This is a genomic window from Clostridium facile (genome assembly GCF_014297275.1).
GTDB lineage: Bacteria > Bacillota > Clostridia > Oscillospirales > Ruminococcaceae > Massilioclostridium > Massilioclostridium facile.
This window is the reverse complement of record NZ_JACOQK010000001.1, coordinates 230,687-288,357: the sequence shown is the minus strand read 5'-3', so window position 1 is coordinate 288,357 and position 57,671 is coordinate 230,687. Positions and strand designations below refer to the sequence as shown.

Annotated in this window: 38 protein-coding genes, 1 riboswitch and 1 other annotated feature (2 of these 40 running past the window's edge); of the genes, 19 read left to right on the top strand and 19 right to left on the bottom strand. The window is 39.2% G+C overall.

What is annotated here, in order from left to right; genetic code table 11:
- Window positions 1-154, top strand: the end of a protein-coding gene (locus H8Z77_RS01125; protein WP_207725988.1) for an energy-coupled thiamine transporter ThiT. 464 nt of this gene lie to the left of the window's left edge; 154 of the gene's 618 nt are visible here — the last part of the coding sequence; the start codon falls outside the window, past its left edge; it ends in the stop codon at window positions 152-154.
- A 95-nt stretch (window positions 155-249) separates the two neighbouring features.
- Here H8Z77_RS01125 and H8Z77_RS01120 read toward each other — a convergent pair whose 3' ends face one another.
- The 12 genes from H8Z77_RS01120 to H8Z77_RS01065 form a co-directional block, all read right to left on the bottom strand.
- Window positions 250-861 (bottom strand): manganese catalase family protein, encoded by a 612-nt coding sequence (locus H8Z77_RS01120; RefSeq protein WP_186995899.1) that lies wholly within the window; start codon window positions 859-861, stop codon window positions 250-252.
- Between the two features lie 3 nt (window positions 862-864).
- Window positions 865-1,125 (bottom strand): spore coat protein CotJB, encoded by a 261-nt coding sequence (locus H8Z77_RS01115; RefSeq protein WP_069988252.1) that lies wholly within the window; start codon window positions 1,123-1,125, stop codon window positions 865-867.
- A complete protein-coding gene (locus H8Z77_RS01110) occupies window positions 1,126-1,362 on the bottom strand; it encodes a spore coat associated protein CotJA (protein WP_235843896.1) in 237 nt (78 codons plus the stop codon).
- Between the two features lie 651 nt (window positions 1,363-2,013).
- The gene (locus H8Z77_RS01105; protein ID WP_069988251.1) at window positions 2,014-2,592 is read right to left on the bottom strand and encodes a folate family ECF transporter S component; all 579 of its coding nucleotides are present in this window, start codon (window positions 2,590-2,592) and stop codon (window positions 2,014-2,016) included.
- Window positions 2,593-2,667: 75 nt separating this feature from the next.
- Window positions 2,668-2,763, bottom strand: a riboswitch (THF riboswitch).
- Between the two features lie 136 nt (window positions 2,764-2,899).
- The gene (locus H8Z77_RS01100) at window positions 2,900-9,685 is read right to left on the bottom strand and encodes a chitobiase/beta-hexosaminidase C-terminal domain-containing protein (RefSeq protein WP_186995898.1); all 6,786 of its coding nucleotides are present in this window, start codon (window positions 9,683-9,685) and stop codon (window positions 2,900-2,902) included.
- Between the two features lie 715 nt (window positions 9,686-10,400).
- Window positions 10,401-12,431, bottom strand: coding sequence for a bifunctional 4-hydroxy-3-methylbut-2-enyl diphosphate reductase/30S ribosomal protein S1 (locus H8Z77_RS01095; RefSeq protein WP_186995897.1), 2,031 nt, complete (start codon window positions 12,429-12,431; stop codon window positions 10,401-10,403).
- 11 nt (window positions 12,432-12,442) lie between these two features.
- On the bottom strand, window positions 12,443-13,039 hold the full coding sequence (locus H8Z77_RS01090; RefSeq protein WP_069988248.1) for a lysophospholipid acyltransferase family protein: 597 nt from the start codon (window positions 13,037-13,039) through the stop codon (window positions 12,443-12,445).
- A gap of 15 nt (window positions 13,040-13,054) precedes the next feature.
- Window positions 13,055-13,720, bottom strand: a complete 666-nt coding sequence (gene cmk, locus H8Z77_RS01085; RefSeq protein WP_186995896.1) for a (d)CMP kinase — start codon at window positions 13,718-13,720, stop codon at window positions 13,055-13,057.
- A gap of 16 nt (window positions 13,721-13,736) precedes the next feature.
- Window positions 13,737-14,975, bottom strand: coding sequence for a BaiN/RdsA family NAD(P)/FAD-dependent oxidoreductase (locus H8Z77_RS01080; protein ID WP_366472160.1), 1,239 nt, complete (start codon window positions 14,973-14,975; stop codon window positions 13,737-13,739).
- An 8-nt stretch (window positions 14,976-14,983) separates the two neighbouring features.
- Window positions 14,984-15,868 carry a MurR/RpiR family transcriptional regulator gene (locus H8Z77_RS01075; protein ID WP_069988245.1) on the bottom strand — a complete coding sequence of 295 codons (885 nt, stop codon included), beginning with the start codon at window positions 15,866-15,868 and terminating at the stop codon, window positions 14,984-14,986.
- 682 nt (window positions 15,869-16,550) lie between these two features.
- Entirely contained in the window at window positions 16,551-17,081 is a 531-nt protein-coding gene (locus H8Z77_RS01070; protein WP_186995894.1) for a FumA C-terminus/TtdB family hydratase beta subunit, read from the bottom strand.
- A gap of 9 nt (window positions 17,082-17,090) precedes the next feature.
- Window positions 17,091-18,062, bottom strand: coding sequence for a hypothetical protein (locus H8Z77_RS01065; protein WP_186995893.1), 972 nt, complete (start codon window positions 18,060-18,062; stop codon window positions 17,091-17,093).
- 262 nt (window positions 18,063-18,324) lie between these two features.
- On the opposite strand from H8Z77_RS01065, the gene aroB reads away from it, so the two are divergent.
- From aroB to H8Z77_RS01040, 5 genes are all read left to right on the top strand, one after another.
- Window positions 18,325-19,389, top strand: a complete 1,065-nt coding sequence (gene aroB, locus H8Z77_RS01060) for a 3-dehydroquinate synthase (RefSeq protein WP_186995892.1) — start codon at window positions 18,325-18,327, stop codon at window positions 19,387-19,389.
- A complete protein-coding gene (gene aroA, locus H8Z77_RS01055) occupies window positions 19,380-20,657 on the top strand; it encodes a 3-phosphoshikimate 1-carboxyvinyltransferase (RefSeq protein ID WP_186995891.1) in 1,278 nt (425 codons plus the stop codon). Before aroB ends, aroA begins: the two co-directional genes overlap by 10 nt.
- Complete coding sequence (aroC, locus tag H8Z77_RS01050; RefSeq protein ID WP_186995890.1) at window positions 20,629-21,735, top strand: chorismate synthase; 1,107 nt, start codon at window positions 20,629-20,631, stop codon at window positions 21,733-21,735. Before aroA ends, aroC begins: the two co-directional genes overlap by 29 nt.
- A 98-nt stretch (window positions 21,736-21,833) precedes the next feature.
- Complete coding sequence (gene ilvD, locus H8Z77_RS01045) at window positions 21,834-23,498, top strand: dihydroxy-acid dehydratase (RefSeq protein ID WP_186995889.1); 1,665 nt, start codon at window positions 21,834-21,836, stop codon at window positions 23,496-23,498.
- Between the two features lie 412 nt (window positions 23,499-23,910).
- Window positions 23,911-27,819 carry a family 78 glycoside hydrolase catalytic domain gene (locus tag H8Z77_RS01040; protein ID WP_186995888.1) on the top strand — a complete coding sequence of 1,303 codons (3,909 nt, stop codon included), beginning with the start codon at window positions 23,911-23,913 and terminating at the stop codon, window positions 27,817-27,819.
- A gap of 467 nt (window positions 27,820-28,286) precedes the next feature.
- Here H8Z77_RS01040 and H8Z77_RS01035 read toward each other — a convergent pair whose 3' ends face one another.
- Window positions 28,287-28,568, bottom strand: a complete 282-nt coding sequence (locus H8Z77_RS01035) for a helix-hairpin-helix domain-containing protein (protein WP_186995887.1) — start codon at window positions 28,566-28,568, stop codon at window positions 28,287-28,289.
- Between the two features lie 214 nt (window positions 28,569-28,782).
- On the bottom strand, window positions 28,783-30,453 hold the full coding sequence (locus H8Z77_RS01030; RefSeq protein WP_069988237.1) for a 2-isopropylmalate synthase: 1,671 nt from the start codon (window positions 30,451-30,453) through the stop codon (window positions 28,783-28,785).
- Between the two features lie 111 nt (window positions 30,454-30,564).
- Window positions 30,565-30,827: a binding site (T-box leader), on the bottom strand.
- Between the two features lie 166 nt (window positions 30,828-30,993).
- Here H8Z77_RS01030 and H8Z77_RS01025 point away from each other — a divergent pair.
- From H8Z77_RS01025 to H8Z77_RS01015, 3 genes are all read left to right on the top strand, one after another.
- Entirely contained in the window at window positions 30,994-31,191 is a 198-nt protein-coding gene (locus H8Z77_RS01025; protein ID WP_186995886.1) for a DUF1858 domain-containing protein, read from the top strand.
- Window positions 31,192-31,792: 601 nt separating this feature from the next.
- Window positions 31,793-33,628 (top strand): NAD(P)-binding protein, encoded by a 1,836-nt coding sequence (locus tag H8Z77_RS01020; protein ID WP_069988235.1) that lies wholly within the window; start codon window positions 31,793-31,795, stop codon window positions 33,626-33,628.
- Window positions 33,622-35,391, top strand: a complete 1,770-nt coding sequence (locus H8Z77_RS01015) for an NADH-dependent [FeFe] hydrogenase, group A6 (RefSeq protein ID WP_186995885.1) — start codon at window positions 33,622-33,624, stop codon at window positions 35,389-35,391. Before H8Z77_RS01020 ends, H8Z77_RS01015 begins: the two co-directional genes overlap by 7 nt.
- Window positions 35,392-35,660: 269 nt before the next feature.
- On the opposite strand, the gene feoB is transcribed toward H8Z77_RS01015, so the two are convergent.
- The 4 genes from feoB to H8Z77_RS00995 all read right to left on the bottom strand — a co-directional run bounded on the left by feoB (window position 35,661) and on the right by H8Z77_RS00995 (window position 41,748).
- Window positions 35,661-37,676, bottom strand: a complete 2,016-nt coding sequence (gene feoB / locus H8Z77_RS01010) for a ferrous iron transport protein B (RefSeq protein WP_186995884.1) — start codon at window positions 37,674-37,676, stop codon at window positions 35,661-35,663.
- A complete protein-coding gene (locus H8Z77_RS01005) occupies window positions 37,673-37,906 on the bottom strand; it encodes a FeoA family protein (protein ID WP_069988232.1) in 234 nt (77 codons plus the stop codon). The genes feoB and H8Z77_RS01005 overlap by 4 nt, the downstream gene beginning before the upstream one ends.
- A 205-nt stretch (window positions 37,907-38,111) precedes the next feature.
- Window positions 38,112-38,534, bottom strand: a complete 423-nt coding sequence (locus H8Z77_RS01000) for a potassium channel family protein (protein ID WP_069988231.1) — start codon at window positions 38,532-38,534, stop codon at window positions 38,112-38,114.
- A 202-nt stretch (window positions 38,535-38,736) separates the two neighbouring features.
- Window positions 38,737-41,748 (bottom strand): ABC transporter ATP-binding protein/permease, encoded by a 3,012-nt coding sequence (locus H8Z77_RS00995; protein WP_186995883.1) that lies wholly within the window; start codon window positions 41,746-41,748, stop codon window positions 38,737-38,739.
- Window positions 41,749-42,487: 739 nt separating this feature from the next.
- On the opposite strand from H8Z77_RS00995, the gene speD reads away from it, so the two are divergent.
- The 9 genes from speD (at window position 42,488) to H8Z77_RS00950 (ending at window position 53,024) form a co-directional block, all read left to right on the top strand.
- Window positions 42,488-43,267: an adenosylmethionine decarboxylase gene (gene speD, locus H8Z77_RS00990; RefSeq protein ID WP_069988228.1), complete on the top strand. Its 780-nt coding sequence runs from the start codon at window positions 42,488-42,490 to the stop codon at window positions 43,265-43,267.
- On the top strand, window positions 43,264-44,715 hold the full coding sequence (locus H8Z77_RS00985) for an aminotransferase class I/II-fold pyridoxal phosphate-dependent enzyme (protein ID WP_069988227.1): 1,452 nt from the start codon (window positions 43,264-43,266) through the stop codon (window positions 44,713-44,715). The genes speD and H8Z77_RS00985 overlap by 4 nt, the downstream gene beginning before the upstream one ends.
- Window positions 44,716-44,717: 2 nt before the next feature.
- Complete coding sequence (speE, locus tag H8Z77_RS00980; RefSeq protein WP_069988226.1) at window positions 44,718-45,578, top strand: polyamine aminopropyltransferase; 861 nt, start codon at window positions 44,718-44,720, stop codon at window positions 45,576-45,578.
- Window positions 45,559-46,413, top strand: a complete 855-nt coding sequence (speB, locus tag H8Z77_RS00975; protein ID WP_186995882.1) for an agmatinase — start codon at window positions 45,559-45,561, stop codon at window positions 46,411-46,413. Before speE ends, speB begins: the two co-directional genes overlap by 20 nt.
- Before the next feature lie 19 nt (window positions 46,414-46,432).
- Window positions 46,433-47,635: a saccharopine dehydrogenase family protein gene (locus H8Z77_RS00970; protein ID WP_186995881.1), complete on the top strand. Its 1,203-nt coding sequence runs from the start codon at window positions 46,433-46,435 to the stop codon at window positions 47,633-47,635.
- Complete coding sequence (gene nspC, locus H8Z77_RS00965; protein ID WP_186995880.1) at window positions 47,635-48,771, top strand: carboxynorspermidine decarboxylase; 1,137 nt, start codon at window positions 47,635-47,637, stop codon at window positions 48,769-48,771. Before H8Z77_RS00970 ends, nspC begins: the two co-directional genes overlap by 1 nt.
- A gap of 140 nt (window positions 48,772-48,911) precedes the next feature.
- Window positions 48,912-50,678 (top strand): bifunctional metallophosphatase/5'-nucleotidase, encoded by a 1,767-nt coding sequence (locus tag H8Z77_RS00960; protein WP_186995879.1) that lies wholly within the window; start codon window positions 48,912-48,914, stop codon window positions 50,676-50,678.
- Between the two features lie 321 nt (window positions 50,679-50,999).
- Window positions 51,000-51,692, top strand: coding sequence for an ATP-binding protein (locus H8Z77_RS00955; protein WP_186995878.1), 693 nt, complete (start codon window positions 51,000-51,002; stop codon window positions 51,690-51,692).
- A gap of 342 nt (window positions 51,693-52,034) precedes the next feature.
- On the top strand, window positions 52,035-53,024 hold the full coding sequence (locus H8Z77_RS00950; RefSeq protein WP_186995877.1) for a diaminopimelate dehydrogenase: 990 nt from the start codon (window positions 52,035-52,037) through the stop codon (window positions 53,022-53,024).
- Window positions 53,025-53,624: 600 nt separating this feature from the next.
- Here H8Z77_RS00950 and H8Z77_RS00945 read toward each other — a convergent pair.
- A complete protein-coding gene (locus H8Z77_RS00945) occupies window positions 53,625-56,897 on the bottom strand; it encodes a glycosyl hydrolase (RefSeq protein WP_186995876.1) in 3,273 nt (1,090 codons plus the stop codon).
- Window positions 56,898-57,099: 202 nt separating this feature from the next.
- Between H8Z77_RS00945 and H8Z77_RS00940 the strand changes: the two genes are divergently transcribed.
- Window positions 57,100-57,671, top strand: the 5' portion of a protein-coding gene (locus H8Z77_RS00940) for an AraC family transcriptional regulator (protein WP_186995875.1). 460 nt of this gene lie beyond the right edge of the window; only the first 572 of its 1,032 coding nucleotides appear in the window; its start codon is at window positions 57,100-57,102; the stop codon falls past the right edge of the window.

Genomic DNA, 57,671 nt, shown 5'->3' with positions numbered 1-57,671 from the left:
CGCGTTGCTTTTTGCTAGCTCTGCTCCAGAAGGACAAAATCCATTTTGGTATTCGTTTTATTATAACCTTCCTTACAATGCTATTACATTAGTTTCCAGTATTATTATTGTATCCTTGATTTATCCTCCGCTTAAAAAAGCAATTAAATTATAACAATACAATAGCATGCAAAAAGGGCCTTTCATCGATGAATAAACCCAATAAAATGGGTCTATTCAAAGATGATAAGGCTCTTTGTATATCTCAAGCTACTTTCTTTTCTTCTTGCGGTCAAATGCAGGGTTAAACGCATAGAAATTCTTGCTATTTAATTCATCTTGCACTTTTCTCAAGCTTTCACCAAAGCGTTGGAAATGTACAATTTCCCTAGCACGCAAAAATTTTAATGGATCCCTTACATCTGGATCATCAACTAAACGTAAAAGGTTATCATAGGTGGTCCGTGCTTTTTCTTCCGCAGACAAATCTTCAGTTAAGTCTGTAATAACGTCGCCGGTAGAGGAAAATGTTGCTGCTGTAAAAGGTGTACCAGAAGCAAACTGGGGATATACTCCTGTTGTATGGTCAGTATAATAAGCATCAAATCCGGATTTTTTGATTTCATCAATCGAAAGATTTCTTGTTAGTTGGTGAACAATAGCGGAAACCATCTCTAAATGTGCCAGTTCTTCTGTACCAATATCGGTCAATGTTGCTTTGGCTTCTTTATACGGCATACTATAACGTTGAGAGAGGTATCTCATAGATGCGCCTAATTCGCCGTGGGGACCGCCAAACTGACTAATTACTACTTTAGCAAGCGCTGGGTTTGGCTGAGAAATCTTTACAGGATATTGTAAACGTTTATCGTAACTCCACATGGGCTAATCCTCCATTTCCCAAGGCCATGGATCTTCTATCCAGTTCCATTTACGTTCCCCACTGGATTGTTCTACTCGAACAGGACCGTATTTGGCTGCATATTCTTCCATCGCCTTTTGTTTTGCTTGACGTTGCTGGTCAAAATATCTTAAAGCAGCTTGGTCAGTAGGATGAGTATCCAAATAAAGCTGAACATCATAAACAGCGAAAGCTGCTTCCTGCAACTTTTTCATTAACTGTTCCCGTTCATTTAATTTCATCATTTATGATTCCTCCTCCCCTACAAATGGCAAATCCAGTTCTGGAAAAATGGTTCCTCGTTCCAATGCTACATCGGTATCATAGGTACGTTTCCATTTTTGGATTGGAACATAGGCAATTGCTAAAGGAAGGCTATCAATATCTCTACACTCTGGCTGATTGGGTTTTATACAACGCAAACCAGAAGACATTGGCATAACTTCACTCATATATTCTTCAAATTTATAATTATTATCCAATGAACACAAACTCCTTTCTGTTTCAATTCAGTTTTATCCTATGAAAAAAAACATAAATAAGTTCACTTTCTCTCAATATTTCAAAAACACTTTCAATAAAACTAGACCATTTTCTAGTTTAAACTATATATAAAAAGTTGTTTTTATTCAAAAAAGCAATGTTTTTATTTTTTTAAGCCACAGCCTCTAAGCCTAACCGAAGGCTCAATAAAGTACTACAAAACTATTTTAGCAATGTACTAATTCGTTAATTGGTGATACCTTGCCACCGTTTTTGATATCTAAAGTTTTTGCTGACAATTCACTTTTCTCGATTTTGAAAGTAAAAACTGATGTATTGACAACAGCATCAGTTTCTAAAACGACAAAAACGGGAGGTAGCAGAATTGCTATCCTCCCGTTTGAGGGGGTAAGATGAGATAAAAAGCATTATCAATATAAAACGAAAATTACAAAATTGCTTTTTATAGAAATATTATCCGCAATTAGAATATCACACTATTGATTTTCATACAAGTTCAAATAATGCTTTTTTACTATCAAATTTTGTTATATTTTATTTTATTTGTATATAACGCACAAATAAATAACTCTTTTCTTGTATAAATCGAAAATCATATTCTTATATAAAATGTAATGAGATTATTCTATTTACATCTGTTGTTTTGTAGGAACAGATACTAGATTTAACTTTCTACAAGCAATGCTAAGTGGGTTTGACAGTGCAAAGAATAGAATCGTATTTACTGGTATGGAGATCGCATTTTTCACAATTCGCTGTGGTAACAATGTCCAAAATGGAGTTCCATACATAATTGACAGCCAATAGGTATTGAGCAGTATATGTAGAAAAACTCCAATAAATAACATTGTTAATAAAACACGGATCAAACCAAGTTTTCTACGATAAAACGCTATTCCATAAACCATTCCAGCCAATACAGCTGTTATCGTCATTCCAATAAAAAAGGAACCATTATTAGTAGGAACCAAAACAATCCGCAATAGATCACTCACACAGGCACAAAGACCAGATACGACTGGGCCATACAAATATCCAATCATACCAATAGCGATAAAATCAAACCGGATATACAACATTTGACCAATTGGAATTTGAAAAAAGCCAATTACAATACTCAACGCTGTTAGCATCGCTGCTATAGTCAAACATTTTAAATGACGTAACTCATTGGCAGAATCTCGAAAATCTTTTATAAAATCAGACATAAAAAAACCTCCTTATTATTTTGCATTTCCACGCTCTATAACAAGGGGTTATCTAGAATCACTCTTTATTATAGCAGCAACGGGATGCAACATATGTACCGCGGATTTTCCTTCGTTCTGGTGACAACTCCCCGTTCACCAAACACTTAACGCACATATGTTTACTTTGCCTAATTTCGTTTATTATTATAGCACATAAAAACCCTGATTGCAATAGAAAAAACGCTCTGATTAAATCAGAGCGTTTTTCATCATTTTTAATTTAATTATACTTTCAGTATGCTATCATTTAAAAAGTACAAAATAATTATTTTTTCTTTTTCAGGACTATTACTGTTCCAGCTGCAATCATTAATGCTACAGCACCAGCAATTGGAGCAACATCGCCTGTTTTCGCTGCGTTTGCTTTTGTGATTGTACTTTCTTGCCCTGTTTGTGTACCGTCCATATCGTTATCTACTGGGGTTTCAGCAGTTGGTGTTTCTACTGTTATCAATCCTTTCATTGCTTCTTGTACATTTGCTACTGCTGTGTCTACTTCTTCCTGAGTTGCGTTTTCATTTTCCATTACTGCGTTTGCCTCTGCTACTGCTGCTTCCAGTACTGCGTAGCTTTCCGCTGTGTATACGTTAGCATCTTTGCCATTCGCTTCCGCCAATAACGCTTCCAGGATGGATTTATCTGCTTTGTATCTCAGATTCAGCATTGCATTCAACAGATTGCTTTCTGCTGTTTTGATTTCTGCCTGCATTGCATTGTCTTTATCCGCTAATAAATCTTGCGCTGCTTTCAATGCTTCTAAGAATTCTGCCTGACCTGCTTCTACAAAGTCATTCATATCGTAGGTTTTCGCCAATGCTACCAGGGATTCTAAGGAAGTAATATCACCTTTGACAAAGCCTAGTTTATGAATTTCTGTCATTAATGCTTTCCATGCTGCATCTATTGCATCCTGACTTGCTGCTGGATCTGCCGCAATTTCTTTTGCTGCATCCAATGTTGCGTTGAAGGATTCCTGTACATCTGCAATTACATTGTTAAACCCCTCAGAAGCTTTTTGTTCTTCCGCATAGGTAATTACTTTGTTCAGGATATCTTTATTTACCTCGGTTGGTTCTACTGGTTTTCCTGGAACTAGTACTTTTCTTACAGCAATAGCTGTTTCTCTATCTTTGGATACAGTATAAGTGAGTTCTACTTCAGTATCCACAGTTGGATGAGTCACCTTTCCATCCAGGCTAATAATTTCTGGACGGCTACTGTTTGTCAATTCTACTGTAAATCCATCTGGAACTTCTGGTAAGGCAATTTGAGTAGTATCTTTTGTAATCACTGGTGTTGGGATTGCATCTGCTACTTCCTGTACCGTCCATTCTGGTTCCGATTGATCTTTTACAGTGATTTGAATAGAAGCTGTTAAACCGTCAAAGTTATTGACACCCTGTGTATCAGATAATGTACCAATTAAGGTATAATTTCCTGCTACAGTTGGGTTATAATTTGTACCATCCCATTGTACGGATAATTCTCTTGTTGTTTGATTATTTAATGTGACAGAAACTGTTTCAGGCAGGGAGAGTTCTTCAAATGGGATTCCATAGTCCACTGTAATTGTATCTAATGTTTCTACTGAAACAACAGTCGGCATTGGTTTGAACTGGAACCAGTTAACATTCATACCGCTTACCGTAAACGCAATTCTCAATATATGGGTTCCTTCTGTCAATGGAACCGTTGCTGGATCACGTGTTACCCAGTTTTGCCATCCTCCTGTTGCGGATTGGTTGGAAAACTCAGCAACTTTATTCCCATCTACCAATACATCAAACCCAGCGCCTGCTGCGTTGACAGATACACGTGGAGTAAATTGATACCAGCCTGTTTTTGCTACGTCAAACTGATATTCCAGCCAGGTACCACCATCGGTATAAATTGGATTTTGTCCACCATCTTCATCTTGACAATTTTCTGCTCCAATTCCAGGGCTCGTTGCGGAATGAGAAGTAGCTTTGATTTTTGTAATATCTGTGGAAGGGATAATATGGGTTAATTGTGTTACTTTGCTGTTTTCAAACTGATTGATTGCCTGTTGTAAGTCTAAAATCACATATTCAATATCAGTTGCGGTTAATTCTGGGTTTGCAGCTGCCTGTTTTGCCTGGTCGATAGCTGCCTGGAATTTGTTTAACACAGATGGAACATAATTTCCTACCGTTCCATCTGCTATCGCATTCTCTTTTAAGGTTTGCGCTGTTTCAATCAAAGCATTCAAACGGTCCAAATCTGGGGTATCTGGGACCTGTTTGAATGTAACAGATACAGTTGTATTCTGGGTAATATTGTTCACAGATAATACATTATCCTTCAAATGATAGGATGTAGATGGGTCAATTACAATTTGTTCCGGAACAAAGCCATCGTTTGGCTGTAATTGGAATACTGCATTGGACCCTTTTTCTATCTGCATGGTAGATGGAGATACTATTCCATGATCATCTGTATGGATAGTAACTGTCCTCATAAGAGGTTCTAATGTAAAGTAATTTACGTTAATACCGTTGTTGGTAAATACAAATTTAATGGTATGGACTCCTGCTGTTAAATTTACTTTAACAGGGTCACTGGTAGCCCAATTCTGCCAACCGCCAGTTTTCTGTTCCTGCAACATACTGCCTTGCAGTACATCATCTACATAAACCTCATAGCCACAGTTGTCTTCATTGGTAGAAATTCTTCCGTACAAATGATAAACATTATCCTGATCTACATCTACAGTATATTCCAGATATGTACCTTTATAAGTTCCTGTTGTATTCTGACCGCCATCCGAATCGCTACAAGCTTCTGAACCTACCACTGGGCTTGCGTCAGAATAATCAATTGCCTTTATTTTAGAGGTAGTATCCGATGTTAATTCATGAGTTATTTGGGTTACCTGTTGGCTTTCAAATTTTGCAATAGCTTCTTTTAAAAGGCAAATTGCATCTTCTACTTCCATAACAGTAGCCTGGTTATTTTCTGCTACAACTTTTGCTGCATCAATTTCAGCCTGGAACTCTTTTGCAGTTGTATGCAAATAGTTTCCTGGCTGCCCACCAATAGTTGCTTGATCCAGTTTATCTTGTGCAGATTGAATCAGCTGGTTTAATCCATCAAAATCAGCTGATTCAGGGATGGCTTTAAAGGTAACTTGAATGTCAGTTTGCCCTTTTACCTTTTGCACGGTTAACTGATTGTCATCTAATGTATAAGCAGTTACTGGAGTAATCATAACATCATCTACCATATAATTGGCATCCGGTGTTACTGTAAAGGTAGCATCTGTTGCAATTATAACTTCTTGTTGAGTTGGAGATACAGAACCATTTTCTCCCACTGTAACAGTTACGGTTGCTTGTTTCGCTTCTTTAGAAGTTGTAATCCAGGTTTCCTCTGGAACTTGATATTGGTAAGTTTGTGGTTGGCCAATTAATCTAGAAAATGCGTTTGTTTTGGACATTAAGTCAAAGATATTAACAACATTACGTTGCAACATTGCTTTTGTAGTTGGTTTTGTATAGTTTGGATCACTGGTGTTCACCTGATCTGGTTTTAAAACGGAATTTTTAATGACTTCCGCACTGCCAGAAGGCATTACCAAATCGTTACCAGCATACATCATCATACCATTGTCTGCGTAGCAACCCCAGTCGGTCATGATTACGTTTTCAAATCCCCATTCCCCACGTGGAATAGCAGTACAAAGTTCTAAATTAGTTGCGGTGGAAATACGGTTAACATCACAATAGGTTGTCATCAATCCCCAAGGCTGTGATGTTTTTACAATGATTTCAAATGCTTTCAAATAAATTTCCCGCAGAGCACGTTCTGATACAATAGCGTTAGCACATTGTTTTCTGTGAGTTTCCTGGTCATTTCCCACAAAGTGTTTTACTACACATCCAACACCATGTTTTTGTACATTCTGTATTACAGTAGAAGCTAACACACCGGTTAAAACAGGATCTTCTGCATAGTATTCTGAGTTTCTTCCCGAACGGGGGTCACGCAAAATATTTGCACCTGGCGCCAGCCAAAAATCGATTCCTTCTTCTACCATTTCTTTACCCACAGCGTCTCCTTGTTCTTGGAACAATTCTACATCCCAGGAACAAGCCAACAAGGATGGTGCAGCCCATTTAGTAAAGTTATTGGTTTTCACTCCTAAAGGACCATCCGCATAAGCGACGCCTGGACTTCTGAATCTGGAGGAATTTCCAGTATTAGAAACTACTTCTACTAATTCACTCAGATTCATTTGTGCCACTACCTGTTCCACAGTAGCATCGCCATTGTAAACATCTTCCAAAGTATAGAGTTTATCTGTGATTTGATATACAAAGGTAGCTACCTCACTGGAGCCATTTTCATTAGCTGCAATTGCTTTCAAGATTACTTTCGATTTTGTATCTAATGAAATTTCTCCATTATACTGTTCGGAAGCATTGGTTGGATCTTCTGGCATAGAACCATCTGTTGACATAGTATAGTAAATTTTTGTTCCAGCGGCACTGGATAAACCTACTTTTTGTCCTGTTAAATAAGTGCCTCCTGTTTCTACATTAGAAGTTGGAGCTGCAACATCCGCAATGGAAACGGTTACTACTGGACTATAGTCACAATTTGGTCCAACGGCAACCAGTTTTACAGTAGTACCATTTTTTACACTGATAGGAGCAGAGTAATACTGGGAAGCAGTTGTTGGAGTAGAACCATCTGTAGTATAGAAAATGCTCATACCGGATTCTGCCCGCATGGAAAGGATTTGATTTCCATTATCATCTTTTTCCATAAAAGAATAGGTTGGTTTTACTGCTTTTGCAGAAATACTCCCATCAATTTTATAAGCAAAGGAAGATACAACAGTATTTTTGCTATCATCTTTTACTGCCATTGCTTTGATCGTTGTATCAGCAGATACTGTAATTGGCTGTTGGTAAACAGCGCTGGATGTAGTTGGTTCTGAGCCATCTACTGTATAATAAATAGTAGAATCTGGACAATCATCATTTTTTAGAGCAACTGTAACAGCATCTTTATAACTGCCAGATGGCAATGTTGCTGTTACAAGTCCTGCGTATTCCTGTGTCTGGATGGATAACCAGTTTAAGTTGATATTATCATTATGGGTAATCAAATTCATTTTGGTCACGCCAGTTAAATCAACATTTTCTACCGTTGTTTCTGCCCAGGAACCAGTAGTGTCCATTTGGAAGGTACATAGTGTTTTATCATTCTGGTCAGTTAATGTAACACTACTTGGAGAATCCACAAAATAACGGATGGTTAAGGTATGGGAACCATCATAAGCAGAGTTCACTTCAAACGGCATTTTGGTATTTGCCTTTTGGACAGTTACACTCTTATATCCATCTTCATCACCAGAAGGGTCATTTACTACAAATCCCGCAAAGTTAACCCCTAAATCCGCACAATGGATCAATCCTGGAATTTGCTGTACTGCATCATCCAAAACAGGGGCAACACCATAACCGCTGGAATCCAATTCCTGCTGTGCTGCTTGTACAAATTCAGCCTCTACACTATTTTCTAACAATTCTGGCTCATCAGAAATTGTGTTAGCGTTGTTTTCTGTTTTTATACTAGAAGCCGTTAAAGGAATCCTCTTTGCAGATGCAATCTCTTCCTTTTCGCCTTCGTAGGAATATGGGGTAACCCCTTCTTTTGTAAAGCGAGATAACGGAATCGCTTCTTCCATATGGTTCGAAAGCTGTTCTGTCACTGCTAAATCATCCAAAGTAATCACAGCACCAACATGAGTATTACGAGAAGAATTTCCTACACGGACAACATAGTCTCCTGGCTCCAACACATAACGTGCGGTTTCTTCGTCGTAAGACGCCATGTTTTTCACCTGATAGGTCATGGTTAAAGTCTGTTTTTCATTGGGCTGTAGCAAATCAGTTTTCGCAAAAGCTGCTAATTCCTGGTAGGCTTTCTCCATTTTTCCATCTGGAGCACTATAGTAAACCTGTACTACTTCTTTTCCTGGGACATCTCCCGTATTGGTTACAGTTGCCTGCACGGTAACTGTTTCGCTATCAGCAGTGATGCTATCTATTTCTGTATCAAATGTGGTGTAAGATAAACCATATCCAAATGGGAATTTGGGTGTTACATTAAAAGTATCATAATACCGGTAACCAGCGTAAATATCTTCTTCATATTCTACCTCTGGGCCATGAAGCCCTTCTGGATAATTTGTCATTTCATAGTTCATATGAGTTGGAGTATCTTCATATTTTGCAGCCCATGTTTGGGTCAATTTACCAGAAGGATTTGCTTCCCCACTTAAGACAGCGGAAATTGCGTTTGCACCTTGGTCACCACAAATTCCTACCCATAACACGGAATCAATTTTATCATTATCCCAAGTCATATCAATTGGGGAGGCGGTGTTTAAAACAACAGTTACGTTATCAAAATATTTTGTGACAAGGTCAATCATATTTTGTTCTTCTGGACGTAATTGGTATTCGTTTTCCAGCTGCCAGTCGTATCCTTCCCCATTGGTACGTCCAATAAAAATGACAGCCTTGTTATTCCGTTGAGCAGCCTCGGATACAATAGAATCATTTAATGGCATCTCGGGAATAGATCGTTTTGACAAAATCTCGTTATCTACATTATCCATGCTAGTATCCGGTGGATTTGTACGAGCAAATTCTCGGTATTGCGCTGCAAGCTGGGAATCTACTTTGGTTTTGGTCTCCAATACACTCAAGGTATCCACAAATCCAATTCCAATTCCTTCCGTACTTCCAGAACCAAATACTGTTTTAAATGTATTCACTTGAGTAGAACCAAACACAGCGACTTGGTCCTCTGTTTGCAAAGGAAGTACATTTTCATGATTCCTAAGCAAAACCAAACTTTCTGTGGTAAAACGGCGAGAAATTTCCCGGTTGATATCAAATGTATCCCCTTGGGCTGCTAAAACAGGCGATACCGCAGTAACAGCAGTTGTAACCGCTATCGCGGCCGCCAACAAAGCAGAACAACACCGTTTCCAGATAGAATGTTTCTGTTTCAATCTCTTTTCCTCCTTAAGCAAATCTGCCTATAAAATTGTTATTATATACCATAACAAAATTATTATAGCATCTCATTATACAAATTTCTATTGACAATCTTTCCAAAAACAAGTAAATTATTTTATATTTTCGATAAATATCATAAATATAATAGAAAATTTTTATGAATAGAAACCATACAACGATGAAAAAATGAAACATTTATATGACAACTTTCTTTTTTAAAAAATAGCAAACATTCAGGAAATTAATTCCAACATATGATATTACAACAAAGTGTTCCGAGCAAATTTCTCCTATTTTCTAAGACTAAAAGTAAAAATTTTTATGGTTCACTTCTATCAACAAAAGTAAACTATTTTTCATCGTTATAGCCGCTAAAGTTGGTGGCTTGAAGAAACCCTAAAAGGGTCTATTACCGGCTAGTCCTTACAGTACATTGAATATTTTGTCACTGGCATTAAATTCATAAACGAAAAATTCATCCACTTAACAACTTTTTCTGTTAGTTTTCCAGCCCGTTTATTCCTAACTTGTTTCATCTACTACTGGAATCTAAACTCTCTTTTACGGAAACTTCTACCGACAGAGCCGATGGTTTCCATAACAGCAAAAAGCGCATGCCTGCGTTTATGCAAACATGCGCTTTTTCTTTTTTATCACAAAAATAATTTTTACTTTATGAACTGTAAAATCTATAGTTTAAATAAACTATTATTGAATTTCTACACCTTCAATATTTGCTACAGCTTCTTTCAGTTCTTCTTTTTCGGAATCAACTTCATCTGTTTCTTCTGTTTCTGCTGGAGCTTCTTCTTCCAACAGGGCACGCATAGATAAGCTAATGCGTTTTTTGTCCAGATCAATTTCCGTAATTTTAGCGTCTACTTTTTGGCCAACAGACAGAACATCTGCAACTTTTGCAATATGCTGGTTAGCGATTTGAGAAATGTGAATCAAACCGTCAACACCTGGAATGATTTCCGCAAATGCACCAAATTGAGTTAAAGAAACGATAGTTACGTTTACAACCTGGTCAACCGCATAATTGTTTTTGAAGATTTCCCATGGATTATCTTCTGTTTTTCTGTAACCCAAAGAGATTTTTTTCTTTTCTTCATCAATATCTTTTACATATACTTCTACAGTATCGCCAACTTTAACAACATCGGAAGGATGTTTGATTTTAGTCCAAGACAATTCTGTGATGTGGATCATACCGTCAACGCCGCCCAGGTCAACAAATGCGCCGTAATCGGTCAGGGATTTTACAGTACCAGTATAAGTTTTGCCAACTTCTACTTCACTCCAGAATGCTTCCGCTTTTGCTTTTTTTGCTGCATTCAATACCGCTCTTACAGATGCAACAGCACGTCTGCGGTTTGGATTTACTTCAATTACTTTGAATTCCACTTCTTTTTTCAAGAATTCTTCTGCGTTTTCTACACGATGGTCAGACAGCTGGGAAATTGGAATAAAGATTTTAACGCCATTGGTCAATACCAAAGCACCGCCGCGAACAACATCGGTGATAACACCGGATAAAGTTTTATCTTCATCTTTTGCAGCAATGATTTCATCAAAACCTTTTTCAGCATCCAAACGTTTTTTAGACAGGGTAACAATACCATCCTGGTCATTTACTTTTAATACAACCAGATCAATCTCATCACCTTTTGCAACAATCTCTTCTGGTTTTGCGTTTGGATCATCGCTTAATTCAGAAGATGGAATAAAGCCAGACTGTTTGCCACCAATATCTACTTGCACTTCATTTTTGGCAATAGAGGTAACAATACCTTTAATTCTCTTTCCTGTATATAGTCTTTCTGCCTGTGCTTCTGATTGTTCCAGCAGCTCGGCAAAGCTCAGTTCCTCTGTAGGCTGATCTTTAATAATTTCACTCATGGTTTCTAGAACCTCCTTAATGATATAGGCAGGAGTAGAAGCTCCTGCTGTTATGCCAACCCTTTGGGCGGACATAATAAGACTAGGGTCAAGCTCGTCCTTGGTCTCAATCAGGACGGCATTGGTGTACTGCAAGCACACCTGCAACAGTTTCTTAGTATTCGAACTGTGGCGTCCGCCAATCACAACCATCAAATCAGATTGCTTGGCAAGCTCTATAGCTTCTGCCTGGCGCAAACTAGTCGCATTACATATTGTATCAAATATTTTGAGATTTGTACATAGGTTTTTCGCAATTTCTACGCATTTTTCCCATAAAGATACTTGAAACGTGGTTTGTGCTACCATAGCAGGAGCTTTTTTCACAAATTTTTCAGTATTTTTTAGTAAATCTTCCAATTCTTCTGGGGTCTGGAATACAAAACTCTCCCCTACACAATGCCCTTGTATTCCCTGTACTTCTGGATGCTCAGGATTTCCCGCAATCAAAATAGGATTGCCGTTGGAAGATTCCTGAAAGACAATATTATGAATTTTTGCCACAAACGGACAAGTTGCATCATTATAAGTAAGCTGATGTTTCTTTAAAGAATGATAAACAGATTGTCCAACGCCATGGGAACGGATAACGATAGTCTCATCTTGGAAAGCCTGCTCTGGTTGCTCAATAATGCGCACCCCTTTAGTAGACAAATCCGCAACCAATTGGGGATTATGGATAATAGGCCCCAAGGTGCAAACTTTTTTTCCTTGTTGGATTAAATCATAGACCAGGTTGACACCACGGTCTACCCCAAAACAGAAACCAGCTGTTTTTGCTAATTTTATCTGTGTCATAGCCCTTTTCCTCACTGATAATGCAGTTCCGCAATATGGTCCATAATCATTCGGCTGGCAGCTTTAATCTCAGCAGGTGCTGGTTGTTCTCCCAAATGAAGATCTTCACTGGGAATTGGGGTTCCATAACGGATGGTAACTTTTGTTCCAGGACGGTGTTTTAAGGTACTATAAGTAATTGCCGCTGGTACTACAACAGCGCCGGTTTTACAAGCGATCATTGCCGCACCGGATTTTGGCTTTAACAGTTCCCCTGTTTTGGAACGGGTCCCTTCTGGAAATAAAGCCAGAATCTTTCCCTCTTTAATTGTTTCCAAAGCCTGGTCAAAAGCAGCAGTATCCCCTTTCCCTCTAGAAACAGGAAATGCTCCTAATTTACGAATAATAGGAGCCAAAATTGGCTTATGGAACAACTCCTCTTTCGCCATAAAAGTAAGCCTACGTTTTTTTAGTTTCAATGCCAATAATGGAGGATCCAAATAAGACTGATGGTTACACACCATAATAAAGCCATGGTCTGGTACATTCTCTATCCCTTCTACTTTAATCCGGTAAAAGATAGGGAACAACACATTTAATACTTTCTGTCCAAATTCATAAAAGCCCATAATTGATTCCTTCTGTTAGTTCAATTTATTTTTTACCAAATCCAATAAAGCCTGGATGGATTGCTGTAAATCCAAATGGGATGTATCCAATAAGACAGCGTCTTCCGCCTGTTTTAATGGTGCTATTTCCCGATGCGAATCATTGTAGTCCCTTTGTTGAATATCCGTTAAAACCTCCTGGTAAGAAACAGCCTGTCCTTTTTCTTCCAACTCCTTACAGCGACGTTTAGCACGTTCCTCTGCGGAAGCAGTCAAAAAGATTTTAACATCGGCGTTTGGCAATACCACTGTACCAATATCACGGCCGTCCATCACCACATTGTTTTTCTTTGCCATATCTTTTTGTAAATCCAACAGGAACTGGCGTACTTTAGGGACGGCGGAAACAGCGGAAGCGGCCATAGAAACCTCCGGTGTGCGGATCAGGTCAGAAACATCTTCTTCTCCCAAAAAGACCCGTTGCTCCCCTTGAATAAACTTCAGCTCAATTTGAACATTTTCCACATTGAAAGCAATTGCTTCTGCATCCTGTAATGAAATTCCATGCCGAATCATGTATAATCCAATAGAACGATACAACGCACCGGTATCTACATAGATATATCCCAATTCTTTCGAAGCTGCTCGGGCAATCGTACTTTTTCCAGCACCGGCAGGTCCGTCAATCGCGATTGAAACCATTTTATTTCTCCCTTTCTTATTCCGCATTTAACCCAGCCAAATAGCCAGTAGACCATGCGATCTGTAAATTATACCCACCTGTATAAGCATCTACATCTAAAATTTCCCCAGCAAAATATAACCCTGACTGTATCTTAGATTCCATTGTTTTAGGGTTCACCTGGGAAACATCCACTCCACCAGAAGTAATAATCGCTTCTTCCACTGGGCGAAACCGTTCCGGTGTCAGCTCAAAATGTTTGAACAAATAGCATAGACGCTCTCTCATTTCACGGGTAATCTGATTTCCTTTTAAATCAAACGGAATTCCACTGCGTTTTGCCATAACAGGTACCATTTTTGCCGGAAGCAATCCACGCAACAAATTAATAAAATCCTTGTTGGATTTTTCAGAAAAATCTCGGATGAGCCTGGCATCTAACTGTTCTGGGGAAAGTGCTGGTTTTAGATCGATTTCCATCTGATATTTTCCTGACTGCATCTCCCTCATATGAGAGCTTGCGGACAGCACTAATGGTCCAGAAATTCCGAAATGGGTAAACAGCATCTCTCCCATTTGAGAATAAACAACCTGTTTTGAACCTGTTTTTGTCACAGTTAAGATAACATTCCGCAAGGATAGTCCCATCATTTCCTTGCAGCCATCCTGCGGGTTGGTTTCAATTGGTACTAAAGAAGCAGTTACCGGTGTAATACGATGCCCCAATTTTTCGGCAATCAAATACCCATCCCCTGTGGAACCAGTCCTTGGATAGGATTTTCCTCCCGTTGCGACCACAACAGCATGACAGGGAATTACTTCCTCTGTCGTCGTTTTCACACCAACAATTTTATTTTTTTCAGTCAGTACTTTTTTTGCCCGTTTATGAAGTAGTTTAACTCCACAATCTTTGCAATACCGTTCCAAACAGGAAACAATATCGCCAGCACGGTCAGAAACCGGAAATACACGATTTCCACGTTCTGTTTTTAAGGGAACGCCAAGGCTTTCAAAAAAAGAAATAGCGTCTTCCGCACTAAATTGGGAAAAAGCGCTGTACAAAAACTTTCCGTTTTTCGGGACGTGGGCAATCAGATTTTGTAAATCACTGTTATTAGTAACATTGCATCGGCCTTTTCCTGTAATCAGTATTTTTTTACCAACACGGTCATTTCGCTCTAATAGGACTACCTGTTTGCCATATATTGCAGCTGTACTGGCAGCCATCAAACCTGCTGCCCCTCCACCAATTACTACAAGATCTGCCATCCGAATAACTCCTTTTAGATGTCTTTGTTTTCCATCTTCTCTCTATTCTTCGCATATACTTGGTATTCATCCCAAATATACTCTAATTTCTGATAGGTAGTAGAAATTTCTTCTCGCTTTTTCAATCCAACAGCAACCACTAAAGCGTTAACCAAACTCAATGGTGCCACTAAGCTATCAATAAAAGAAACCATATCACTTCTCGCCAGCAATAAGCTATCCGCTTTTTTTGCCAAAGGGGATTTAGGACTATCTGTAATTGCCACAACTGTACCGCCACAATCTTTCGCATAGCGGAACGCTTTTACTGTATTGTTGGAATATCTAGGAAAACTGATTCCGATCAATACATCTTGTGGTTCAATTCGCATAATCTGCTCAAACATTTCACTAACGCTGGTAGTCTGCACCAAACGGACATGTTTAAACATCTGATTAAAATAAAACCACATAAAACTGGCTAACGGAGCTGCGCTCCTAGTACCTATAATATAAATAGTTTCTGCGTTTACAATACTGTCTACCGCCCGTTCAAAATCTTTCCGGGATGTTTCTTCCAATGTTTTACGGATCTTTTCAATATCCAGATTTAAGACTTTATCCAGTACATCATCCTGGCCAATCTGTTCATCAGTCACTTGGATCCTCTGTACAGAGGTAAGGCGGTTGCGAATCATTTCGTGCAATGCCTTTTGCAGTTTTGGATATCCATCAAAACCAATCTCTGTTGCAAAACGCACTACTGTGGATTCGCTGACGCCAACAGTGGCGCCTAATTTTGCAGCAGTCATGAACGCTGCTTTATCATAATGATTGAGGATATAGTTGGCAATTAATTTTTGCCCTTTGGAAAAACTGCCCATATTTAATTCTATTAGTTCCAGCAGATCCTTTTCCATCACATAACCTCCCAAGTTTAATCTTATTTTATTTTAGAGGTTTTAAGAGAAGATGTCAAGGAAAAACCTGCGAAATTTGCAATTTATACAAAGAGCTTCATTCATTTTTCATTTTATATTCCTGATATCAAAAGAAATATTTCCGTTTATTTCTATGTTTTTTTAATGATCCACTGTTTTTTTCCATAACGATATGCAATTGATTTTTCATAATCATTCAACGAAACCGCAAGAGATATCAATCAAACTACAAATGGAGTTGATAGAGAATAGAAGATCTATTATCAGCTAAGATAAGTCGCGATTCAAATCCAGTTTTCATGAATTATAATTATATACTATAAATAGTTGTTCTCCATAATATTTTGTAAAACAGCTACTATAAAAAATTGCTTTTGCCAAATACATCTTTTACTCTATGTTAACGTTAATCTCCCCATGATGAGCAGATTGGACAGAAAGTTTATATTTTTCTTTAAAAACATCAAATTTAAAATCCTATCTGATGTCAAACAGCTACAAAACGAGAAATGTCTGTAAAATATTCTTTTGCAAAAGCAGTTGCCGAATGTACTACATATTACCTGTGGTCAGTAAAAAATAGGCAGTAGTTCAAAATGTGACAGGAGAGTTACATAAAACAAAAAATACCCATCCTTTTCCAGGACGGGTGTTCTATATTCTAATGTTCAAAAATATTGCCTCCGTGGCAGTCAATCGTCACGGTTAGAGGGAATTCATCAAATATCAATTCTTTTACCGACTCACAGCCAAGGTCATCAAACGCAATTACTTTACAAGAAGTAATGTGTTTGCATGCCAACGCACCAGCTCCACCAATTGCACAAAGATAAACTGCCTGGTTCCGGATAATCGAATCAATTACTTCCTGGTTGCGCTCCCCTTTTCCAACCATAGCCGCTAGACCCATGTCCAATAATTTTGGAGCAAAACGATCCATCCTGCTCGAAGTAGTAGGACCACACGATCCAATTGCCATACCTGGTTTCGCAGGAGTTGGCCCTGCATAATAGATGACCGCGCCATCCATTCGGAATGGAAGTTCTTTTCCCTGCTCCATATATTCAAATATCCTTTTGTGCGCGGCATCACGGGAGGTATAAACCACCCCAGAGAGATAAACCCGATCCCTTACATTTAATGTTGGCGCAAATTCTTTTAATTGTTCTGTTGTAATATGATATTCTGCCATTGTACTTCCCTACTTTAAAAATTTTTTAATTGCTTTTTTGTATTTTTTGGTTGCCTCGGTAACCGATGGCGTACCTTTGGTGGTAATTGTCAAATTTTCCATTTTATCCTTTGCGGTTTGCACAGACTCAGTAGCGCTATCCAAATGGGAAACAGCTTCGCTCACTTCTTTTTCCAGGTTCCGCTGTAACGCCTCTAAGTCCTGGCGGAACCGTTCCTGTGTTTTAGGGTCTACTTTAATTTTGGGCGCATGGCGTTCCAGCTGTTTGCCAGCAGCATCCGCAATAATCTGTTTTGCCGTCTCGTTAGCGTGTTTAATAATCTCGTTGGCTTTTTGTTCTGATTGCACCATGGTATTATCTAACTCCTGTTTAGAGCGCTCTACAATCTGTTGTACAGAAACAGCTGCCTTTTTCATGACTTCAGCAGCGTTTTCTTCCCCTTGTTTGACAATTTTAGCTGCATCTTCTTCCGCTTGCTGGATTCTGGTGCTGTACTCCTGTTCCACTAACTGTTTGGCTTCCTGCACCATCTGGTTGGTTTTTTCTCTAGAAAGTTGTTTTGCTTGTTCTACCATTTCCTGCTTTTTCTGTTCTAATCCACGTTTTTCCAATTCCAAGGACTGGTACTGGGATAAACGGTCTTCATAAACCTGGATTTTATATAAAAGCTGACGGTTTTTTAACTCTACATCGTCAATTTTATCCTCTTTTTGGCGCAGCTCAAACTGACTTTGCTCTTCCATTTTCTGAACCTTATTCCGATATTTTTGAATTTGCACAATGGATTCCCGGCATTTCGTTTTCGTGGACTCCAATTCTTGCTTCGTTTGTTCCAATACCGCTTTTGTCTGGTTCAATTCCTGTTCCAGCTGCTTGTTCCTCTGTTCATATTCCCCAACCATTTGGTCAATAAACGCCAAAACATCCTGTTTTTTAAATCCACCAAATGGCGTTGTTTTAAATCTATCCAAATAATCCACTGTTGTTCCCCGCCTTTAATATTCCATCCCAATGTGATATTCTTTTTCTTCCTATATTAAAAAGAAACCCAATCTAATTATTTATTATATCATCAATCCAATACAGTTGGCAACACTTTTTCTGTCGAACGCTGCGTCAAAAATAATAGAAAAAACCGGTTGATTGCCTGCGAAACAAGTTGACGAATCTTGGATTTTTTAGTAACATGTAAATATATAATCTTTGTTACATATTTTAACTTAGAAGAAAGGCTGCGATCCTATGAAAACAATCTCGGTAAAAACAGGAGTTCCTTATGAGATTTATATCCAAAGGGGAATCCTCCAACAAACAGGCAGTTATACCCGAACTATTACGGATTCTGACCATGCTGTTATTGTAACAGATGATATTGTAGACAAATTATATACCCAACAGGTAAAGGCATCTTTAGAACAGGAGGGTTTTTTGGTGGATGTATTTGTATTCCCTCATGGGGAATCCTCCAAATCCATGCAAACCCTTTCCAATCTTTTTAACTTTTTAACCGAAAAACAGATCACCCGCAAAGATTTCATTGTTGCACTGGGCGGTGGTGTAGTTGGGGATCTAGCTGGATTTGCTGCGGCCAGCTATTTACGGGGAATTGATTTTATACAAATCCCTACCACCTTCTTAGCACAGATTGATTCCTCGGTTGGCGGGAAAACCGCAGTGGATATTGAGGCCGGCAAAAATCTAGTAGGCGCATTCCATCAACCCCGCTTAGTCCTCTGCGACCCGGACAGCTTAAAAACATTATCTGATGAGATTTTTGCGGACGGTGTAGCAGAAGCCATCAAATACGGCTGTATTCAATCAGAAAGTCTATTTGATACCCTGTTGAATGGAGATATTCAAGCCCATTTGGAAGAGATTATTTTTGAATGTATTTCCATCAAACGGGATGTAGTAGAACAGGATGAGTTTGACCGTGGTCAGCGGATGTTATTGAACTTTGGACATACCCTGGGCCATGCCATTGAAAAAATCTATCACTATGAAACCTATACCCATGGCCAGGCTGTTGCTGTTGGGATGTGCCTTATCACCAATCTAGCGGAACAATATGGGTTGACCGAAGCAGGATGTTCCCAAAAAATCAGACAAGCCTGTGAACGATATCACCTTCCAGTAGAACTGAATCTCTCTTCGGAAGAACTGGTACAAAACAGCTTAAACGATAAAAAGAGAGAAAAAAGCAACTTAAATCTGATTTTGATCCACACCATCGGCAAAGGCTATATCTATCGGGTGACGGTAGAGGAATACAAAAAATTTGTTTCAGGAGAATATCAATGCAAGTAGTATTTTCACCATCCCAACTTGACGGGAAAATTACCATCCCCCCTTCTAAAAGCCTTTCCCATCGCGCTATCTTATCTGCCGCTTTGGCAAATGGAACCAGTAAAATAGAAAATATCATCCTTTCAAAAGACATTGTCGCTACATTAGATGCAGTAAAAGCGTTGGGGGCAACATATACCATCTCTGGAAACACAGTAACTGTCACGGGAATCCAGTCTCTTGCGGAACAGGCAACCATTGATTGCTGTGAATCCGGTTCTACCCTCCGGTTTTTCATCCCAATTGTTTCATCCCTTGGGGTATCCGGTACCTTTTTGGGAAAAGGTAAGCTTCCGACCCGGCCTATTACCCCTTACCTCACCGAGATGTCTAAAAATGGCGTGGTCTTTGACTACCATAACACAATGCCTTTTTCGGTTTCAGGACAATTGCAGCCGGGTGACTACCAGATTGATGGGGATATCAGCTCCCAATTTGTTACTGGCTTGCTATTTGCCCTTCCCCTATTAAACGGAGAAAGCCAAATTCATATCAATGGAAAACTGGAATCCAAACCATATGCGGATATGACGATTGATGTGCTACAGCAGTTTGGTATTCAGGTAATGGAAACAGAGTACGGTTACCGGATACCTGGAAACCAAAGCTATCATCCCCATGATTACCGTGTGGAGGGGGATTTCTCCCAAGCTGCGTTTTTCGCAGTAGCTGCCGCCGGAAAAGGTAGTGTATTACTACAGGATTTAAACCTGGATTCCTCCCAAGGGGATAAAGAAATCCTGACAATTATTAAATCCTGCGGCGCAAAAGTAGAGCAAAAAGAAGATGGAATCCTTATTTCCGCCACTCAGGCATTAAAACCATTTGAAGTAGACGCTTCTGATATTCCAGATTTAGTCCCTATTTTAGGGGTATTAGGGAGCATCTGCCAAGGAAAATCCTGGATTACGGGGGCAAAACGGCTCAAAATCAAAGAAAGCGACCGGCTAAAAGCAATTTCTGACTGTTTAAATACATTAGGTGGAAAGTTAACCCCTTATGAAGATAAATTAGAAATCGATGGGGTTGACAGTTTTCATAGTGGAAATGTCGATAGTTTTAACGACCATAGAATCGCCATGTCTACCGCCATTGCAGCACTGTTCTCGGATGGACAAGTTCAGCTAAACACAGCGGAAAGTGTCCAAAAAAGTTATCCTGAATTTTATCAAGACTACCAATCATTAGGAGGGATTGTCAATGTCATCCATATGGAATCGAACCATTAAACTATCTATTTTTGGGGAATCTCACGGTGTAGGCATAGGTGCGGTACTGGATAACCTGCCACCAGGGGAACCAATTGATATGAACCATGTGCTACAATTTATGGCACGACGTGCCCCCAACAGCAAAAAATCCGGTTCTACCCCCCGCACCGAAGCAGACCAACCGGAAATCCTTTCTGGCATGCTGGATGGGCATACCACAGGCGTCCCCCTTTGTGCCGTTATACGGAATACCAATACCCGCTCTGTAGATTATGGAAACATCACCACATTGGCACGTCCAGGACATGCGGATTTTACCGGAGATATCCGGTATCAGGGGGCAAACGATATCCGGGGTGGAGGACATTTTTCCGGCCGTTTAACCGCACCATTGGTATTTGCAGGGGCAATTTGTCAACAAATTTTAGAACGCAGAGGAATTTACTGTGCTGCCCATATCCTTTCTATCCATGGGGTCAAAGACCAGGCTTTTGACACAGTTTCCCCTGATTTAGAGCAGATGTTGACTATCCGCACCAAAGATTTTCCAGTGATTGATGAAAAAGCTGGGAATTCCATGCGAGTAGAAATCGAAAAAGCCCGTTTAAATTTGGATTCTGTTGGTGGAATCATTGAGTGTATGGTCACAGGTGTACCTGCTGGGATAGGTTCTCCTATGTTTGACGGAATGGAAAACGATATTGCTTCGATGATATTTGGCATTCCAGCTGTTCGTGGAATTGAGTTCGGTACAGGTTTTGGAGCAGCGGAACTGCTTGGCTCCCAGCACAATGACCCCTTCTATATGGATGGCGATACTGTCAAAACAAAAACCAACCACCATGGCGGTATTCTAGGTGGCATTACCTCAGGAATGCCAATCCATTTTAAAGTGGCGATCAAACCAACTGCTTCAATCTCCCAGGAACAGGACACTGTGGATTACAAACAGCACAAAGATGAAAAACTAGTAATCCATGGTAGACATGATTCCTGTATTGTGGTTCGTGCTGTACCTGTAGTAGAAGCCGCTGCGAATATTGCTGTACTTTCCCAACTCATGCAACATAATGCCCTAGAACCATTGGAAAAATAAAAATTTTTGTAGAATTCCCTTGACATCATTTGTTAGACAACTTATAATAGTTGTTATACAACACGTTATAAAATTCTTCTGGAAAGGAAGTTATACTTATGAAAAGTGAATCTATCATCAATGGCGTACAAAATGCCCCTCATCGTGCTTTGTTTAATGCACTGGGCTTTACAAAAGAAGAAATGGAACGTCCTTTAATCGGGATTGTTAGTTCTTATAACGAAATCGTTCCGGGACATATGAATATTGACAAAATCGTAGACGCAGTAAAATTGGGTGTTGCAATGGCTGGCGGTACTCCTGCTGTGTTCCCTGCAATCGCTGTCTGTGATGGGATTGCTATGGGACATCAGGGCATGAAATATTCTTTGGTAACCCGTGATCTCATTGCTGATTCCATTGAAGCAATGGCAATGGCCCATGGTTTTGACGCTTTGGTTATGGTACCAAACTGTGATAAAAACGTACCAGGTATGCTGATGGCTGCCGCACGTTTGAATATCCCTTGTATCTTTGTCAGTGGCGGTCCAATGTTAGCTGGTACTGTAAACGGATGTAAAGTAAGCTTCTCCGCTGCATCCGAAGCAGTAGGGGCATACAACGCTGGTAAGATTTCTGCAGAAGAACTGGAAGAATTTGAAAATAAAACATGTCCAACCTGTGGTTCTTGTTCCGGTATGTACACCGCAAACTCAATGAACTGCTTAACTGAAGTATTGGGCATGGGCTTGCCAGGGAATGGAACCATTCCAGCTGTTTATTCCGAACGCATCCGTCTGGCAAAACACGCTGGTATGCAGATCATGAAATTGGTAAAAGACAATATCTGCCCTAGGGATATCATGACAGAAGGTGCGTTCCACAATGCTTTAACCATGGATATGGCAATTGGATGCAGCACCAACAGTATGTTGCACCTGCCCGCTATCGCCCATGAAGCTGGCATTGAATTAAATCTGGATATGGCCAACGATATCAGTGATAAAACACCAAATATCTGCCATCTTGCACCTGCTGGTCCTCATCACATGGAAGACCTGTATGAAGCAGGCGGTGTATATGCGGTAATGCATGAAATCAATAAATTGGGATTATTAAAAACAGAGCTTATCACCTGTACTGGTAAAACTGTAGCGGAAAACATCAAAAATAGCTTTAATAAGAATCCAGAAGTAATCCGTCCTGTTGAAAACCCATATAGTACAACTGGTGGTATTGCTGTATTAAGAGGAAACTTAGCACCAGATTCCTGCGTTGTAAAACGTTCTGCTGTTGCTCCAGAAATGCTCAAACACAGTGGCCCTGCAAAAGTATTTGACTGTGAAGAAGACGCAATGGCGGCAATCAATGGCGGTAAAATTGTGGATGGCGACGTTGTTGTGATTCGTTACGAAGGTCCAAAGGGCGGTCCAGGTATGAGGGAAATGCTTAACCCAACTTCCGCAATTATGGGCAGGGGCTTGGGCAGCACAGTTGCCTTAATTACAGATGGTCGTTTCTCCGGCGCAACCCGTGGTGCAGCAATCGGCCATGTTTCCCCAGAAGCTGCCGTAGGCGGTAATATCGCATTGGTACAAGATGGAGATATCATTGAAATTGATATCATGGCAAACACCATCAATTTCAAAGTAAGTGAAGAAGAATTGGAAAAACGCCGTGCCGCATGGGTTCCAAAAGAACCACGTATCAAAACCGGATACTTGGCACGTTATGCTTCCTTAGTAACCTCTGGCAACCGTGGCGCTATCTTGGAAACAAAATAAAATTCCTCTTAATTTATCTAAAGAAATTTAAGGATCTATATAACTAATTTCCATCAACTTATCAAAAAAACAATAAGCACTACAGGTAATACCTGTAGTGCTTATTGTTTTATAGATTCTATTTTTAAATAGCTTTTGTAAATATTGTTTATTTTTTGATATTTAATTTTGGTAGACTTTACTCTTGTAATGGGAGTGTAAAAATGCCATAATAAAAATTGAAACATATACTTTTTCATTCCTATATTGAAACTTTTAAAAAATACATTATCGCCCATTTATGGGCGTTTTTTTTATATTTTTTTACATGAACGATAATGTATATTAATTAGGGCAAATATATTTTTTAAGGGAAAGGAGGGTTTAGGTAGCCCATTCATTACAAAAAATTTTTATTAAAGGAGAGAAGAAAATGAACAAATCAAACGCTTCCAAAAAAGCATTGGCGTTACTGCTGTCCATTTCCATACTGGCTGCTGTAACTTGTACAACTCCATTTGTTTCTGCTGCCAACGATGATATCCATACATCTGTAGTAGAAATGACAACGAACTATCAAGATAATCCGATCGGGGTTGACACAGAAGGCATCCAATTTAGTTGGAAAATGGATTCCAATTTAATCGGGCAAGAACAGGCATCTTATCAAATTGTTGTAACAAAGGATTTTCCTGATGGTGAAGTCGTATGGGACTCTGGTATAGTAAAAGATAATACATCTGTTGGGATAGATTATGCTGGAAATCCACTAGAATGGGAAACCCGCTATTACTGGACAGTTACAGTATTTGATAAAAATGGGGATACTATAAAATCAGATAAATCTTGTTTTGAAACTGGTTGTAATTGGGAAGAAGGTGGAGCCAATTGGATTATAATTCCACAAGATAAAATGTCTGATGGGCATAAAGATATTCCTTTGTTCCGGACAGAAGCTCAGATTCCAGAAGGGGAAATTGCTTCAGCGCGTCTTTATGTTTCTGCGCTTGGAAACTACGATATTTATATTAATGGTGAAGAAGTCAAACAGGTAAATGTAGACGGAAGCGTAGTAGATGATATCTTTAATCCTGGATGGACAGATTATAATGCTTATGTTAATAGTAATACATATGATGTTACTAACATGATTAATGGCTCTAATATTGCTATTGGCGCTGTCGTTGGGCGTGGCTGGTATAAAGGAAAAGTAGCTCGTGGTAACCGATTTAAAGAGGTAATTGGTAGTCCAACTTCTTCAGAAACTGCGTTATGTGCAAAATTAGAAGTGACCTATGCTGATGGTTCTACAAAAACAATTGTAACAGATGAAAACAGTTGGAAAGCAAGCAGGAAAACCCCATTTACCAATAGTGGAAGAAACTGTTTTTATAGTGGAGAAAGCTATGATTCTACTATTGCTCATGAAATTACAGGTTGGACAGAGCCAAATTATCAACCATTCTATAATAATGACTCCGATTGGTTCAACGTACAAAACGATGTCTATACAGGGGAAATGCGTTCAACCAGTGTAAGTGCTGCTTATTTTGATACCGAAAATGATAAAAAACCTGTTTCCGGCTATAAATATAGAGAAATAAACCAATCAGTAGAAAATGGTGGAACTTCTACTCTTCCAAAAGGGGAAGTAGTAGAAATTCCAATAAACGTAAATCAAAATATTGAATTAAAAACTGGGGAAACCTTAATTTTAGATTTAGGGCAAAACATGGTAGGTGTCCCCAATATCACAGTAGAAGGGCAAAAAGGTACAACACTTTCTCTTCGCCATGCGGAAATGCTAAATGATGGCCGCATCAATGAAATAGACAGCGCAGGTGGAAGCGATGGCCCAAAAGGCTCTATTTATACAGCAAATTTGAGGAATGCGAAATGTTTAGATACCGTAATTCTGAATGGTGGGGAAGAAACCTATCAGCCATCCCAAACATTCCATGGCTATCGTTATACTGAAATTACTGTTGATCAGGATATTACCATTAAACAATACACTGGTAAAGTAATTTCTTCTGTAACAGAACAAACAGGTTTTCTGGAAACTTCCGATAAAAATGTAAACCAGCTTTTTAGCAACATTTTGTGGGGGCAACGCAGCAACTATTTAAGCGTGCCTACAGACTGCCCACAGCGCGACGAACGTTCTGGATGGACAGGCGACGCGCAGGTATTCTCTGGTACAGCAGTGTATAACTTTAACTCAATGCCGTTCTTATTGGAATATGCTGATATTATGAACGCACACCGGGAAGCATATGGAAGTTATGGTTTAGTAGAACCAACTGGCTGGAACAAAATTGGCAGCGGCTACGATGAAAGCAATAAAGCTGGTTGGAGTGATGCTGGAATTATTATTCCATGGAATATGTATCTACAAACTGGTGACCTTTCGATCCTAGAAAATCAATTTGAACAAATGGATGCCTATATGACCCAGGTCGGTGAAACTGGAGGCTACGATACAGGTACTTACGGTGACTGGTTAGCATTCCAAGCCGCTTCTGTACAATTCTTAAACGCTTCTTATCGTGCTTATACCGCCCAGATCATGAGCAAAATCTCTACTATTTTAGGCAAACAAGATTGTGTAGAAAAGTATAACACATTATATGAAGAAACCCGCCGTCAAGCGATTGACAAGTATCTAACTGAAGATGGCAATCTACTTACTTCAACAGCAGATGGCGTAACTGAAGTAGTTACAAGCAACCAAAGTTACCCAGTTGTAGACAATGCTCAAAGTGGATTGTTATGGGCATTAAAACTTGGCTTCTATGATACCCAGACTCAACGTGATACCATGATTGCAAATCTATTAAAAAATATCCATAATGAAAATGGCTCCATGCGGGAAGGCTATGCGGAAGATACATTAGCTGTTGGATTCTTAGGCGTAAATGTTATTTTACCTGTCCTCACAGAAATTGGAGCAGAAGATGTAGCCTACAACCTCCTACTCCAAGATCAAATGCCTTCTTGGCTCTATTGTGTAGAAAACGGTGCTACAACTATCTGGGAACGTTGGAACGCTTATACTGCGGAAAATAGTTTTGCGCGGAAAGACATGACTTCTTTCAACCACTATTCTTATGGTGCTGTCGGGGAATGGATGTACGAAAATATGGCTGGCATTGCTTCTTCTGAACAGGCACCAGGCTTTAAAGAAATTGTTTTACAGCCATCAATTGATGAAAGCGCACGCCTTAGCTATGTAAACGGTAGATATAATTCTTACTATGGTACTATCGAAAGTAACTGGACCGCAAACGAAAACGGCCAACTGGAAACTTACCATACAGTTGTTCCAGCAAACACCAGCGCAACCCTCTATCTCCCAATCAGCGAGGAAATTGCCAAAACTTATCAGCAAATTTCCGGCGTTACTTTTGTGCAAATGACAGAACACAATGGCCGCACAGTAGCTGAATTTGAACTTGCTGCTGGTGGATATGATTTTGCTGTAGCAGATGGCAATTTAACTGTATCCCTTGCTGATGGATATGTTAGCGATGGTTCAACCGTTGATAAAGATATTTTAAATACGGTGATTGAATACGCACAAACACAAAAATCTTCTGAAGAATTTAACAATGTCATTGCAGATGTTCAAAAATCTTTTAACCAAGCATTAGATAACGCAGTAGAAGTTGCTCAAAATAAAGACGCTACACAAGAAGAAGTGGATTCAGCTTGGCAAACTTTATTGAATGAAATCCATAAACTCGGTTTTGTCAAAGGGGATATTTCTTCTCTGGAAACCTTGGTATCCTTAGCAGAAAGTTATGATTTGAACCAATATGTAGAACAAGGAAAATCAGAATTTGAAGCAGCTTTAATTACAGCACAAGCTTTAATTGCAGATAAAGACAATGCTATGGCAGATGAAATTGCGACAGCAGAGAATAATCTGTTAAATGCAATGTTAAATCTAAGATTTAAAGCAGACAAATCCATTTTAGAAGAAATTATGACAAAAGCAAGTGGAATCGAAGCAACAGCATATACCGCAGAAAGCTATGATGTGTTGCAGGCAGCTATGGCACATGCAAATAAAGTATTGGAAAACGACAATGCGACCCAAGAAGAAGTAGATATAGCTGCCCAATCTGTACAAACAGCAATAGATCATCTCGTAACAGTCGCAGAAAAACAGCCTGCGGAAGATACCACACCATCCACTGATACTGCCATTCTGACAGGGCAGAAATCCACAACACCAACAGCAAATGCAGCAAAAACTGGAGATATGATTCCAGTAGCAGGCGCTGTTATTGCAGTAGCAGCTGGGGCAGTAATTTTCCTTACACGTAGAAAAAAATAATTTTATTCCTTCTTAAAGTCAAAAACGGCCGTTAGTGAATACGGCCGTTTTTTCTTTTATACTATCTCTCATGATGCTGCTAGAAAAATCAAAATATCTTATAAAACCACAGACATTAAGACATAAAAAATGTTTGGAACCCTTGAAAAAAATCCGACATATATACGAAATATATGAAATAATAAATGCCGCCATTTTTTCAAAATTCGCATAGTCCCCAATTAAGTTTACAAAAAACTTTAATGATACTCCTTAATATAACACTCCCTGCTTGACTAGAAATCGGAATAAACAAGTTATATAATACCTAAAGTATAAAAGTATATAGTTTATTCTATCTTTTCATCTATTTATAAGCCTAAATTCAAAAAGTAAAAATAATTTTAACACCAATTAAACTTATGTTTTAAAGTTTTATCAGTCATTCTGTTTACGATAGTTTTGATTAACTCTATAGTAATACAAAACTAGAACAGGGATTCATTTTCTGGATATTTCTTATCTTTCCAGTACCACCACTTTAGCTTTTCTGGATCATATGTTTCATTTTCTGCATAATATACTGCTAAACGAAATACATACAATGCGCACCGATCTTCTTGGAAGCCTTTAAACGCACAATCCTGTAAATATAGTTCTTCTGGATTTTTTCCAACTAAATCAGCAATACACATAATGCCAATATTATGGAGATGTTGTTCTATTCTCTTCCCTATTCCAGGTATTTTTGTTAAATCGCTTGATTTCATACTACTGTTTTCCCCTATTCACGATTACTTATTATCGGATTTTTACAAGCCTGTTTCGTTTTTGATGATAGCTATTTTCAACTCACCACATAACAAACCTAATTCTATTTTTCTTCTAAAAAAGAACCCATCAATATATTACATCAAATAACAAAACAAATCAATTAGCTTATACAAAAAATCCCTCTATCCACAATGGATAGAGGGAAAATTTCTATTGTTTTTCTACATTATTTACTGCACTAATTAACGCCATAATAGAAGCATTGATAATATCGGTATGAATTCCAACACCCCAGAAAATGTGTTCATGGTCATCGGTAATTCCCACATAAGCAACAGCCTGGGATTTTGAACCAAGCTCTAAAGCATGTTCATTATAGGTCAAATTGGTAAAGGAAATATGTAGGCGTTCCTGCAATGCATTGCTTACCGCATCCAAACGGCCGTTTCCGCGCCCTACCAGAGTTTCCTGTTTTCCATCGATCTCCAGAGTAATAAATGCTTGCATTTCTTCTTTTACGGTGCCATTTGCAAAATGGCATTCCACCATTTTAATAGGAGATTCCAAATTGACATATTCTTTTTTGAAAATATCGTATACTTCGTTTGGTAATAACTCTTTATGCTGATGGTCGGATACATCTTTTACCTTATAGCCAAACTGTTCCCGCATTTTTTTCGGTAGGTTATATCCATAATTGTGTTCCAACAGATACCCAATGCCGCCTTTACCAGATTGGCTGTTAATTCGGATAACATCAGTTTCATATTCACGTCCAACATCCTTTGGATCAATTGGCAGATATGGAACCGTCCAATATTCGGTATGGCCTTCTTCCCTCCATTTCATGCCTTTGGCAATTGCGTCCTGATGGGAACCGGAGAATGCTGCAAATACCAGCTTACCACTGTATGGCTGACGGTCATATACTTTCATCCGAGTCCAACGTTCATAGTTTTCTACAATATCAGGCATATTGGTAAAGTCCAAACCTGGGTCTACCCCTTGGGAATACATGTTCATTGCCATAGTAACAATATCCACATTACCAGTGCGTTCCCCATTGCCGAACAGAGTGCCCTCAATGCGGTCAGCCCCAGCAAGCAAGCCCATTTCAGCATCCGCAACACCACAGCCACGATCATTATGAGGATGCAAGGAGACGATTACATTTTCACGGTATTTTAAATGGTTGCTCATGTATTCCACCTGGCTTGCGTATACGTGTGGCATAGACATGGACACAGTAGCAGGCAGGTTGATGATCACTTTATTATCCGGTGTTGGCTGCCAGATATCCAGTACCGCATTACAAATTTCCAGCGCAAATTCCATTTCTGTTCCGGTAAAACTTTCTGGGGAATATTCAAATCTAAAATTGCCTGGTGTTTCAGCCGCATATTTATTTAACAATTCTGCGCCATCTGTGGCAATTTTAATAATTTCCTCTTTGGATTTACGGAATACCTGTTCCCTCTGTGCCAAGGATGTGGAATTGTACAGGTGTACTACTGCCTGTTTCGCACCTTTTAACGCTTCAAATGTTTTTTTAATGATATGTTCACGGGATTGTGTCAGCACCTGGACTGTCACATCATCTGGGATCAGATTCTGTTCAATTAGAGTACGCAAAAAAACAAATTCTGTTTCGGAAGCGGCTGGAAATCCGACTTCAATTTCTTTAAACCCTAATTTTACAAGATAATTAAAAAATTCTATTTTTTCATCCAGGCTCATTGGAATAATCAGTGATTGGTTTCCATCACGCAGGTCAACGCTACACCAAATAGGAGCATAGTCAATACTATCTTTTTTTGCCCAATCCATTGGCATTTCAGGTGGGAGAAAATACCCTTTTTTATATTTTTGATAATTTTTCATGTAAAATCATTCCTTTCTTTATTGGATGTATCATCTTCTTTATCATTTAAACTACAGCAATCATCAACAAGGTAACACATATAATAAAAAAACCTTTCGTTTCTAAATTTACTTAGAAACGAAAGGTATAATTCCCTTACGCGGTACCATTCTAATTCATGCCCTTACAAGCATGCCCCTTTTTACAGATACATGTCCTATCATAACAGATATCCTCCTGTGATAACGGTCAGGTTCCGTCTCCACTTACTAGATTCATCTCGTTCAGCGAGCTACTTCAAGGCCAGTTCAGATAAAACGCCCAACTGTTTTCCACCATCCAACAGCTCTCTGTATGTTTGCAATATCCTACTATTCCTCTGCACTGTATTTTAAATATTGAGTTCAGTATAACTTATTTTTTTCAGATTGTCAAGAGAAAATTTTTGTCTTAATTTTGTACATAATTTATAATGCAACTTGATTTTTCTTCCTAAAATGGATATAATAAAGAAAAACCATTATAGTAAATAGATGTTTCGGTTAGAAAGGAAGTTTTTTATGACAATAACAAAAGATTCTGTAATCGGCGATATCTTGGATTTTGATAACTCTACTGCAGAATATTTTTTTGAGATGGGGATGCATTGTTTGGGATGCTCTTCCGCTAGAGGGGAAAGCCTGGAAGAAGCATGTATGGTTCATGGCGTAAGCGTAGATGAATTGGTTGCAAAATTAAATGCCCATATCAATCAATAATCAGCAGTTAAATACAGGCTGTATCCATACAGATACAGCCTTTTTGTTCTCGTTTTAATATTAAAAATAATTTCTTTTAATATTAAAAAATTAATCACAATTTTATCACAAATTTTCGTTACAATATAAGTGTTCTTTTACAGAACTTTTTTCTTCTTTTTATAATCTTCTTTTTTCTACCGTCCTGTTTTTCAGGGCGGTATTTTTTTGCGCTATTTTTCATAAGAATTCCATTAGGATTCTTTTATAGTCAAAAAATAAAAACTTTTCCAATGAAAAATAATTATATCATTTCTTTCTCCTGGTGTAATCCATTGACCAATATACAGAAAACAACCTATTTTTCCATGAAATAGTATAACACAATAAAAATTTAGAACAATATAGAGTTGTTTTTATTTTAAAAACACAAAAAACTATTGATTTTTTTGAAAAAAAGGTATAATATGAAGTAGTTATCACTTGTCGTTTTAAAGGGGAAATCAGTACCTAACGAGGGGATAAAAGGGCTATCTTTTCGACTGGTTACAACGCCATAAGAAAATAAGCACTACAAAACAAAATTATTTTTTGCACGCCAATGTGCGGAAAGGAGCTTTCAGTGAGTCGTTTAAATATTGTAACGCAAAGCACCGCCCAGACAGTTGTAGAAGGGCTCTACCGTGATCTGGAGCGGCGTATTGTTGCCAGCCCCCCTGGCCTATGTCCAGTGGATATGGCTGCTTCCTTTTTGAAACTATGCCATGCACAAACCTGTGGTAAATGTGTACCATGTCGTGTGGGCTTAGGACAATTGGGCAATTTATTGGAAGATGTATTGAACGGGGACGCAACGCTGGAAACAATTGATTTAATCGAAAAAACAGCAAGGGCAATTACCAATTCTGCCGACTGTGCTATTGGGTACGAAGCTGCTGACATGGTGCTAAGGGGAGTAATCGGATTCCGTGACGATTACGAGGAGCACATTTTACATGGACGTTGTACCTGTAGTTTGAACCAGCCGGTTCCATGTGTCGCACTATGTCCAGCAGGGGTAGATATTCCTGGATACATTGCTTTGGTATCCGAAGGACGTTATGCAGATGCCGTCCGTCTAATCCGGAAGGACAATCCATTCCCCACTGCTTGTGGTTTAATTTGTGAGCATCCATGTGAAGCAAGATGCCGTAGAAATATGATTGATGATTCTATCAATATTCGTGGATTAAAACGGTTTGCTGTCGATCACGCAGGGGATGTTCCTGTACCAAAATGTTTCCCACCTACCGGGAAAACCGTAGCAGTAATTGGTGGGGGACCTGGTGGATTAAGTGCGGCATATTACCTCGCATTAATGGGGCATAAAGTTACTGTATATGAAAAACGAAGCAAATTGGGCGGCATGTTGCGGTATGGTATTCCAAGTTACCGCTTGCCAAGAGAACAGCTAGAAAAGGATATTAACGCTATCCTTTCTACTGGTGTTCAAGTAAAAACTAAAGTATCCATTGGGGATGACCTCACCATTATGGATCTGCGTAATCAATATGATGCGGTTTATATTGCAATTGGTGCCCATACAGATAAAAAAATCGGTATTGAAGGAGAAGATGCCAGAGGGGTTATTTCCGCAGTGGAAATGTTGCGTGAAATCGGTTCTGACCGTCTACCTGATTTTACTGGAAAAAATGTAGTTGTTATTGGTGGGGGAAATGTAGCAATGGACGTTACCCGCTCCGCTGTCCGTTTAGGAGCAAAAAAAGTTAGCGTGGCATACCGCCGCCGTAAAGTGGACATGACTGCTCTACCTGATGAAGTAGAAGGCGCCATTGCAGAAGGCTGTGAAATCCTTGACCTTCAATCCCCTCGTAGGATTGAAGTAGATGAAGATGGGAACGCTGTAGCACTATGGGTAAAACCTCAAATTATTGGGAAGATTGACAGCGCTGGACGTCCAAAACCAACGGATTCTCAAGAAGAAGAAAAAAGGATTCCTGCTGACCTTGTTATTGTAGCAATTGGCCAAGGAATTGAATCCCGCCACTTCCAGGAAGCCGGTGTTCCTGTAAAACGCGGTGTAATCGAAGCATTAAGCTGGAGTGGTATTGAAAACACTCCTGGTGTATTTGCCGGAGGGGACTGTGTAACAGGACCTGCTACAGTAATCCGTGCAATTGCTGCTGGGAAAGTAGCTGCCGCCAATATCGATACTTATTTGGGCTATAACCATGTTATCAAATCAGATGTAGAAATTCCAGCCGCAAGATTGGATGATCGCCCTGCATGTGGACGGATCAACATGACAGAACGGGATGCCAACGAACGCAAAAACGATTTTGAACTGATTGAATGTGGTATGACATGTGAGGAAGCCAACCAGGAATCCCGTCGATGCCTGCGTTGTGACCATTTCGGATACGGTGTATTTAAAGGAGGCAGAACTACAAAATGGTAACCTTAACAATTGATCATAAACCAGTTACGGTAGCACAGGGAACCACCATTTTGGAGGCTGCTAAACTGGCTGGTATTCCAATTCCAAGCCTTTGTTATTTAAAGGATATCAACGAGATTGGCGCCTGCCGTGTCTGTGTGGTAGAACTGGAAGGAAAAGAAAAACTAATCCCTGCTTGCAACAATTTAGTGGAAGAAGGCATGGTAATCTATACCAATAGCCCAAAAGTAAGGGAAACAAGAAGAATTAATGTGGAACTGCTGTTGTCCCAACATGATTGTCACTGCGCAACTTGTGTACGAAGCGGTAACTGCAATTTACAGACCATTGCTAACGATTTAGGGATTATCTCAATTCCTTATAAAAAAGAAGTACCAGATTTCCGTTGGAATGTAGGATTCCCATTAATCCGTGATATCGGAAAATGTATTAAATGTATGCGTTGTGTGCAAATCTGCGATAAAGTACAGGGGATGAATATCTGGGATGTAGCTAATACTGGTTCCCGTACCACAGTAGATATTTCCTTTAACCGTCGTATTAAGGATTCAGATTGTACCCTCTGTGGACAATGTATTACACATTGCCCTGTTGGCGCACTTCGGGAACGCAACGACACCGCAAAAGCTTTTGAAGCATTGGCTGATCCAGAAAAAATCACCATTGTACAAATTGCCCCAGCAGTCCGTGCTGCATGGGGAGAAAGTCTAGGAATTTCCAGGGAATTTGCTACTGTAAAACGGTTGGTTTCCGCACTGCGCAGGATTGGATTTGACTATATTTTTGATACCGATTTTAGTGCTGATTTAACTATCATGGAAGAAGCCAACGAATTCCTTCAAAAACTGCAAAACAAAGACCAAAACACATGGCCAATGTTTACCTCTTGCTGTCCTGGCTGGGTACGGTTCTTAAAATCCCAGTATCCAGATATGGTTCCGCAGCTTTCTACCGCAAAATCGCCTCAACAAATGTTTGGAGCAATTGCAAAAAGCTATTATGCACAGTTATTAAATGTTGATCCAAGTAAAATTTATTGTGTTTCCATTATGCCATGCCTGGCGAAAAAACAGGAATGTGACCTGCCTACTATGAACAGCGCTGGTGCGGGACAAGATGTTGACTTGGTATTGACTACTAGAGAAATTGACCGAATGATCCGTGCGGAACATATTATTCCATCGGAGCTACAGGAAGAAGAATTTGACACACCATTGGGAATTGGTACCGGCGCTGGGGTCATCTTTGGAGCTACTGGTGGCGTAATGGAAGCTGCTTTACGTACTGCTTACTATTTGGTAACTGGACAAAATCCGTCTCCAGACGCTTTCCAACAAGTCCGTGGTATGGATGGTTGGAAAGAAGCAACCTTTGATATTTCAGGTACTTTAGTACGGGTTGCTGTTGTCAGCGGATTAGGCAATACCCGTAAATTAATCCGTGCGATTCGCCGGAATAAAGTACAATATGATTTTGTGGAAATTATGGCCTGTCCAGGTGGATGCTCTGGTGGTGGAGGTCAACCTATCCATGATGGTTTGGAATTTGCTGGGGAACGCGCCAACAAACTATATGGCTTGGACCGAGTTTCTACTCTGCGGTTCTCCCATGAAAATCCCTCCATTATCAAAGTATATGATGAATATTTGGAACATCCTCTCTCCCATCGGGCACATGAGCTGCTACATACCGATCATACTGCTTGGGATATGCCTATGGCGCCAATTATGGACCAGGAAGAAGAGGAAGACAATTATAGTTAATGGCATCTTTCCAAGTCAAAATCTCCAGCTTAGCCAGAGGTTTGAACAATCCTAAAAGAGGATGTGGTCGGTAAATATCTAAAACAACACACTAAGAATTTTCTTCGCTTATATTTACTGTCCTATCACCTTGAAAAAGGTTCATTTGATACTTGAAACAAAAGCCTTTTTTACAAGATATCTTTCTCAGGAAAATCAGGTATTTCCTTATACAAACAAAAAAACTCAGCTTATTCTTTATATTAGAAGAATAAGCTGAGTTTTTACTTTTATCCAATCAACAAATGTGCTACCTGATAAATCACCATTGCCACAATATAAGCCATTCCAGTTTGGAAAGCCGCAGTAGCCAATGCGCTTTTTGTGGACCCCAATTCCCTTCTGGATGCCGCAAATGCCGCAACACATGGCATATATAATACGGTAAATACTAAAAAGGAGAATGCGCTTAACGGTGTAAAAATACTTTGCAATGCTGTAGATAATTCTGCCGAGTTTGTCGAACCTGTTAGCACAGTCAATGTACTTACCACGGATTCTTTTGCCGTAATCCCCGTCAGCAGAGCTGTAGAAGCGCGCCAATCATAAAAACCAAGAGGAATAAAGATTGGAGCAATAAAGGAACCAATCGCCGCTAATAAACTCTGACTGGAGTCGGATACCATATTTAAAGAAGCGTCAAAACTTTGCAGGAACCAGATTACCATAGAAGCTAGGAATATAATAGTAAACGCTTTTTTGATAAATCCTTTGGCTTTTTCCCACATATGTAATCCCACACTCTTTGCGGACGGGATTCGGTAAGCAGGAAGTTCCATAACAAATGGAACAGGTTCTCCCCGAAATACTGTTTTCTTTAACAACAATCCGGATAAAATCGCCACAATAATACCAATAATATAAATTGAAATCATGACAATCGCTCCGTTTTGTGGGAAAAACGCAGAAGTAATCATTGCATAAATAGGAAGCTTAGCACTACAGGACATAAATGGCGTCAATACAATCGTCATTTTGCGGTCACGATCGCTAGAAAGTGTCCTGGTTGCCATAATTGCTGGTACACTACACCCAAATCCAATAAGCATGGGGACAAACGAACGTCCAGATAAACCAATCTTACGCAACATTTTATCCATGACAAACGCTACACGTGCCATGTACCCGCTATCCTCTAATAGGGATAAAAAGAAAAACAAAAATACGATGATCGGCAAAAAGGATAGTACACTTCCGACACCGGCACAAACACCGTCAATTAATAGAGATTGCAGCCATTCCGCTACTCCAACACGTTCCAACAACCCAGCGAGTTGTGCTGTACACCAGTCAATTCCAGTTCCCAATAAATCTTGTAAAGGGGCTCCGATCACACTAAAAGTAAGCCAAAAAATAAGAAACATAATCAAGAAAAAGATGGGAATTCCCAAATATTTATGGGTTAACAACCGGTCAATCCGTTCGGAACGTACCTGTTCATGAGTTTCTTGGCGTTTGACCACACTGTCACGGCAAATCGATTCGATATAGTTATACCGCATATCCGCCAAAGCTGCTTCCCGGTCGGTTCCCAGCTCCTCTTCCATTTCCTCCACAATGTGGTCGATAATATGCTGTTCCTTATCTGTAATCTGAATCGCCTTCATGGTAGGTCCATCCCCTTCTACCATTTTGGTAGCAGCAAAACGAACAGGATATCCAGCATCTTTTGCCTGGTCTTCAATGATATGGGCAATGGAATGAATTGCCTTGTGAACAGGTCCAGTACAAAAATCCTGACGGGGATTCGAAACTTTACCTTCCGCCATTTTGGAAATAACCCGAGTCAATTCAGATATCCCCTGGTTTTTCCCAGCTGAAATCGGGACAACTGGAATCCCTAAATGTTCGGATAATTTCCGGACATCAATGTTGTTCCCACTAGCTTTCACCTCGTCCATCATGTTCAAGGCAATCACCATAGGAATTCCAAGTTCCATCAACTGTAAACTCAAATATAAATTTCGTTCAATATTAGTAGCATCCACAATATTGATAATTCCATCTGGATGGTCTTTCAACAGCATATCTCTGGTTACAACTTCTTCTGAAGTGTAGGGGGATAATGAATAAATTCCAGGTAAATCCACCAATACAGCATTTTTCATCTGCTTAATGTTACCTTCTTTTTTCTCCACTGTCACACCCGGAAAATTTCCAACATGCTGGTTACTGCCGGTTAACCGGTTAAACAACGTAGTTTTACCACTATTTTGGTTCCCCGCAAGGGCAAATAAAAAACTCATGCTCTGGTTACCTCTTTTATCTCAATTTTTGCTGCGTCATCCTTTCGGATTGTCAATACATAGCTGCGCAAAAAAAGTTCAATTGGGTCCCCCATGGGGGCAACCTTTCGCACTGTTACCTGGGTATTTGGCGTCAGGCCCATATCCAATAAGCGCCGCCTTAACTCCCCTTCACCACCAATTTTCGTGATGATACCTCCTTGTCCTGGAGATACTTGGTCTAATGTCATGCTTATCCCTCCATTATATGCAAATTTAAATCTAAAAAATAACTTGAAACAATCATTTCCGCTCTATTCTTATTCATATGTCCTTTCAACATTTTATCTCCTATCTTTTTGTTTGTCAACGAAAATACAACATAGAGCCTTATTTTTTGCATCGTAAAGTACTTGTGTCTATCAAGGAAAGGATGGCATTTGAAGTAGAAGCCTATTACAAACGATATCGGCGTTGCTTTACTTTTTGAGAAAGTTCCCGCAATTCCTCTTTAGAGAGGGTTTCCAGATGTTCTAATTGGTCTAAAAATACAACAACACTTTCCTTGCTTTTTATCTTATTAAATTCAATAAAATAACTCACTACAACCCCTGGAATTAGCGCTATTATTAAAACAGCATAAATACACAATATTACTGTTAGTACCCTTCCCAATAAAGTAACAGCTACAATATCTCCAAAACCAATGGTTGTACTTGCTGCAAAACAATACCACAAACTATCTCCAACTGTTTGAATATTCGGCTCTACCAAATATATCATAATAGAAGTTAATATAAAATAAACCAGAAAACCAAACAATAATTTATCTGCATGGGTAATTTTCAAAATTCTCCACAATAAACGAATCCTGCGCAAACAAATTCCACCTTTCTTTACATTATAGTTTTAGTATAGCATACTTTTAAACTATTTTGGAATATAGCAGATAAATCTACAATAACTGACATATACTAAAGTGGTCATGCGATAAGTAAATCTAGACAAGTTTATTTTATAAAACCAATATCTATCAAAAAAGGATGGTGGAAATATTCCACCATCCAAAACATAATAACTTTTATTCACTTCGCAAAGATTCTACTGGATTTTTCTTAGCTGCAATTCTGGAAGGAATTAATCCGGCAATAAAAGTTAATCCCATACTGATTGCTACCAAAATAATACAAGCAACTGGAGATAAATAAGCATTAATCGTTGGGATATTGGTAAGTGCATGGATAATCCAGTTAATTGGCAAACAAAGAAGTAATGAGATGATTACCCCAAGGGCACCAGCACAGAAGCCAATAATCATTGCTTCCGCATTAAACACATGGGAAACATCTTTTTTGGAAGCTCCAATGGAGCGTAAAATACCAATTTCTTTTGTCCGTTCCAATACGGAAATATAGGTGATAATTCCAATCATAATAGAAGAAACTACCAAGGAAATTGCAACAAATGCGATTAACCCATAAGAAATAGCATTGATAATAGTAGTAATACCGGACATCAATAGGGCAACATAGTCGGTATAAGAAATGGCATCTTCTTCTGCAACAGAATTGTTATAATCGGTAATGATATCTGAGATGGCATCTTTATTTTCAAATGAATTTGCATATATATTGATGGCAGATGGAGAACCCAAATCAACAACACCCAATGTTTTCATATTTTCTTCCAAAGTAGACTCCGAAACACCGGAAGGCATATATTTGTCATAATATCCTGCTAGAGTAGTTTCATCCTGGACACTTCCAATTTGAGCATCGAAAATAGCCGCTACTTTTGCGTATCCAGCAGATTGGTCAATCTCTCCGTCCGTTCCCATCATCTCTTTTACCGCTGCTTCTGCCTGTGCCGCATAGTTTTGCTGAATCATTGACGTAATCTGCTGCTGTATCATTGTTTGCAATTCTTCATCTGAATACGAAGATAAATAGGAGTGAACTGTAGCGTCATCCATCTGATATTGGGAAGCGATTGCACTTTCCATCTCCTCCCTAGTGGAATATTTCGCCATGCTGCTTTGCAATACCTGCTGTACATATTCTTCTGGTGGTTCTGAGAAAATTCTAGTATATAAATCTGTTTTTTCTTGATTGTTTAGTCCAGAAAAATATGATTTGATTTCCTCCGCTTTTTCTGCATTGGTAAGCTCCCGTTCCTCCTTGGTAAAAGGAAGCCCAGAAAAAACGTCGTAATTCTCATTTTCTACAGCAGTTTGCTGTGCCACAATATCACTAGTTTGAATTTTATCTACCATATATTCTGTTAAAGCAGAAGTATATCCAAAAGTACCGGATAATGTAGTTGCAGAAGCATCTTCGTTTGGTTGAATGATACCCACAATATTTAAGTCATAGCCATTTTTAATCGTCATATCCATCCTGGTTTGATCATCACCAATATATTCCCAGGTGCCATTTTTTCCTGTGTTTGCATAATAATCAGGATTTAACAGCAATTTAAAGGATTTCTCACAAATTTCCTGATAATTTAAAGATAAATCCCATTTGTCTACTTCTGTACCGTCCGTACTAGAATCCAATAGCTCCTGGACCTGCTCCGGAGCCAACAATCCCAAAGAATAAAAAGCGATATCAGAGATTTCACTATTTCCGTTTAACACCAATACTACTTCGTTTGCGACAGATGGCCATTGTCCATACACCAAATCATATTGACTAGAAACCATATCGGAAATCAAACTTCCATCTGTTCCAGAAGGGATTTCCTGCCACAACTCATAAGAAGAAAGCTGGGTTTTCATCATCTCATACATCGCCTGTTTTTCTTTTGGAAGATCAGGATTTTCCGATTCCGAAAAAACATCCGCAATATCAGTTGTCCTATAATTTCCATCCGCATCCGTAATATAGGTGTTCATATCCACATCGTACTGATATTGAATAGCAGAAGTATATTGGTATAAATCTGTTGTACTGGTTTCCTCATTCATCTGTTCATCCAGAAATGCTTTAAAATCAGTTAGGTTGTTCTCAGTAGCATTGCTAGAGTTCATAGAATGGAATAATTCATACATAATTGAGGTAGAATAGACGATATTATCTTGTTTTGGTTGCTTGTTTTCTTCCACCATAGAATCCTGCATAGAAGTCATAGCAGAAATCATATCGTTATCTTCTTTATTGATGGTAACAGGATAGGAAGATAAAGTATCTTTCTGGACAGTATCAATATATGCCTGAACCCCAGTGGAAAGCGCCAAAATTAAAGCAATTCCAATAATACCAATACTTCCAGCAAAAGAGGTCATTAATGTCCTAGCTTTTTTCGTCAGCAGGTTATGGAATGAAAGGGAAATTGCTGTGCCAAAAGACATATTCTTTTTCCGCTTAGTTGATATATCTTTTCCTTTGGACAAATCGGCGTGGATTTCTTCCTCCGTATAAGGATTGGTATCCCCTACTACATCACCATCCAATAACCGCACAATTCTGCTGGAATACTGTTGCGCAAGATCGGGATTGTGGGTTACCATAATAATCAATTTATCCTGAGAGATTTCTTTTAATATCTCCATGATTTGGACGCTGGTTTTGGTATCCAGTGCCCCTGTGGGTTCATCCGCCAACAGGATATCCGGGTCATTTACCAATGCACGGGCAATTGCCACACGCTGCATTTGTCCTCCGGAAAGCTGGTTTGGCTTTTTATGGATATGTTCCCCTAATCCAACCTGTTCCAGGGCGTGGATCGCCCGTTCACGTCGTTCTGCTTTAGACACACCCGAAAGGGTCAAAGCCAGTTCCACATTTGCCAATACTGTTTGGTGGGGAATTAAATTATAACTTTGGAACACAAACCCAATCGAATGGTTCCGGTAGTTATCCCAGTCTTTATCTTTATATTCTTTTGTGGAACGTCCATTGATGATTAAGTCCCCTGATGTATACCGGTCTAATCCCCCAATGATATTTAACATGGTGGTTTTTCCGCATCCAGAAGGCCCCAAAATGGATACAAATTCATGGTCACGGAACGCAAGATCAATTCCATTTAACGCTGTAACCTTCGTATCCCCAACAGGATAATCTTTGGTAATCGATTTTAACGCAAGCATAGATTGCCCCCAATCGTAAAAACTAACTTTATTATACTCATTCAAAAAGAAATGGATTATATTATACTACCATTTCTTGAATATTTATTGAACAAGACTATAAAGGAACAATGTATAAACAACTTTTTTACTATTATTCATAGCAGATAAGATTTCGTCTACCTTTTATGGTGATCTAGTTTACTTGATTTAAGAACAGATTTATTTGAACATAGCCATATTTTTTTCTTTTTATCGTACTTTATTACAATATTTACAAGGAAAGTTACAAAAAAAATGGAAATCCTATTGACAGCCTTTTTTAAATCATGTATAGTAATCATAGACATGGAATTTTGACAATACAGAGTTTCCATGCAAATACTTTCTGACCACCCATGTTGGGTTAAAGGCCATACGGACAGCCGGGTCAACTGCCGAATGGCAACATTACTGTTGCCTTATTGATTGAGTTAGAAGCTCAAATTTTATAAGTTGGTAACTTTATAACCAGTGCTTGGATATGCACATCAACTTGTGAAACGGTCAATAAAGAGTGGTAAAATAAGCTATTTGCTATATAAACTCTGAATTCTCTTTCTTCCATAAGTAATTTTTGATTTTATTTGTATATCATAAAAAGATAAAAATGTTATGGCAGAAAAATCGTAGCACAAGTAATGGGTATTGCATTGCTTGTGCTTTTTTATTTTGTTGATAAAAATAGATCCATCTTAACGAAATTCGAGGTGTTTGGAATATGGCGGAAGAAAAATTAAAACTTTATGGGTTTAATAACCTAACAAAGGCGCTGAGTTTCAATATTTACGATGTTTGTTACGCAAAAACAGCCCGTGAGCAGCGTGACTATATTGCCTATATTGACGAACAATATAATTCAGAGCGCCTTACCAATATTTTAACCACCTTAACGGATATGATTGGCGCACAAGTTTTGAATATTGCCCGCCAGGATTATGACCCCCAAGGGGCTTCCGTTACCATTTTAATAGCGGAAGGCTCTATGGTTCCTATGGGGGAAACACAGCTGGCACACCTGGATAAAAGCCATGTTACAGTGCATACTTATCCAGAATATCATCCAGAAACTTGTCTGGCAACCTTCCGGGTGGATATTGATGTTGCTACTTGTGGGGAAATTACCCCGCTTTCCACTTTGGATTATCTGATCAGCTCGTTTGATTCTGATATTATCACCATGGATTACCGCGTCAGAGGTTTTACCCGGGATGTAAATGGGCAAAAACTGTTTTTAGACCACAAGGTGACTTCCATCCAGGACTATATCAATCCGGACACATTGTTCCGTTATGACACAGTTGATATCAATATTTATGAGGCAAACCTGTTCCACACCAAAATGATGGTGAAAGATATTGATTTACAAAACTATTTGTTTAATACCGATGTTTATGAACTTCCCCCTAAAACGCGGCTGGAAATTATGCACAATTTGCGGCAAGAAATGATCGAAATCTTCAGTGGCCGCAATATTTATGGAAAGGACGGCACACCATGAGTTTAGACCAATCCCGTGCCCCAATCTATGAGGCGTTAGAAGAATTTAAAAAAATGAGGGTTGTCCCCTTTGACGTACCAGGGCATAAAAGAGGACGTGGAAACCCAGAATTAGCTGCCCTGTTAGGAGAAAAATGCGTCAACATGGATGTCAACTCCATGAAACCACTGGATAACCTTTGCCATCCTGTTTCGGTAATCCGGGAAGCGGAATGCCTGGCAGCAGAGGCGTTTGGCGCGGCACATGCCTTCCTTATGGTAGGAGGGACAACCTCCGCTGTACAAAGCATGATTTTATCTGTAGCGAAACGGGGAGAAAAAATTATCCTTCCCCGCAACGTACACCGCAGTGTAATGGGAGCCATGATTTTATGCGGCGCTGTTCCTGTTTATGTAAACCCAGATTGTGACCATCGTTTGGGAATCCCATTGGGGATGAGTGTATCCGCTGTAAAAAAGGCGATCCAACAACATCCTGATGCAAAAGCAATTTTAGTCAATAACCCTACTTATTATGGAATTTGTTCTGATTTGCGTTCCATTGTAAAATTAGCACATGAACATAATATGCTCTGCCTGGTGGACGAAGCCCATGGAACCCATTTTTACTTTGGAGAGGACATGCCAGTTTCTGCTATGGCTGCTGGCGCTGATATGGCAGCAGTTTCAATGCACAAATCTGGTGGAAGCTTAACCCAAAGCTCCCTTTTGCTGGCAGGCCCAGCAATGCAGGAAGGGCATGTACGGCAAATTATTAACTTAACCCAAACAACCAGCGGTTCTTATTTACTACTCTCCAGCTTAGATATCTCCCGCCGAAATCTAGCACTACGGGGAAAAGAATCCTTTGGTAAAGTAATGGAGCTGGCGGACTATGCCCGTTCAGAAATCAACCATATTGGAGGGTATTATGCTTACTCCAAAGAGTTGATCAATGGGGACAGCATTTTTGATTTTGACCGAACCAAACTCTCCATCCACACATTGGATATTGGACTTGCTGGGATTGAGGTTTACGACCTATTGCGGGATGAATACGATATTCAAATTGAATTTGGAGATTTAGGCAATATTTTAGCCTATCTTTCTATTGGTGACCGAAAACAGGATATTGAACGGTTGGTAAGTGCTCTTGCGGAGGTTCGTCGCCGTTACCAAAAAGATAAAACAAATTTAATGACTCAGGAATACATTGAACCTCAAGTGGTTGTTTCTCCACAAGAAGCTTTCTATGCTCAGACAGAACATCTTCCTCTTTTGGAGACTTCCGGTAGGGTATGCAGCGAGTTTGTGATGTGTTATCCTCCAGGAATTCCAATCCTAACTCCAGGGGAGCGGATTACAGATGAAATCCTGGATTATATTGTGTACGCAAAACAAAAGGGGTGCTCTATGACTGGTCCAGAGGATGCGGATATTGAGTTCCTAAATGTGTTAAAGGAGGGTTAATAATGGAATTTTGGTTTTCGGAATCACAAACACCAAATGTAAAATTATCCATACGAGTTGATAAGCAGTTATACAGTGGAAAAAGTGAATTCCAACGGATTGATGTATTTGAATCCCCTGAATTCGGCCGCTTTTTAACTTTGGATGGATATATGATGTTAACCGAAAAGGATGAGTTTATTTATCATGAGATGATTACTCATGTCCCAATGGCAGTCCATCCAAACGTAAAACATGTTCTGGTGATTGGTGCTGGCGATGGTGGCGTCATCCGCGAGCTGGTCCGCTACCCAGAAATCGAACAGATTGACTTGGTAGAAATTGATGAACTAGTAGTGGAAGTTTGTAAAAAATACCTTCCACAAACAGCATGCCGGTTTGATGATCCCCGCGTTTCCATTTATTATGAAGATGGCTTAAAATTTATCCGTTCCTGTGAGGATCAATACGATTTAATTATTGTGGATTCCACCGACCCATTCGGTCCAGGTGAAGGGCTGTTTACCAAAGAATTTTATGGAAACTGTTTTAAAGCATTAAAAGAGGATGGCATTATGGTGAACCAGCACGAAAGCCCTTTTTATGATAACGATGCTGTTGCCTGCCAAAGGGCCCATAAACGAATCGTAGAAACGTTTCCAATCAGCAAAGTATATCAAGCCCACATCCCTACCTATCCATCTGGCCACTGGTTGTTTGGATTTGCATCCAAAAAATATCATCCATTGCGTGACTTGCGGGAAGCAGAATGGAATTTACGCGCGCTTACCTGTAAATACTACACTACTACATTGCATAAAGGCGCTTTTTATATCCCCGCCTATGTTGAGGAGCTATTGAAAAATGTTGAACAAGAATATTGAAACTTTTATGGCGTGTGACGCAGATTTTTCCGAAGCAACTACTATTTTGTTTGGTGCCCCATTTGATTCCACTACATCTTATCGCCCAGGAACCCGCTTTGGCAGCAGTGCTATTCGTGGAGAGTCCTTTGGGATTGAAACCTACAGTCCTTATCAAGACAAAGATTTGCTGGACTGTTCCATTATGGACAGCGGCGATCTAGAACTCTGTTTTGGCAGTACTGAACAGGCGTTATCCCAGATTGAACAACACACCGCTGAAATTCTGGCTGCCAACAAACGCCCATTTATGCTTGGCGGGGAACATCTGGTTACTTTAGGCGCGTTCCGTGCTGTGACAAAACAGTACCCTGATATCCATATCATCCATTTTGACGCCCATGCAGACCTTCGGGACGATTATTTGGGGGTACAACTCTCCCACGCATGTGTACTTCATCGTTGCTGGGACCTGATTGGGGACAACCGTATTTTCCAGTTTGGTATCCGTTCTGGGGACCGGGAAGAATTCCAATGGGGAAATTCTCATGTAACTACCCATAAATTTGATTTTGAAAGCTTAGGACATGTAATAAAACAGCTGGAAGGAAAGCCGGTTTACTTCACTTTGGATTTAGATGTACTAGATCCTTCTATTTTTCCTGGAACCGGCACACCGGAACCAGGTGGAGTCAGTTTTGAGGAATTGCGAAAAGCCGCTACTTTGGTTTGTAGCCAGGCGAATGTAGTTGCCTGCGATGTAAACGAATTAAGCCCACATTATGACCAAAGCGGTGTATCCACTATGGTCGCTTGTAAAATTATCCGTGAAATGCTGTTGGCATTTCAACAATAATCATTAGGAGGAGATATTCATGGGAAAAGCTTTAATTATTGGTTGTGGCGGGGTTGCTTCTGTTGCAATCCATAAATGCTGCCAAAACAGTGAGGTATTTGAAGAAATCTGCATTGCCAGCCGGACAAAATCCAAATGCGATGCATTAAAAGAAAAATTACAAGATACTACAAAAACAAAAATCACTACAGCACAGGTAGACGCAGATAACGTGGACCAACTGATTGCGTTAATCAATCAGGAAAAACCGGATGTTGTGTTAAACTTGGCGTTACCTTACCAGGATTTAACCATTATGGATGCTTGCCTGGCAACCAAAACCCATTATGTTGACACTGCTAACTACGAACCAGAGGATACTGCGAAATTTGAATACAGTTGGCAGTGGGCTTACCGGGAACGGTTTGAACAGGCTGGTATTACTGCTCTGCTGGGTAGTGGATTTGACCCAGGGGTTACAGGAGTATTCTCTGCATACGCCCTAAAGCATGAATTTGATGAAATCAATTATATTGATATTCTGGACTGCAATGGCGGAGACCATGGTTATCCATTCGCTACCAACTTTAACCCAGAAATCAACATCCGTGAAGTTTCCGCAAACGGCTCCTACTGGGAAGACGGCCATTGGGTAGAAACAAAACCAATGGAAATTAAACGGGTTTACAACTTTGAAGGAGTTGGAGAAAAGGATATGTACCTGCTCCACCATGAAGAAATCGAAAGCCTGGCTCTGAATATTCCAGGAATCAAACGCATCCGTTTCTTTATGACCTTTGGCCAGAGCTATCTTACCCATTTAAAATGTCTGGAAAATGTAGGCATGACTTCTATTGAACCCATTCTGTATGAAGGAAAAGAAATTATTCCACTGCAATTCTTAAAAGCTGTATTACCAGACCCTTCTACTTTAGGACCACGTACTGTTGGTAAAACCAATATTGGCTGTATTTTCCAAGGGAAAAAAGATGGCAAAGAAAAAACATATTATTTGTACAATATCTGTGACCATCAGGAATGCTACAAAGAAGTTGGCTCCCAAGCAGTTGCTTACACCACAGGGGTACCCGCTATGATCGGCGCTATGATGATTATGACTGGAACATGGAACAAGCCAGGGGTTCACAATATTGAAGAATTTGATCCAGACCCATTTATGGAAGCGTTAAACAAATGGGGACTGCCTTGGAATGAATCTCACAATCCGGTGTTGGTGGACTAATGGAATATAAAATCAATCCTTCCATTCGTACCCCTTACTTTTTAGTGGACGAAAATCTGCTGCTGCATAACCTGGAGATTTTAAAGCAGGTTTCTCAACAGACAGGGTGTAAAATTTTATTAGCCCAAAAAGCGTTTTCCATGTTCTCGGTGTATCCGTTGATGCGCCAATACCTGGCGGGCACAACAGCCAGCGGATTATATGAAGCCAAATTGGGAAAAGAAGAATTTGGCGGAGAAACCCATATTTTCTCTCCAGCTTATCGGGAAGATGAATTTCAGGAGATTTTACAGTGCGTAGATGATATTGTATTCAACTCCCCTTCCCAGCTTAAAAAATACGCTGCTATTGCCAAACAAGCAGGTAAATCTGTAGGCTTACGCTTAAATCCGGAATGTTCCACCCAAGAAGGACACGCAATCTACGACCCTTGTTCCCCTGGTTCTCGTCTGGGTACCACATTGGAACAATTTGATGAAACTCTCCTTCCTCTATTGGATGGACTTCATTTCCATACTTTGTGCGAGCAGAACTCAGATGACTTAGAAATCACCGTAAATGCACTGGAACAAAAATTTGGCAAGTATCTTTCCCAAATGAAATGGCTTAACCTGGGTGGTGGACATCATATTACCCGCTCGGATTATGATATCCAGCGGTTAATCAAAATTATACAGCATTTGCAGAAAACTTACGGTGTTCAGGTTTATTTGGAACCCGGCGAAGCAGTGGTATTAAACGCAGGATTCTTGGTATCCAGTGTTTTAGAAATCGTACAAAATCAGATTTCAATCGCAATTTTAGATACTTCCGCCGCATGCCACATGCCGGATGTTTTAGAAATGCCCTACCGTCCCCCTGTACAGCAAAGTGGACAACCAGACGAAAAATCTTATACCTATCGCCTAGCGGGTCCCACTTGTTTGGCTGGGGATGTGATTGGTGATTATTCTTTTGATACTCCATTAAATATAGGGGATAAAATCGTATTTGAAGATATGGCGCTTTATACCATGGTAAAGACCAATACTTTCAATGGAATGCCATTGCCTTCTATTGTATATCGAGATAAATCCGGAAATGAACATCTCATAAAAACATTTGGTTACCAGGATTTCAAAAACCGTTTATCTTAATCTCCGAAAGGTTGCCTTAATAAGGCAACCTTTTTTCTTGATTTTTCATATTTCATATAGTATGATAAACTAAGATGAAGCATAATTCTGCTGATATGAGAATTATGGTTTTTCACAGTATTTAAATAGGAGTGGAGTTTATGAAAAAACGCATTATTGCAATGATAACCGTTGTTTCTTTTCTCGTTGGCATGTTCACTATGGAATTCCAAGTATCCGCTGAATCCGCCAATTCCAGCGAAGCCACCATCCGCATAGTACATACCAATGACATTCATGGTTATTACACCAAAACAGATAGAGGACAAATTGGATTTTCCGCATTAAAAGCGGCTATCGACCAACAAGAGGCTGACCTTATTTTAGACGTCGGGGATACCTTTCATGGGCAGGCTTTCGCTACTATTGAAAAAGGAGAAAGCATCGCCGAATTGATGGACGCTGTAGGTTACGATGCCATGACACCAGGAAACCACGATTGGAGTTATGGGAAAGACCAATTAAAACAGTTAGACGAACAACATGATTTTGCTATCCTCGCTGGCAATGTTGTAAACCAACAGGAGCAAACACCGTTTTTCGATACTCCATATTTGATAAAAGAAGTACAAGCAGACGATGGTACCATGTTAAAAGTGGGCGTATTTGGAGTCATTGATGACCAGTTCTATTCTTCTACCGTATCTTCCAACGTAGAAGGGATCACCTTTACAGAGGAAGCGGCAAAAGCAACGGAAATTGCGGCAACCCTGCGCAAAACCGAAAACTGCGATATTGTTATCGCCATGACCCATCAGGCGGATTGCGAGGGCTTTGTTTCCAACATTCAAGGGATTGACGCAGTCATTGCTGGGCATGAACATATTTTAATCAACAAAACCTATCCTGACCAGCAAGGAAAGGATGTTCCGGTAGTAGAGGCTGGATACTATTTTCAGAATATTGGCGTATTGTCCCTTACCTATGATACTGAAACAAAAATAGTGGATCAAACCAAAACAACAGAAACATTTCTTTCCGCCGAAGATACCACATCCCTCTCCGACCCCACTGTTGATGCCGCGATCCAGGCGATTGAGCAGCGGGAAGATGTTATTCTATCACAGGTAATTGGTGTTAGCCAAAAAGAATACCTTTATTCCTGGGAGGAAATCCGTGTACAGGAACAGGAAATTGGCAGGATTGTCACCGCAGCATATTTGGATTTAACCGGGGCGGATGTTGCGTTTGAAAACGCAGGCGGCATCCGTGGCGGTATTCCAAATGGGGAAATTACCTACCAGGATATCATTAGTATCTCCCCTTATGGAAATTTACTGGTAGTACACGAATTGACTGGGGAACAGATTTTATCCATGGTGGAACATTCTATTGATTTAAGTATCCAGTGTAATCAGGTATACGACAAACAAAAAGAAGCGGTTGCCAATGGAGAGGATCCATACCAATATCAATGGCCGGATAACAGCGGAAGCGTCTTGCAATTTGGGGGAATTCAGGTAGAGTACGATACCACAAAACCAGCAGGTAGCCGTATTGTGCAAGCAAAAATTGGAGGAGAAAACATAGATCTCTCCAAAACTTACCGTGTTGCTACCAATAACTATGTCATTTCCGATGAGGACTATCCAGAAATTGTTGGTACCCCTACCCTATATGAATATGGTACTTGCGAAGAAGCACTCATTGCATTTATCAAAACAGGACAATTTGAAGCTGCTGCACAGCAGGCAAGCCTAATAGATATTACTGGAAAACAGACCAATTCTGATACAGATAAGCAAGAATCCAACCCTTCTACTCCTCCATCTACTTCCTCTCCTGCTACTGGCGATACTTTCCCAATCGCTATTAGCTTATTTATCGTTTCTGCATTGGGCATTTTAGCAGTACAAAAGAAAAAATAATTTTTTCTAAAGTATTTATTTTAGTATAGAAGAAATCAAAAAACAGGCAGTTTCCTATGAGCTGCCTGTTTTTTATATAGGAGTAGGAAATAAATCATATTTTTATTGCCTTTATTGTTTTTTTCCAACCATCCATATTTTTAATAAAAAAAGATAAAATTTCATTTTTGTTGTTTTAACAACGGAAATTAATCAAACAATCGTTTATAATAAAACCACAGTAAAAACAGCATTTTATAAAAAATGATAAGCACAACAAAAACCGTGTATATAAAAACTCAACTAATCTTATCAACGAGAAATTAGAAAGGGATATAAAATATGGTTCGAAAAATTATTAAAATTGATAAAGAAAAATGCAATGGATGTGGTGCCTGTGTCACCGCTTGCCATGAAAACGCTATTGGCTTAGTGAATGGTAAAGCTGTTTTACTCCGAGATGATTATTGTGACGGATTGGGAGATTGCCTTCCGACCTGCCCAACCAACGCAATCTCTTTTGAAGAACGAGAAGCTGCTGCCTATGACGAACAAGCTATAAAAGCAAACCAGAAAAAACGAGCCAATCATTCCGGATGTCCAGGCTCCCAATCCAAACAATTGCAAAACGAAACTGTAGCTTTCCCTCCAATGGAAGGAAGCTGTTTGTCCCAATGGCCGGTTCAAATTAAACTTGCTCCTGTCAATGCTCCTTATTTCCATCAATCTCACCTTTTAATTGCAGCCGATTGTACTGCTTATTCCTACGCCAATTTTCACCAACAATTTATGAAAGGAGCTATTACTTTAATTGGATGTCCAAAACTAGATATGGTAGATTATTCTGAAAAATTAGTGGAAATCTTTCAACACAACGAGATTCAAGAAATCACCGTAACCCGTATGGAAGTACCTTGTTGTGGTGGAATGGAGTACGCAGTAAAAACAGCACTGCAAAAAGCTAGAAAACAAATTTTAGGAAAGGTAGTTACCCTTTCTACAGAAGGAAATATTTTGTCCATACAGCCCCTTTAAAGTACTTTTTAAAATGCTATTTTTCTTGTCCTCTTTTTGATAAAAACAAAAATTCTGCAAGTTTAAAAATCTTTTTTTGCAAAACATGATTAAAAATAGAATGCATTGGCAAAATATTAAGAAAATGAAAAATCCTATTTTTGTTTTATAAAAATTTTGCTTTTCCCCCTTGCGTTCCTGATTAATGTGCGTTATAATAAACTAAAAAGTAAATTGATTTACTTAAAATATCCTTTTTAAACGGAAAACAAATACAATCCTTTAGAATGAATTTTGAATGTTTCCAATTGATTTCCGGCAAATTGCAAAGGTAGATTTTGAAAAGAATGGAGCTGTTTTTCTATGACAAAGATTAGAGTTGGCATCGCTGGTTACGGTAACTTGGGAAAAGGCGTCGAAATGGCAATTGCTCAAAACCCAGATATGGAACTAGTTGGTGTATTTACCCGTCGTCAACCTCAAGATGTAAAAACAATTCGCCCAGAAACAAAAGCTTATCATATTGACGATGCTGCTAAAATGACAAATGATATCGATGTTATGATTCTCTGTGGTGGCAGCGCTACTGACCTTCCTAAACAAGGTCCTGAATTTGTAAAATTGTTTCATACAATTGATAGTTTTGATACCCACGCAAAAATTCCTGAATATTTTGAACATATGGATCAAACTGCAAAAGCCGCTGGAAAAGTTGGCATTATCTCTGTAGGTTGGGATCCAGGTTTGTTCTCATTAAACCGTATGTATGCTGGTGCTGTATTGCCAAACGGAAAAGACTATACTTTTTGGGGAAAAGGAATAAGCCAAGGACACTCTGATGCAATCCGTAGAATTGAAGGTGTTCAAGATGCAAAGCAGTACACCATTCCAATTGAGAAAGCAGTAGAAGAAGTTCGTTCTGGTAGCAATCCAGAGTTGACTACTAGGGAAAAACATCTGCGTGAATGTTTTGTAGTTGCAAAACCAGGAGCAGATACTGCTAAAATTGAGCAAGAAATTAAAACAATGCCAAACTATTTTTCCGATTATGATACTGTGGTTCATTTTATTTCCCAAGAAGAATTAAACGAAAGACACAGTGGTATGCCACATGGCGGCTTTGTCATCCGCAGTGGAAAAACCGGAGCAAACCAGGAAACAAAACAGATTATTGAATATAACTTAAAGCTGGAATCCAATCCAGAATTTACTGGAAGTGTTTTAGTTGCTTATGCGCGTGCGGCTTACCGTATGTCCCAAGAAGGAGTAACTGGCGCTAAAACTGTTTTAGATGTACCACCTGCTTATTTATCCGCAAAATCTGGAGCAGAACTAAGAAAAGAACTGCTGTAATTTTTCATCATCTAGGTAAAAAGACACCTACAAAAATGTAGGTGTCTTTTTTATCATATTAATTTTAAGTCAAAAAGAATATCATAAAAATGTTTAAAATTATTGGAACGTTTATTGAAATCTCCTTGAAAAATCTTTTCTTTTGATGTGTATGGTCTACTATTATAAATAATAATTACTAATTTTATTACTATTTTAACTGCATTATTGAATCTATAAAATTTATTTTGGAAACTATAATATTACTAAATGAAAAATCAAAACCACTAGTAAACTAGCAGTTTGCTCAGATCCCAAATGGATAAGGGATATCGAAAAACTACCATCGTATCGCTTGCTCTATTACTGGTTTTGATTTTCATTCCATACACCTTGTCTAGAATGAATATTGTATGAAAAAATCCCCGAATTTCTTTTTCTAAAATCTTTTATTTAATTCTAAAGCAGAATGCACTCTCCATCTGTAAAATTTTCTTATTTTTTCCAAGACTTTTTTATTTACTCCTGGTTTTACCAGGAGTTTTGTTTCGCCTAAAGACATTAAACAAATAACAGAAGAACCAAAATTGGTTCTTCTGTTATTAATAGCTAACCATTCATCTATTTCTTTTTACGGAAGATCAACATTGTTGCACTTGCCATTGTCAATACAGTGATCCCTATTATTGGAGCAGCATCTCCTGTCTGAGGTGAATTTGTAGATTCATTAGTAGAAGGAGTTTCCGGATTATCAGAAGAAGGTTGGTCAGTAGATTGTCCTACTACTTTTGTGTATACCTTTAGAGTAGTATCTCCCACCATTCCATAAGAATCAATTTCTGGGGTTTGATGCCACATCGTCCAGTTTACATCATAACCTAAATCATACGTTCTGTTCCTTAAACTGCTGGTTACCCGAACTTCAATTGTATTTTCGCCAGGTTGGGCAAATTCAGAAAGGTCGGCTGTGCAATTATCCATATTTCCGTTAACCTGTTTTCCATTTATGAAAATTGCGGCTGTTCCACCACTAAAGGAATCCGCTTGGAACTGCAATGAATAAAGGGAATTATCCCAATTTTCTGGTAAGGTGAAAGTAGTAGTATAACTTCCAACGCCAGATACGGTTCCACCTACTTGTGTGATATCTTTCCATGGAATCAGATCTGTTTGTCCTACGTTGATATCAACCTTGTTGGTATCATAAGTTACTTCGGTTGTTGTATATCCAAAACCTCTGTCTTCAGTACGGGTTATTTTATCACCAGGCTGCCAATCCTGTACTACCAGATTCCAGTTATCTAATTGGATATCTTCTGGAACAGATACTTCTTTTGTATAGCTGGTTCCATCACTGTAATTCAATACAGCTTTGCCAGAATTCGCGACATACATGGTGGTGTTTCCATTTTCTACGGTTACTTTGTCCACGTTTTCAGAAGAAACAACTGTTTTTTCTCCTTGATTATTTGGATCTAACACGAACACCGTAATGTCACCTGGTGCTAGGTCTACATTTAAAATTGTCCTGTTGCCTTGATAGGAATATTCCGCTAATTCTGTAATTTCTCCCGTCCAAGTATTCAGAGCATATGGTTTATAAATACCATCCAAAGAAATCTGACCGATATCGTTTTGTTCCTCTTCATACATATAGTTGTAAACGTATAAATAGCTAGCATCCTCTGCTTGATGCAGTACACTAAGTAGAGAATCATTGGATTCTACATATTCAGCACGTGGACGGATGCCCAGTTGCATTAGGGCTTCATAGGTATCTTTGGCCTGATTAACAACAGCCACATTGTCCAATTGTTTAATTTGATCCATTAACTGGATTAGTTGCTCATCTTTTCCATCGTTGAATGGTGTTTGAATTGCCGCACTGGTATTAACTTTTATCATATTATTGCGGATTTCTTCCTGTGTTTCACCATCGACAATGACAACTGGTAGGCCATCTTTTGCCCATTGGTATAATACCTGAGCCGATTCATAAGGAAGCTCTTCCTGATAAACAATCAATCCTTGATAGCCTACACCGTCTGCCTGGATTTGTCCGTTTGTACAAGTGATTTCGTCATCTTGTAACAACATTGGTGAAAAATAGTCATAAGTGTATCCCGCATCTTGTAACGTCATATCCTGCCAATAAAATGCCTTGTGATTGTGTAAATAATTTTCCTCAAATGGGCGCTGAAATTCGGAAGCGTTGTTAATATAGTAGTCATTCCTTAAAATTCCCAAATCCATTTTTACTGTACCTTGACGCAATGCTGTTTGGATACGTGCTAAATGCTGATTGATTTCAGGATAATCCAGAGAGGCTGGTTGGCGTTTACTAAACCGCTCTGAGAAAAATGGCATCATACCTTCATACCCTGGCCAGGAACAATTTTGTTCTGGCCCGTAAGCGGAAGAATAGCCATGTAATACGGTCCTTTGGATACCAGCCGCAAATTGGGTATAAAAAATTTGGCGGTAGTATTCATGGTTGCGGTAGTAGTTTTCCCCACCCAACGCACCAGTTTCGCTGGAATAAGTTTTTCCATATAAGTGGGCAGCCCCGCCTTGGGAGCGGTACATGTCTGGCTCTGTATTAAACTCCAAAGATTCTGTTTCCACATAGTCCAATGATTTTACTGGTTGAGAAATTTCGAAGAAATAGCCATAGGAATTTTCCGCACGTAAGGTCATCCCAAAACGATGCAGCCATTCTGTCAGTACATCCAAACATTCTTCCATATACAATTCAGTATTGGTTTGATACAAATCATTCCTCAATTTATTACATAAGTCTTCTTCCCCTTCTAATGTATAAGAGTATAAAGGTTCAGACATAAAAGTAACATTGGATTGTAGGGTGAAGATAGGTAGATATTTTCCAACATCATAACCCCTTCTAGAAGAAAATTCTTTTTCATAATCATCACACCACAGGTTTCCGGTAGAATTTGTACCGCGGGTACTCAATTCCAAAGAATCCATATAAAGGGATACATCCCCGTTTTCCTGGATCATCTGTTGTAAATCTGGAGTGAGGACGTTTTCATTCCAATATTCAATTAAAGCATCGGCGCCTTCTCTAGAAAAATAGTTAATGGTGTATGCTTCTCCAGTGGAAGCTGGCTTATAGGTTTCACTGGTGCCATACTGCCAAAAGGAAAATAAAATATAATCTCCATCTATGGGGGCTGTATAATCTATTGTCCATGTTCCATCTAGCTGTTGTACAGCAGTATCTGTGATATCAGTTAGAGAATCCGGATCCAGGCGGATGGTTTTCCCATCTTCTGATACAGAAGTTTTCTTTGCTGTTACTACTTCGACTAAACGCATCTTGGTAGCGTTTACGGTTAATTCCGGTGTGGGAAGGACGCCACTAAATTGCTGACCAGCAGTTAAATTAACAGTACGGTAACCTAATTCCTGGGATGCTGCTGGATCATCCGGTGTAATCGTAGTTAAATTGGCTGTTGACCAATGGGTTCCGCTGGTAAAGCTAACTCCCATACCCAGTTTGGTACATTCCTCTACAATTAAGTGGGAGTCATGTACCCATTCTTCCGAACCCCAGGCATATGTGGCATTATCCAAATACGCGGATTCATCTAAGGTAACAAACTCAATGGCTCCATATCCATCCTGATATAATTCCTGGATGGATTCTTTTAGTGTTTCATCTGTATGGGAACCTTCTGCTAACCACCAGCGTATTTCTGGACGGTATTCCATTGCCGGATTTTGAAAAAGCCCATTCATTTTTTCTACGAAAGAATTTGACTGTGACTCTGTGGATACAGCACCTACTGAAGTAATACAAGTAGCAGCTGCCAAAGAAAGACACATCAAAAGTGGCAACACTTTTTTTGCTCGAAACTTTCTTCCTTTCATGTGATTTTCCTCCTAAAAATAACTTAAAATAATTGTATGTATAACTTTCGTCATCATTATATCATGCTAAAAAATTCAAAAACAGATAATAATCCTCTCTAAAACTGGTGTTTTAACAGGATATTTAACATAAAAATTGAGATATATAGATATTTTATGATATTTATGTTATTCTAAAATAAGAAAAAGGAGGAGAAAAAATATGGACGAAATTAATCAAGCACTTACTTCTTGCGATTTATTAACAGGATATCTTGATCCAATTATCCAAAAATTAATCCATAATTTACCAAATATACTTTCCTCTATGTCGACACAACATTCTGAGAAAAAGGAGACATCTTCTTATGTTCAGCTCTTAGGGGAATATGTAATGAAGCCTAATGAAAATATCTCTGTATTTCTTCATTGGCCGGATACAAAATATGCACCTATATCGCAACGAAAGGTACAGCATTTCCATTATCATGATTTTTATGAGATCAACTATCTTTACCGAGGTGGTGTAAAAAATATTTTGCAGGATACTACGATACAACAAGGCTGTAACCAAATCCTTCTGATGAATCCTTATGCCTATCATGATCCCAAAATTTCTGACCCCGATACACTGCTGTTTAATATTTTAATCCGAAAAGAGTTTTCCGCGGAAATTTTAAGTGGGTATTCTCCTGGAAATTCAAATCTTATCAATTTATTTTTGGATAATAGCCTTGGTATGGGGCCATTAAAACCCTACTTACTGTTTGACAATACACCACAAATTAATTTTAT

What these genes read in the sequence shown, in the direction of transcription:
- aroB (WP_186995892.1), top strand. Translation starts at nt 18,325, where the DNA reads ATGAAAACAATCTCGGTAAAAACAGGAGTTCCTTATGAGATTTATATC.
- speB (WP_186995882.1), top strand. Translation starts at nt 45,559, where the DNA reads ATGTTGAACAAGAATATTGAAACTTTTATGGCGTGTGACGCAGATTTT.
- H8Z77_RS01005 (WP_069988232.1), bottom strand. Translation starts at nt 37,906, where the DNA reads ATGACATTAGACCAAGTATCTCCAGGACAAGGAGGTATCATCACGAAA.
- H8Z77_RS01040 (WP_186995888.1), top strand. Translation starts at nt 23,911, where the DNA reads ATGAACAAATCAAACGCTTCCAAAAAAGCATTGGCGTTACTGCTGTCC.
- feoB (WP_186995884.1), bottom strand. Translation starts at nt 37,676, where the DNA reads ATGAGTTTTTTATTTGCCCTTGCGGGGAACCAAAATAGTGGTAAAACT.
- H8Z77_RS01090 (WP_069988248.1), bottom strand. Translation starts at nt 13,039, where the DNA reads ATGGGCTTTTATGAATTTGGACAGAAAGTATTAAATGTGTTGTTCCCT.
- H8Z77_RS00950 (WP_186995877.1), top strand. Translation starts at nt 52,035, where the DNA reads ATGACAAAGATTAGAGTTGGCATCGCTGGTTACGGTAACTTGGGAAAA.
- H8Z77_RS00995 (WP_186995883.1), bottom strand. Translation starts at nt 41,748, where the DNA reads ATGCTTGCGTTAAAATCGATTACCAAAGATTATCCTGTTGGGGATACG.
- H8Z77_RS00985 (WP_069988227.1), top strand. Translation starts at nt 43,264, where the DNA reads ATGAGTTTAGACCAATCCCGTGCCCCAATCTATGAGGCGTTAGAAGAA.
- H8Z77_RS00970 (WP_186995881.1), top strand. Translation starts at nt 46,433, where the DNA reads ATGGGAAAAGCTTTAATTATTGGTTGTGGCGGGGTTGCTTCTGTTGCA.
- H8Z77_RS01095 (WP_186995897.1), bottom strand. Translation starts at nt 12,431, where the DNA reads ATGACACAGATAAAATTAGCAAAAACAGCTGGTTTCTGTTTTGGGGTA.
- speE (WP_069988226.1), top strand. Translation starts at nt 44,718, where the DNA reads ATGGAATTTTGGTTTTCGGAATCACAAACACCAAATGTAAAATTATCC.
- H8Z77_RS01030 (WP_069988237.1), bottom strand. Translation starts at nt 30,453, where the DNA reads ATGAAAAATTATCAAAAATATAAAAAAGGGTATTTTCTCCCACCTGAA.
- H8Z77_RS01035 (WP_186995887.1), bottom strand. Translation starts at nt 28,568, where the DNA reads ATGAAATCAAGCGATTTAACAAAAATACCTGGAATAGGGAAGAGAATA.
- H8Z77_RS01115 (WP_069988252.1), bottom strand. Translation starts at nt 1,125, where the DNA reads ATGATGAAATTAAATGAACGGGAACAGTTAATGAAAAAGTTGCAGGAA.
- H8Z77_RS01025 (WP_186995886.1), top strand. Translation starts at nt 30,994, where the DNA reads ATGACAATAACAAAAGATTCTGTAATCGGCGATATCTTGGATTTTGAT.
- cmk (WP_186995896.1), bottom strand. Translation starts at nt 13,720, where the DNA reads ATGGTTTCAATCGCGATTGACGGACCTGCCGGTGCTGGAAAAAGTACG.
- H8Z77_RS01070 (WP_186995894.1), bottom strand. Translation starts at nt 17,081, where the DNA reads ATGGCAGAATATCATATTACAACAGAACAATTAAAAGAATTTGCGCCA.
- H8Z77_RS01075 (WP_069988245.1), bottom strand. Translation starts at nt 15,868, where the DNA reads ATGGAAAAGGATCTGCTGGAACTAATAGAATTAAATATGGGCAGTTTT.
- H8Z77_RS00945 (WP_186995876.1), bottom strand. Translation starts at nt 56,897, where the DNA reads ATGAAAGGAAGAAAGTTTCGAGCAAAAAAAGTGTTGCCACTTTTGATG.
- aroC (WP_186995890.1), top strand. Translation starts at nt 20,629, where the DNA reads ATGTCATCCATATGGAATCGAACCATTAAACTATCTATTTTTGGGGAA.
- H8Z77_RS01015 (WP_186995885.1), top strand. Translation starts at nt 33,622, where the DNA reads ATGGTAACCTTAACAATTGATCATAAACCAGTTACGGTAGCACAGGGA.
- speD (WP_069988228.1), top strand. Translation starts at nt 42,488, where the DNA reads ATGGCGGAAGAAAAATTAAAACTTTATGGGTTTAATAACCTAACAAAG.
- H8Z77_RS01120 (WP_186995899.1), bottom strand. Translation starts at nt 861, where the DNA reads ATGTGGAGTTACGATAAACGTTTACAATATCCTGTAAAGATTTCTCAG.
- H8Z77_RS00960 (WP_186995879.1), top strand. Translation starts at nt 48,912, where the DNA reads ATGAAAAAACGCATTATTGCAATGATAACCGTTGTTTCTTTTCTCGTT.
- H8Z77_RS01105 (WP_069988251.1), bottom strand. Translation starts at nt 2,592, where the DNA reads ATGTCTGATTTTATAAAAGATTTTCGAGATTCTGCCAATGAGTTACGT.
- ilvD (WP_186995889.1), top strand. Translation starts at nt 21,834, where the DNA reads ATGAAAAGTGAATCTATCATCAATGGCGTACAAAATGCCCCTCATCGT.
- H8Z77_RS00955 (WP_186995878.1), top strand. Translation starts at nt 51,000, where the DNA reads ATGGTTCGAAAAATTATTAAAATTGATAAAGAAAAATGCAATGGATGT.
- aroA (WP_186995891.1), top strand. Translation starts at nt 19,380, where the DNA reads ATGCAAGTAGTATTTTCACCATCCCAACTTGACGGGAAAATTACCATC.
- nspC (WP_186995880.1), top strand. Translation starts at nt 47,635, where the DNA reads ATGGAATATAAAATCAATCCTTCCATTCGTACCCCTTACTTTTTAGTG.